The 55433-nt window shown below is 70.4% G+C and carries 53 protein-coding genes (1 of these 53 running past the window's edge); 27 read left to right on the top strand and 26 right to left on the bottom strand.

The window, feature by feature from the left end:
• From ACFYW8_RS30780 to ACFYW8_RS30755, 6 genes are all read right to left on the bottom strand, one after another.
• On the bottom strand, positions 1–1880 hold the 5' portion of the coding sequence (locus tag ACFYW8_RS30780) for a glycoside hydrolase family 78 protein (RefSeq protein ID WP_389084171.1). Its footprint begins 733 nt before the window's first position; only the first 1880 of its 2613 coding nucleotides appear in the window; it begins with the start codon at positions 1878–1880; the stop codon falls past the left edge of the window.
• Complete coding sequence (locus tag ACFYW8_RS30775) at positions 1873–3108, bottom strand: family 1 glycosylhydrolase (RefSeq protein ID WP_389084167.1); 1236 nt, start codon at positions 3106–3108, stop codon at positions 1873–1875. Before ACFYW8_RS30775 ends, ACFYW8_RS30780 begins: the two co-directional genes overlap by 8 nt.
• A gap of 32 nt (positions 3109–3140) precedes the next feature.
• Positions 3141–4124 carry an ABC transporter ATP-binding protein gene (locus ACFYW8_RS30770; protein ID WP_389084162.1) on the bottom strand — a complete coding sequence of 328 codons (984 nt, stop codon included), beginning with the start codon at positions 4122–4124 and terminating at the stop codon, positions 3141–3143.
• Positions 4121–6079, bottom strand: coding sequence for a dipeptide/oligopeptide/nickel ABC transporter permease/ATP-binding protein (locus tag ACFYW8_RS30765; RefSeq protein WP_389084158.1), 1959 nt, complete (start codon positions 6077–6079; stop codon positions 4121–4123). Before ACFYW8_RS30765 ends, ACFYW8_RS30770 begins: the two co-directional genes overlap by 4 nt.
• Complete coding sequence (locus ACFYW8_RS30760; protein ID WP_389084153.1) at positions 6076–7017, bottom strand: ABC transporter permease; 942 nt, start codon at positions 7015–7017, stop codon at positions 6076–6078. Before ACFYW8_RS30760 ends, ACFYW8_RS30765 begins: the two co-directional genes overlap by 4 nt.
• A gap of 94 nt (positions 7018–7111) precedes the next feature.
• Positions 7112–8653, bottom strand: coding sequence for an ABC transporter substrate-binding protein (locus tag ACFYW8_RS30755; protein ID WP_389084148.1), 1542 nt, complete (start codon positions 8651–8653; stop codon positions 7112–7114).
• Positions 8654–8783: 130 nt separating this feature from the next.
• Between ACFYW8_RS30755 and ACFYW8_RS30750 the strand changes: the two genes are divergently transcribed.
• Positions 8784–9605, top strand: coding sequence for an IclR family transcriptional regulator (locus tag ACFYW8_RS30750; protein WP_389084145.1), 822 nt, complete (start codon positions 8784–8786; stop codon positions 9603–9605).
• On the opposite strand, the gene ACFYW8_RS30745 is transcribed toward ACFYW8_RS30750, so the two are convergent.
• The 6 genes from ACFYW8_RS30745 to ACFYW8_RS30720 form a co-directional block, all read right to left on the bottom strand.
• A complete protein-coding gene (locus ACFYW8_RS30745; protein ID WP_389084141.1) occupies positions 9595–12195 on the bottom strand; it encodes a family 78 glycoside hydrolase catalytic domain in 2601 nt (866 codons plus the stop codon). The genes ACFYW8_RS30750 and ACFYW8_RS30745 overlap by 11 nt on opposite strands.
• Positions 12192–13154, bottom strand: a complete 963-nt coding sequence (locus tag ACFYW8_RS30740) for an alpha/beta hydrolase (protein WP_389084136.1) — start codon at positions 13152–13154, stop codon at positions 12192–12194. Before ACFYW8_RS30740 ends, ACFYW8_RS30745 begins: the two co-directional genes overlap by 4 nt.
• 274 nt (positions 13155–13428) lie before the next feature.
• Entirely contained in the window at positions 13429–14217 is a 789-nt protein-coding gene (locus ACFYW8_RS30735) for an alpha/beta hydrolase fold domain-containing protein (RefSeq protein WP_389084131.1), read from the bottom strand.
• The gene (locus tag ACFYW8_RS30730; RefSeq protein WP_389084127.1) at positions 14214–15497 is read right to left on the bottom strand and encodes an amidohydrolase family protein; all 1284 of its coding nucleotides are present in this window, start codon (positions 15495–15497) and stop codon (positions 14214–14216) included. The genes ACFYW8_RS30735 and ACFYW8_RS30730 overlap by 4 nt, the downstream gene beginning before the upstream one ends.
• Position 15498: 1 nt before the next feature.
• Positions 15499–16278: an SDR family NAD(P)-dependent oxidoreductase gene (locus tag ACFYW8_RS30725; protein WP_389084123.1), complete on the bottom strand. Its 780-nt coding sequence runs from the start codon at positions 16276–16278 to the stop codon at positions 15499–15501.
• 11 nt (positions 16279–16289) lie between these two features.
• Positions 16290–17048 carry an SDR family NAD(P)-dependent oxidoreductase gene (locus ACFYW8_RS30720; RefSeq protein ID WP_389084118.1) on the bottom strand — a complete coding sequence of 253 codons (759 nt, stop codon included), beginning with the start codon at positions 17046–17048 and terminating at the stop codon, positions 16290–16292.
• Between the two features lie 130 nt (positions 17049–17178).
• Here ACFYW8_RS30720 and ACFYW8_RS30715 point away from each other — a divergent pair, with 130 nt between their 5' ends.
• From ACFYW8_RS30715 to ACFYW8_RS30705, 3 genes are read left to right on the top strand one after another with little or no spacing between them, the layout of a single operon-like run.
• Complete coding sequence (locus ACFYW8_RS30715; RefSeq protein WP_389084113.1) at positions 17179–17754, top strand: carboxymuconolactone decarboxylase family protein; 576 nt, start codon at positions 17179–17181, stop codon at positions 17752–17754.
• Positions 17751–18632: a fumarylacetoacetate hydrolase family protein gene (locus ACFYW8_RS30710; RefSeq protein ID WP_389084107.1), complete on the top strand. Its 882-nt coding sequence runs from the start codon at positions 17751–17753 to the stop codon at positions 18630–18632. The genes ACFYW8_RS30715 and ACFYW8_RS30710 overlap by 4 nt, the downstream gene beginning before the upstream one ends.
• A gap of 10 nt (positions 18633–18642) precedes the next feature.
• Entirely contained in the window at positions 18643–19476 is an 834-nt protein-coding gene (locus ACFYW8_RS30705; protein WP_389084102.1) for a fumarylacetoacetate hydrolase family protein, read from the top strand.
• A gap of 155 nt (positions 19477–19631) precedes the next feature.
• Here ACFYW8_RS30705 and ACFYW8_RS30700 read toward each other — a convergent pair whose 3' ends face one another.
• Entirely contained in the window at positions 19632–20627 is a 996-nt protein-coding gene (locus tag ACFYW8_RS30700; RefSeq protein ID WP_365879729.1) for an aldo/keto reductase, read from the bottom strand.
• Positions 20628–20753: 126 nt separating this feature from the next.
• Between ACFYW8_RS30700 and ACFYW8_RS30695 the strand changes: the two genes are divergently transcribed.
• Entirely contained in the window at positions 20754–21614 is an 861-nt protein-coding gene (locus ACFYW8_RS30695) for a helix-turn-helix transcriptional regulator (protein ID WP_389084094.1), read from the top strand.
• Positions 21615–21857: 243 nt separating this feature from the next.
• Here ACFYW8_RS30695 and ACFYW8_RS30690 read toward each other — a convergent pair whose 3' ends face one another.
• Positions 21858–22598: a TetR/AcrR family transcriptional regulator gene (locus tag ACFYW8_RS30690; protein ID WP_389084088.1), complete on the bottom strand. Its 741-nt coding sequence runs from the start codon at positions 22596–22598 to the stop codon at positions 21858–21860.
• Between the two features lie 90 nt (positions 22599–22688).
• On the opposite strand from ACFYW8_RS30690, the gene ACFYW8_RS30685 reads away from it, so the two are divergent.
• Entirely contained in the window at positions 22689–23561 is an 873-nt protein-coding gene (locus ACFYW8_RS30685) for an NAD(P)H-binding protein (protein ID WP_389084084.1), read from the top strand.
• 552 nt (positions 23562–24113) lie between these two features.
• On the opposite strand, the gene ACFYW8_RS30680 is transcribed toward ACFYW8_RS30685, so the two are convergent.
• A complete protein-coding gene (locus ACFYW8_RS30680; protein ID WP_389084079.1) occupies positions 24114–25028 on the bottom strand; it encodes an alpha/beta fold hydrolase in 915 nt (304 codons plus the stop codon).
• Positions 25029–25956: 928 nt separating this feature from the next.
• On the opposite strand from ACFYW8_RS30680, the gene ACFYW8_RS30675 reads away from it, so the two are divergent.
• Positions 25957–26505: a putative immunity protein gene (locus ACFYW8_RS30675; protein WP_365879737.1), complete on the top strand. Its 549-nt coding sequence runs from the start codon at positions 25957–25959 to the stop codon at positions 26503–26505.
• 35 nt (positions 26506–26540) lie between these two features.
• Here the strand turns inward: ACFYW8_RS30675 and ACFYW8_RS30670 are convergent, their stop codons facing one another.
• Positions 26541–26669: a hypothetical protein gene (locus ACFYW8_RS30670; RefSeq protein WP_389084074.1), complete on the bottom strand. Its 129-nt coding sequence runs from the start codon at positions 26667–26669 to the stop codon at positions 26541–26543.
• A gap of 119 nt (positions 26670–26788) precedes the next feature.
• On the opposite strand from ACFYW8_RS30670, the gene ACFYW8_RS30665 reads away from it, so the two are divergent.
• Positions 26789–27106, top strand: coding sequence for a hypothetical protein (locus tag ACFYW8_RS30665; RefSeq protein WP_389084069.1), 318 nt, complete (start codon positions 26789–26791; stop codon positions 27104–27106).
• 205 nt (positions 27107–27311) lie between these two features.
• On the opposite strand, the gene ACFYW8_RS30660 is transcribed toward ACFYW8_RS30665, so the two are convergent.
• Complete coding sequence (locus ACFYW8_RS30660; RefSeq protein ID WP_389084064.1) at positions 27312–28139, bottom strand: class I SAM-dependent methyltransferase; 828 nt, start codon at positions 28137–28139, stop codon at positions 27312–27314.
• 570 nt (positions 28140–28709) lie between these two features.
• Between ACFYW8_RS30660 and ACFYW8_RS30655 the strand changes: the two genes are divergently transcribed.
• A complete protein-coding gene (locus ACFYW8_RS30655; RefSeq protein WP_389084060.1) occupies positions 28710–29324 on the top strand; it encodes a dihydrofolate reductase family protein in 615 nt (204 codons plus the stop codon).
• Between the two features lie 326 nt (positions 29325–29650).
• Entirely contained in the window at positions 29651–30154 is a 504-nt protein-coding gene (locus ACFYW8_RS30650; RefSeq protein WP_365879746.1) for a hypothetical protein, read from the top strand.
• On the opposite strand, the gene ACFYW8_RS30645 is transcribed toward ACFYW8_RS30650, so the two are convergent.
• The 3 genes from ACFYW8_RS30645 to ACFYW8_RS30635 all read right to left on the bottom strand — a co-directional run bounded on the left by ACFYW8_RS30645 (position 30121) and on the right by ACFYW8_RS30635 (position 33636).
• Positions 30121–30534, bottom strand: coding sequence for a VOC family protein (locus tag ACFYW8_RS30645; RefSeq protein ID WP_389084053.1), 414 nt, complete (start codon positions 30532–30534; stop codon positions 30121–30123). The genes ACFYW8_RS30650 and ACFYW8_RS30645 overlap by 34 nt on opposite strands.
• Positions 30535–31143: 609 nt before the next feature.
• A complete protein-coding gene (locus ACFYW8_RS30640; RefSeq protein ID WP_389084048.1) occupies positions 31144–32757 on the bottom strand; it encodes a hypothetical protein in 1614 nt (537 codons plus the stop codon).
• A 111-nt stretch (positions 32758–32868) separates the two neighbouring features.
• Positions 32869–33636, bottom strand: coding sequence for a helix-turn-helix domain-containing protein (locus ACFYW8_RS30635; protein WP_389084043.1), 768 nt, complete (start codon positions 33634–33636; stop codon positions 32869–32871).
• 236 nt (positions 33637–33872) lie between these two features.
• Here ACFYW8_RS30635 and ACFYW8_RS30630 point away from each other — a divergent pair, with 236 nt between their 5' ends.
• The 3 genes from ACFYW8_RS30630 (at position 33873) to ACFYW8_RS30620 (ending at position 36313) form a co-directional block, all read left to right on the top strand.
• Positions 33873–34538, top strand: coding sequence for a DUF4097 family beta strand repeat-containing protein (locus tag ACFYW8_RS30630; RefSeq protein ID WP_389084039.1), 666 nt, complete (start codon positions 33873–33875; stop codon positions 34536–34538).
• 159 nt (positions 34539–34697) lie between these two features.
• The gene (locus tag ACFYW8_RS30625) at positions 34698–35519 is read left to right on the top strand and encodes an alpha/beta fold hydrolase (protein WP_389084034.1); all 822 of its coding nucleotides are present in this window, start codon (positions 34698–34700) and stop codon (positions 35517–35519) included.
• A gap of 233 nt (positions 35520–35752) precedes the next feature.
• Positions 35753–36313, top strand: coding sequence for a hypothetical protein (locus tag ACFYW8_RS30620; RefSeq protein ID WP_389084029.1), 561 nt, complete (start codon positions 35753–35755; stop codon positions 36311–36313).
• A gap of 11 nt (positions 36314–36324) precedes the next feature.
• On the opposite strand, the gene ACFYW8_RS30615 is transcribed toward ACFYW8_RS30620, so the two are convergent.
• The gene (locus ACFYW8_RS30615) at positions 36325–36909 is read right to left on the bottom strand and encodes a dihydrofolate reductase family protein (protein ID WP_389084025.1); all 585 of its coding nucleotides are present in this window, start codon (positions 36907–36909) and stop codon (positions 36325–36327) included.
• A 158-nt stretch (positions 36910–37067) separates the two neighbouring features.
• Here ACFYW8_RS30615 and ACFYW8_RS30610 point away from each other — a divergent pair, with 158 nt between their 5' ends.
• The 9 genes from ACFYW8_RS30610 (at position 37068) to ACFYW8_RS30570 (ending at position 46399) form a co-directional block, all read left to right on the top strand.
• A complete protein-coding gene (locus ACFYW8_RS30610) occupies positions 37068–38078 on the top strand; it encodes a sigma-70 family RNA polymerase sigma factor (RefSeq protein WP_389084021.1) in 1011 nt (336 codons plus the stop codon).
• A gap of 778 nt (positions 38079–38856) precedes the next feature.
• Positions 38857–39522: a DUF4097 family beta strand repeat-containing protein gene (locus tag ACFYW8_RS30605; RefSeq protein WP_389084016.1), complete on the top strand. Its 666-nt coding sequence runs from the start codon at positions 38857–38859 to the stop codon at positions 39520–39522.
• Positions 39523–39556: 34 nt separating this feature from the next.
• Positions 39557–40552, top strand: a complete 996-nt coding sequence (locus ACFYW8_RS30600) for an ATP-binding cassette domain-containing protein (RefSeq protein ID WP_389084011.1) — start codon at positions 39557–39559, stop codon at positions 40550–40552.
• Complete coding sequence (locus tag ACFYW8_RS30595; RefSeq protein ID WP_389084006.1) at positions 40549–41325, top strand: ABC transporter permease; 777 nt, start codon at positions 40549–40551, stop codon at positions 41323–41325. The genes ACFYW8_RS30600 and ACFYW8_RS30595 overlap by 4 nt, the downstream gene beginning before the upstream one ends.
• A 195-nt stretch (positions 41326–41520) precedes the next feature.
• A complete protein-coding gene (locus ACFYW8_RS30590) occupies positions 41521–42036 on the top strand; it encodes a GNAT family N-acetyltransferase (protein ID WP_389084001.1) in 516 nt (171 codons plus the stop codon).
• A 91-nt stretch (positions 42037–42127) separates the two neighbouring features.
• On the top strand, positions 42128–42757 hold the full coding sequence (locus ACFYW8_RS30585; RefSeq protein WP_389083996.1) for a uridine kinase: 630 nt from the start codon (positions 42128–42130) through the stop codon (positions 42755–42757).
• 265 nt (positions 42758–43022) lie between these two features.
• Positions 43023–44078 carry a LacI family DNA-binding transcriptional regulator gene (locus ACFYW8_RS30580; protein WP_389083992.1) on the top strand — a complete coding sequence of 352 codons (1056 nt, stop codon included), beginning with the start codon at positions 43023–43025 and terminating at the stop codon, positions 44076–44078.
• Positions 44079–44526: 448 nt separating this feature from the next.
• Positions 44527–45300, top strand: coding sequence for a polysaccharide deacetylase family protein (locus ACFYW8_RS30575; protein ID WP_389083989.1), 774 nt, complete (start codon positions 44527–44529; stop codon positions 45298–45300).
• Positions 45301–45454: 154 nt separating this feature from the next.
• A complete protein-coding gene (locus ACFYW8_RS30570; protein WP_389083986.1) occupies positions 45455–46399 on the top strand; it encodes an aminoglycoside phosphotransferase family protein in 945 nt (314 codons plus the stop codon).
• A gap of 126 nt (positions 46400–46525) precedes the next feature.
• Here ACFYW8_RS30570 and ACFYW8_RS30565 read toward each other — a convergent pair whose 3' ends face one another.
• Positions 46526–47383, bottom strand: coding sequence for a hypothetical protein (locus ACFYW8_RS30565; protein ID WP_389083982.1), 858 nt, complete (start codon positions 47381–47383; stop codon positions 46526–46528).
• A complete protein-coding gene (locus ACFYW8_RS30560; protein WP_389083977.1) occupies positions 47380–48120 on the bottom strand; it encodes a MerR family transcriptional regulator in 741 nt (246 codons plus the stop codon). Before ACFYW8_RS30560 ends, ACFYW8_RS30565 begins: the two co-directional genes overlap by 4 nt.
• Before the next feature lie 369 nt (positions 48121–48489).
• On the opposite strand from ACFYW8_RS30560, the gene ACFYW8_RS30555 reads away from it, so the two are divergent.
• Together ACFYW8_RS30555 and ACFYW8_RS30550 are read left to right on the top strand one after the other, a co-directional pair.
• Complete coding sequence (locus tag ACFYW8_RS30555) at positions 48490–49017, top strand: hypothetical protein (RefSeq protein ID WP_389083975.1); 528 nt, start codon at positions 48490–48492, stop codon at positions 49015–49017.
• A gap of 254 nt (positions 49018–49271) precedes the next feature.
• Entirely contained in the window at positions 49272–49706 is a 435-nt protein-coding gene (locus ACFYW8_RS30550) for a VOC family protein (RefSeq protein ID WP_389083971.1), read from the top strand.
• Positions 49707–50003: 297 nt separating this feature from the next.
• On the opposite strand, the gene ACFYW8_RS30545 is transcribed toward ACFYW8_RS30550, so the two are convergent.
• Positions 50004–50522 (bottom strand): AAA family ATPase, encoded by a 519-nt coding sequence (locus ACFYW8_RS30545; RefSeq protein WP_389083966.1) that lies wholly within the window; start codon positions 50520–50522, stop codon positions 50004–50006.
• Between the two features lie 374 nt (positions 50523–50896).
• Positions 50897–51346 carry a spore-associated protein gene (locus tag ACFYW8_RS30540; RefSeq protein WP_389083962.1) on the bottom strand — a complete coding sequence of 150 codons (450 nt, stop codon included), beginning with the start codon at positions 51344–51346 and terminating at the stop codon, positions 50897–50899.
• Positions 51347–51910: 564 nt separating this feature from the next.
• Between ACFYW8_RS30540 and ACFYW8_RS30535 the strand changes: the two genes are divergently transcribed.
• The 3 genes from ACFYW8_RS30535 (at position 51911) to ACFYW8_RS30525 (ending at position 54408) form a co-directional block, all read left to right on the top strand.
• On the top strand, positions 51911–52276 hold the full coding sequence (locus ACFYW8_RS30535) for a peptidoglycan-binding protein (RefSeq protein ID WP_389083958.1): 366 nt from the start codon (positions 51911–51913) through the stop codon (positions 52274–52276).
• 329 nt (positions 52277–52605) lie between these two features.
• A complete protein-coding gene (locus tag ACFYW8_RS30530; protein WP_389083955.1) occupies positions 52606–53616 on the top strand; it encodes an ArsR/SmtB family transcription factor in 1011 nt (336 codons plus the stop codon).
• A gap of 303 nt (positions 53617–53919) precedes the next feature.
• Positions 53920–54408: a hypothetical protein gene (locus tag ACFYW8_RS30525; RefSeq protein WP_389083950.1), complete on the top strand. Its 489-nt coding sequence runs from the start codon at positions 53920–53922 to the stop codon at positions 54406–54408.
• Between the two features lie 206 nt (positions 54409–54614).
• Here the strand turns inward: ACFYW8_RS30525 and ACFYW8_RS30520 are convergent, their stop codons facing one another.
• Complete coding sequence (locus ACFYW8_RS30520; RefSeq protein WP_389083946.1) at positions 54615–55202, bottom strand: hypothetical protein; 588 nt, start codon at positions 55200–55202, stop codon at positions 54615–54617.
• Positions 55203–55433: the final 231 nt, after the last annotated feature.

Here is a 55433-nt window from a genome sequence, read left to right as displayed (position 1 = left end):
AACGCCTGCCGGACCCCGTTGGCGAGGTCGGCGTACTTGGCCGCGTCCGCCTCCTCGCCGATCACCGCGGCGATCCGGGACAGCAGGCCGGCGACGTGCGCGCGGTAGGCGGTGGCCACCAGGTGCGCGTCGGTCTCGGCCTGCCAGGGCGCGTCCGGGGGTGCCGCCGGGTCGAGCCAGTCGCCGAGCTGCAACTCCGGCTTGTCGAAGAGGCCGGCCGGCCCCAGCGACACGGTCAGGCCGTCGACCCAGGCCCGCATGCTCGGGTACTGGCGACGGAGCAGCCCCGCATCGCCGAACCGCTGATGGAGCACCCAGGGGACGATCACCGCGGCGTCACTCCAGCCCGCTGTCGGAGCCGGTTCCGCGAACGGGCCCGGGAAATCGATCCGCGGCACGAACAGCGGGACGACGCCCTTCGCGGTCTGGTCCGCGGCGAGATCGGCCAGCCAGGAGGTGAGCAGGCCGGCGCAGTCGAAGAGGTAGGCGGCCGTGGGCGCGAAGACCTGGATGTCACCGGTCCAGCCCAGGCGCTCGTCGCGCTGCGGACAGTCGGTGGGGACGTCGACGAAGTTGCCGCGCATCCCCCGCACGACGTTCTCGTGGAGCCGGTTGAGCAAAGGGTCGGAGCACTCGAACCAGCCGGTGCGGCGCATGTCCGAGTGGTGGACGACCGCCGTCGCCTCAAGTTCGTCGTAGTCGCCGCTCACCTCGGCGTAGCGAAAGCCGTGACAGGTGAAGGACGGCTCCCAGCGCTCGCCGTCGGCATCCCCGGCGAGCACGTACCGGTCCGTGGCCGTGGCCGTGCGCAGCGGTCGCACCCCGAGCTCCCCGCTCTCGAGCACCTCGGCATGGCGCAGGGTGACGGTCGCGCCGCGCCGGCCGCACACCCGGATGCGGAGTCGTCCGACCAGGTTCTGGCCGAAGTCGAGGACGGTACGGCCCGAGGGAGTGGTGATCGTGGTGACCGGCACTCGCTCCTCGACCGCCCGGACAGGCGGCCCCGACGGAGCCACCAGGGTGGCGGGGTCGCGCTCGCCGCGGCGCACACCGTCCCAATCCAGGTCATCGAATCCGGGACATGACCAGCCGGGGAGCGCCATCGTCGCGTCGTAGGTCTCGCCCTCGTAGAGATCCGCGGACCGGATCGGTCCTGTCGAGGTGCGCCAGCCCTCGTCGGTGGGGATCACCTGACGCCGGCCGTCGGCGTAGTCGATCTCGAGTTGGGCGAGCAGGCCCAGCGAGCCGCCGTAGGTGTCGCGCCACCCGGGCACGAACCCGACCCGGCCTCGCCACCAGCCGTCGGCGACCTGCACCCCGATCGCGTTCTCACCGGCGCGCACCTGCCGGGTGACGTCGTAGGTCTGGTAGCGCAGCCGATGGTGGTAGCTGGTCCACCCCGGGGCGAGGGCGTCGTCGCCGACCCGCTCGCCGTTGAGTTCGGCCACGTAGAGCCCGTGCGCGGTGATGTAGAGGCGGGCACGGGCGATCTCGCCGTCGGCGACGAAGGAGCGGCGCAGGAGTGCCGCCGGTCCACGCTCGTCCGCGGCAGGCTCGATCAGCGTGGCCTTCCAGTCGTGGGCGCCGAGACCGCGTTCCACACTGACCGGGTCACTCCAGTCCGAGACCTCGCCGTCGGTGCCGATGACGCGGACCCGGACCTCGCGCGCTTCGCGGGACGCCAGTGGCCTCGCGGGCCACGGCACCAGCACGGAGTCGGCCGAGTCGACATGGAAGAACTCGTCGCCGATGGTCAGCTCGTAGGCGGCCTGTCGCCATCCCTGCTGACCCGCGACCTGCCAGGAGAGCCGCGGGCGGTCCTCCCCGATGCCGAGCGGATCGTCGCGATGTTCGAAACGGACGGCGGAGACCTCATCCACGGCGCAGCTCCGCGACCAGGTCGCCGTAGCGGCCCGCGCTCGGCTTCGGTGTGCGCTCGAAGGTGACGGGGTCGAAGCCGTGCAGCCCGAGCTTGGGCCCGAAGCCGAAGATCCACTCGAAGTTGTCCACAAGAGTCCAGTGGAAGTAGCCGAGCACCGGGACACCGCCGTCCATCGCCTGCTGCAGACCTGCCAGCGACGGCTCGATGAAAGCGGCGCGCTTCGTGTCGTCGTCCGCCTGCATGCCGTGCTCGGTGACCAGGACCGGCACGCCGCTCACCGTGTGGGCGTACCGCGCGCAACTGCCGAGCGACGCCGGGTCGGTACGGTTCATCACTCCGCCCTCGGCGGGTGTGCCGTCGGGGTTCACCGCACGCTTCGCGTCGTAGTGGTGCCGCTCGTAGTTCTGGACGCCGATGAAGTCGTCCTCGCGGGCGATCTCCAGCCAGGGCTGGTAGACCTCGGCGCGCTTGCGGTCCCGCAGGGTGGGATCCGGGCCGTGGACGAGGTCGTCCACGATCGCGATCGACAGACCGACGGGAAGATCCGCGCGACGCGCCTTGATCGCCGCACGGGCCGCCCGGTGCCCCGCGGCCTGGCCCGCCAGCAGAGCGCCGGCCTCCTCGGGGAGCGTGATGTTGGTGAGGCGGTAGCGCTCGACGCCGGCCGCCCGGGTGCAGGCCTCCAGCGTCGCCCGCTCCAGGTCCCGGACGAAGTCGGGCAGCCCGGCCCAGGCCAGCATCGGCGGCAGGTTGGGTTCGTTCATCGTCACCGCCACCGCGATCCGGTCACCGAAGGCCGCCATGATCCGATCGCAGAAGCGCGCGAACCGTTCCGGGGCTTCGGCGTCCAGCCATCCGCCGCGCGCGGCGAACCAGTGCGGGGCGACGAAGTGGTGGAACGTGACGACGGGCGCCAGACCCCGTTCGACGCAGTGGTCGACGATCGCCTCGTAGTGGGCCACCGCGGCGGCGGAGAACTCGCCTTCGACGGGCTCGACGCGCGCCCACTCGACGGAGAAGCGGTAGGCGTTGAGGTTCATGGCGGCGGCCAGGTCGACATCCTCGCGCCAGCGTTCCCAGCCGTCGCACGCCTTGCCCGACCGCTCTTCGAAGACGGTCGGTGTCACGTTCTCGGCGAACCAGCAGTCACTGGCCGCGTTGTCGCCCTCGGTCTGGTGGCCGGCACTGGCCACTCCCCAGAGGAAGTCTGCCGGGAACTGGTGCATGGGATCTCCGTAGTCCATAGGTGGTACGAGGGTCAGTGGGCGGCACGAAGCGCGGCGGCCTCATCGAGGCGATGGCAGGCCGCGGCGGTGTCACCGGTGCCGGTGAGAGGCGGCCGTTCGGTGCGGCAGGGGTCCGCCGCGAGCGGGCACCGGTTCACGAACGGACAGCCCGTCGGTGCTGCCGCGGCGGTCCCGGCCGCGCCGATGCCCAATGCCTCGCGCGCGGTGCGACGGCGCGCCTGCTCGGCCGGATGGGGCACGGGTGCCGCCGCGGTCAGCGCCACGGTGTACGGGTGACGTGGGTCCTGGGTCACCGACTCGACATCGCCCTGCTCCATCACCTGGCCGCGGTAGAGAACCACGACCCGCTGGGAGAGGAACCGGACGACGCCCAGGTCGTGCGCGATGAAGAGCAGCGCGAGTTGTCGCCGGTCACGCAGATCGGCCAGCAGGTTGAGCACCTGCGCCTGGGTGGAGAGATCGAGAGCGCTGACCGGCTCGTCGAGCACGATCACCCTCGGGTCGCAGACCAGGGCGCGGGCGATCGCCACTCGCTGACGCTGGCCACCGGAGAGCTGCGCCGGACCGCGGTCGATCGCGTCGTTCGGGAGACCGACCGCTTCGAGGGCGTCTCGGGCCCGCTGCCACTGTTCATGCTTCGGGACGCGCAGCACCCGTAGCGGCTCCACCAGGGTCCGGCCGATGCTCTGGGCCGGGTTGAGCGAGGAGTAGGGGTCCTGGAAGACCGCGCGCAGGTCGATGGCGCTGACCCGCCGCTGTCGCAGCGAGGCCTTGGTGATGTCCGTCCCGTTCAGCGTGATCGACCCGGAACTCGCCGCCTGAAGTCCCAGGATCGCCTTGCCGATGGTCGACTTGCCGGAGCCGGACTCACCGACCAGCCCGAGGGTCTCGCCCGGCGCGATGTCGAAGCTGACCCCGTCGACGGCGGGAGGCGTCCGGTGACGAGGTCCGTAGTGGACGACGAGATCCCGCACGCGGAGGGCTGACTGGTTCATCGGACGGCTCCGGATTCGTTCGGCACGGGCGCGCCGGGCGCCGGGGCCGGCGGATGGACGCAGCGCGCGGTTCCCGCGCCGTGCGCCGGCGCCGCCGCGATCGGCTCATGGCATTCGGGGGCGACCAGGGGACACCGGCTCGCGAACCGGCAGCCCGTGGGCCAGTCCTTCGGCGCCGGCACCGTGCCCGGGATCGAGGGCAGCCGGTCCGGGACCTCCTCCCCCTGCGGGATATGGGGGTTCGCGCTCAGCAGCGCGCTCGTGTAGGGATGCGCGGGCTGGTCCAGGACCTCGGCCACGCTCCCGGACTCGACCACTTGACCGGCGTACATGACGGCGACGTCGTCGCACAGGTCCGCCACCACACCGAGGTCGTGACTGACCAGGACGACCGACAGGCCGGTGCCGCGCACCAGTGAGCGCAGCAGGCTGAGGATCTCGGCCTGCACGATCACGTCCAGAGCGGTGGTCGGCTCGTCGGCGATCAGGAGTTTCGGCGAGCCGGTGAGCGCGAGGGCGATGCAGACTCGCTGGGCCATGCCGCCTGACAGCGCGTGCGGGTGACTGCGCAGAATCCGCTCGGGGTCGACGATGCCGACCTGGGTGAGCAGGTCGAGCGCCATGCGGCGGGCCTCTCCGCGGCCGACTCCGCGGAAGCGGCGGATGGGCCGGGTGAGCTGATGGCCGATGGAGAACATCGGGTCGAGCGCGACCGTCGGCTCCTGTGAGATCAGCGCGATGTCCCGCCCGCGGACGGCCTGGTACTCCTTGTCGGACAGCCCGACCAGCTCCCGGCCCTCGAAGAGGATGGAGCCGCCGCTGACCTCGACGCCGTCGGGCAGCAGTCCCATCAGCGATCGTGCGGTCATCGTCTTGCCGCACCCGGACTCGCCGACCAGGCCGAGCACGGTTCCGGGCCGGACCGACACCGAGACACCGGTGACCAGTTCCGTTCCCTCCACGACGCCGACGTGCAGATCGCGCACGGCGAGCAGGGCTCCGTCGGTACGGGGGGACGCCTCGCCCGCGGCCGGAGCCGCCGGAGGCCGGTCCGCTCGTCGCGCGGGGCGTCGGGCGGGAGCGGTCCGTTCCCGCTCACCGGCCAGGGCGTCGGCGATCTGGTTGGCCGCGATCACGGTCAGCGCGAGCACGACACCGGTGGGAACCATCATCCAGGCGTCGTCGTAGATGTGCTGCTGAGCGTCACCGATGAGACCGCCCCAGCTCGGCGCGGGTATGGCGGGCCCATATCCCATGAAGGCCAGGCCCGCCTCGATCAGGATGCCGAGCGCGAAGAGCTGCGCCGCCTGGACGGCGATCGTGGTCGCCATGCCCGGCAGCACGTGACGCACGTTCACCAGGAGGGAGCCGACGCCGTTCACCTTCGCCGCGTCGACATAGAGGCGGGTGCGCAGCGACTGGGCCAGCGCGAGCAGGATCCTGTACACCGGCGCCGCGAGCAGCAGGCCGAGGACGGCCATGATGGCCCAGACATGGACGCCCACCGCGCCGACGAAGGCGAGCAGGATCACGGTGGTCGGCAGTGCCAGGAGCAGCTCGGCGACGCGGCTGCCGGTCCGTTCGACCCCGCGACCGTGCTCGGCCGCGAGCAACGCCGTCGGCACGCCGACGCAGAACGCCACCGTCACGGCCAGTAGTGCCGGGCCGATCGAGATCCAGCCGCCGGTGACGATCCGGGAGAAGATGTCGCGGCCCAGTTCGTCGGTGCCGAGCCAGTGCGTTCCCGAAGGGCCGGTCAGGGCGTGGGCGAGGTCCTGCCGGTCGACGGGGACCGGCACCCACCAGCGCGCGGTCGCCGAGGCGATCACGATCGAGACCAGCCAGGCGAGGGCGAGCACGGTGCCGGGGCGGCGCAGCGAGGCCGGCAGGGGGCGTCGGCCGGGCGTCGGCTCGGACGCCGGGGGCAGCTGGACGGGTTCGGTGAAGGCGTTCACGCGGCACGAACCTTCGGGTCGAGGGCGGCGAGGACGAGGTCGAGGAGCAGGTTGGTGACGACCACGACCATGGTCGCGATGACGACGACGCCCTGGACCGCGGGGAAGTCGTGGGTGTTGATCGCGGCCTGTGCGGCCTGGCCCAGACCCGGCAGCGCGAAGAGCTGCTCGATGATGACCGAGCCGCCGAAGAGGGCGATGAACTGGATGCCGAGCACCGACACCACCGGCGCGGCGGCGAAGCGGAGCGCGTGCAGGTAGCGGATCCGCCAGACCGGCGTGCCGAGGGCCCGCAGGGTGCGGATGTGCTCCTGCCGCAGCGCGTTGACCATGCCGGCCCTGGTCGTGCGCGCGATGATCGCGGCTCCCGTCAGCCCCAGCGCCAGCACCGGGAGAACGAGACTTCGGAGGTACTGCGTCGGCGAGGTCAAGAACCCGACATAGCCGGTGGCGGGCAGCAGATGCGCCTTCACCGAGAGCAGATAGACCAGCACGATGCCGAGCCAGAACTGCGGCAGGGAGAGCATGATCCCGCTGGTCACCGTGATCAGACGATCGGGTCGGCCTCGGCGCACCGCCGCCACGACTCCGGCCAGGATCCCCAGGATCCCGCTGAACAGGGTCGCGAAGACGGCCGTCGAGGCGGTGACCGGTATGCGCTGCGTCAGGTCCGGCCAGATGCCGCGACCGTCGATCAACGAGACCCCGAGGTCGCTGCGGACGGCGTGTCCGAGCCAGCTGGCGTACTGGACGACGAGCGGACGGTCCCAGCCGAGCCGGACGTTCTCCGCGGCGATCTGGGCCCTGGTCGCCCCCTCCCCGGCGGTGATGGCTCCCGGGCTGCCGCCGGAGGCGTGCACCAGGAGGAAGCTCAGCGCGGACGCCACCAGGACGGTGACGACGCCGAGCCCGATACGACGGGCGACGTAGGTGAACATGACGTGAGTTCCTTTCCGAGATCACGGCACCGGGCGCGCTGTCCCGTCGGTCGGCCGAAGGTCCTGAGGACCGCCGGCCGACCCGCGGGTGCGGTCAGGCGACCGGCTTGAACGAGCTGAGCAGCGGGTAGCCGTCGGTGCCGGGATAGGTCGGCGCCTTGAGCACCTTGGCGTTGTAACCGGCGTACGCGTACTGCTCGGCGACCGGGACCAGCCAGCCCTCGTCGATCAGTGAGCCGTTCAGCTTCTTCAGCGCGGCGGGGTGGTCCGAGCCGGAGGCGTTCGACGCCGCCCCCAGCGCGGCCCCGATCACCGGGTCCTGCGTCTTGTGCGGGTTCGCGAAGCCTCCGACGAGAACCCCTGCGGTGACGCCGATCTCGTTGCTCATCGTCAGGGGGATGAAGCCCAGCGGTTGGGTGTTGACCGCCGCGAAGAGCTGGCCGGTCGAGGTGGTGACGTCGATCTTCATGTCGACGCCGATCGCCTTGAACTCGTTCTGCAGGAACTCCAGCGCGGCCTGATCGGTCGGGCTGGCGGTGATGGTGAACGAGAACCCGTTCGGGTAGCCGGCCTTTCTCAGCGTCTGCTTCGCCTTGGCGACGTCGTAGGAGTACCGGGTGTTCAGCGTGGGGTCGTAGCCGGGCGAGGACTTGGGGAAGGCGTTGGCTGTCGGCTCGGCGCCCTTCGCCACGGTCTTGACGAAGGTGTTCCGGTCGATCGCGTAGCTCAGTGCCAGACGAACGTCCTTGTCGGCGAACGGCTTCGAGCTCACCCCGGTCTTGTCGAAGACCAGCAGGTCCAGCATCGTGCCGCCGTTCCTGACCAGCGAGACGTGGTTGGACGCTGCCGTCTTCTCCGTGGAGGTGTCGATGAGCGACGCGTCCGTCTGGCCGGAGATCTGTGCGTTCAGACGAGCGTTCTTGTCCAGGTACGGCTTGTAGACGATCGTCCGGAACGGGTAGGTGCCCGTCCTTGTGCCGGGCCGGCGGCTCATCGTGTAACTGCTGCCCTTGACCGCGGCGTTCATCTTGTACGGGCCCGAGCCGTCCGGACCCTGGTTGAGCAGGCTCGGGTCACTGATCGCCTTCGCCCCGACGATCGTCCCGGGGACGCCCGCGAGGTTCGTCTGGAACGACCCCTGGGCGGCGGGGAAGGTGAGCACCACGGTGTTCGCGCTCGGGGCCCTGACGTCAGTGATCTCGGTCGAGCCGCCCTTGGCGAAGCCGGAGTAGGCCTGGAGCTTGGAGTTGCTGCGACGGTCGAGGTTCGCCTTGACCAGTTCGGCGGTGAGCTTGGAGCCGTCGGTGAAGGTGACACCGGACTTGAGCTTCAGCGTCATCCGGGTCTTGGACTTGTCGTAGCTGAAGCTCGAGACGAGCTCGGGGACGGGCTGTCCGTCGGCGCCCTCCGCGAAGAGCGACTGGTAGACCGACTCGTAGAACAGTCGCTGGCCGCCGCCGTAGAGCAGCGGGTCGTAGCCCTGCGGTGCCGGGTCGGAGTCGTAGCCGAGGGTGAGCGTGCTGCTCGAAGCACGATTGTCGCTGTTCGCCGAAGAGCCGCACGCCGCCAGAGAGACGGTGGCTACCGCCAGGGCCAGTGTGCTGGCCGCCAGACGCTTGAAGGTGAAGCCGGTCATCGAAGCCTCTCGGGTCGTCCGGGTCGGGGCCTTCGCCCAACTTGACGAGAACAATGAGTGGCGCCGGTCACACAAGTCAGCAATGATTGCCATTGATTGAAACGCGCCCTTAATCGGAAGGTGCTATTTCGTGAGCGAGACGGCTACCGCCCCGGCCCCACGCCGGGGCAAGCGACCACCGCAGGGAGAACCGGTCGTCGACCGGGCGCTGTCGCTGCTCGAGACGTTCGACGCGACGCGGCGGCACCTGACCTTGCGCGAGCTGAGCGTCCTCAGCAGCATTCCGGTCAGCACGACATTGCGGCTGGCCAACCGGCTGCTCGCCTGGGGTGCTCTCGAACGGGACGAAGCCGGCCGGTACTCGATCGGCCTGCGGCTGCTGGAGGTTGCCTCACTCGCTCCGCGCGGTCATGGTCTGCGCCAGACAGCTCTGCCCTTCATGAGCGACCTGGGAGCGGTCACGCGTCAGCACGTGCAGCTCGCGGTCCGCGACGGTCTGGAGGCGACACTGGTCGAGCGTCTCTCGGCGCACAGGGCGGTCCAGGTGCGGTACCGGGTCGGCGGCAAGATGCCCCTGCACGCGACGGGCATGGGGCTGGCCCTCCTCGCCTTCGCGCCCGGCGAGGTGCAGGACGAACTGCTCGCGCGGCCGCTGCACAGCGAGCCGGACAAGGCGCTGATTCCGGCCGCGGCGATGCGGCGCACGCTCGCCGAGGTGCGCAAGGAGCGGGTGGCCATCTTCCGGCGTACCGAGCTGGAGACGCTGGTGGCGGTGGCGGCGCCGATCTTCGACGAGCACGACGAAGCGGTCGCCGCGATCGGCGTACTGCTCCCCGAACGGGAGGCGCAGCCACGCCGGCTCACCTACGCGGTGCGCATCGCCGCGCAGGGCATCTCGCGCGCCCTCGGCGCCCCCAGCGCGGCCCTGCCACCGGCGGCACTCAGTTCGTGAAGGTGTGCCGGCCAGGGCCGACCACAGCCGCCTCCCCGTTGGGCAGGACGACCTCGGCGGTCGTGCCCGGGGGCACGACGACCTCCAGAAGCAACCGGCCGCCACTGAGTTGCCAGGCCGAACCGACGCGCCCATAGGGCGAGTCGAGCGCTGCGGAGGCCGCGGTGAGACCGCCGCCCGGGAGCGGGGCCACCCGGAAGCGGCGGTAGGCCGGATCGAGGGGCCGCAGCCCCGCGGTGTGGCGGTGGAGGAAGCTGATCACCGCTCCCTTCGAGTAGTGGTTGAGCGACTCGTGGGGTGTGCCGTCGTCCGCGATCCCGTTCCAGCGCTCCCACATCGTGGTCGCGCCGCGATCGAGCATGTGCAGCCAGGACGGCGGACCGTCCTGGAACAGGAGCTCGTAGGCAAGATCCGTCTCGCCGTGTTCGGCCAGCACCGGCAGGAGGAAGGGCGTCGCCAGGAAGCCGGTGCCGACATGGGTGTCCGCGGCCCGGACGAGGCCGACAAGCTGCGCCACGGCGTTCGGCACGGCCTCCTTCGGGATGAGCCCGAAGGTCAGCGCTCGCGCGAGGTTGGCCTGTGTGGCCGGGCGCACCGTGCCGTCGGCGGCGAGGAACTCGGTGCGCCAGGCGGCAATGACGCGGTCGGCGAGCTCGGCGTACCGCGCAGCCTCCGCCGGCTTGTCGAGCACCTCGGCGATACGGGCCATCAGCCCCGCCGAATGCGCGAAGTACGCCGTGGCGACATCGCTCTTGTCGCCGGCGACGAAGGCACCGAAGTCGTCGACCTCGTTGCCCGGCTCCAGCCACTCACCCCAGTGGAAGCCCGTGTCCCACAGGTAGCGCTCGTGCGCCGCCTCGGGGCCGGTGCGACCGGGGTGCCGCCCGGCGGCGGTCATCCGCTCGGCACGGCCGACCCAGCGCACCATGTTCGGCCACAGATCGGCCAGGATCCGCTCGTCGCCGTACGCGCGGTACAGCTCCCACGGCACGATGACGACGGCGTCACCCCAGCCGGCCGAACCCTGCAACGCCGCGGTGGGACCGTGCGGGCCCTCCGCGGGGCCGTGCGGCGAGATGTTGGCGATCGTGCCGTCGGGCCATTGCTCGATCGCGACGTCGCCCAGCCATCTGGCCGAGAATCCGGCGACGTCGAACAGGAACGCGGCCGTCGGCGCGTAGAGCTGCCAGTCGCCGGTCCACCCCGCCCGCTCCCGGTGGGGACAGTCGGTGGGGATCTCGCAGGCGTTGGCGCGGAAGCTCCACACGGCGGCTTCGTGGAGCCGGTTGATCCGGTCGTCGCTGCACGAGAACCACCCGGTGCGGCGCAGATCGCTGTGCACCACGACGCCCGTGACATCCTCCGGTGTCAGATCGTCGGGATGCCCCTCGATGGTGACGTACTGGAAGCCGTGTGTCGTGTGCCGCGGCTCGAACACGTCTCCGGGCCGACCGGCGGAGATGACGCGGTCGACCTGCCCGGCGGGCAGCGGCGCGGGCAGGAACGGCACCGCGGGTCTGAGATGGTCGGTGGTGAGATCGCCGTCCGGATCGAGCGCCTCCCCGTGCACGAGCGTCACGTCGCTGCCCGCCGGGCCGAGGTTGCTCAGACGGACCCAGCCGTTGATGTTCTGGCCCAGGTCGACCAGTTGCCGATCGTCGGCGCGTCGTACGACCGACCTCGGCCGTAGCTCTTGGATGCGTCGCGTCGGTGGCGCCGACGACCAGAACAGCGTCTCGTAGCCCAGGTCGGCCGGCTCCACGGGGCGCCGTCCGACCGCGTCGGTGGCCCGCCGGTCGTCGGTCACACCGTCGATCAGGTCGGCGCGGGCGAGGCTCGACGGCCGTGACTCCCAGCCCGCGTCCGTCCCGAACACCTCGGTGGCGCCGTCGGCGTACTCCACATGCAACTGTGCGAGGAACGACGTGCGTTCGCCCCACTGATCGACGGCACGGAAGATCCCGACCTGACCGCGGAACCAGCCGTCGCTGAGCAGCGCCGTCCAGGTGACCGACCCCGGCCGGAGCAGCGGGGTGACGTCGAAGGCCTGAACCGGCACCCTGGCGGAGTAGTGCGTGTACCCGGGGGTCAACTCCAGATCGCCGACCCGGACCCCGTCGAGGAAGGTCTCGTAGAGACCATGCGCCGTCGCGTACAGCCGAGCGCGGCGCAGCGGCCGCCGGATGACCAGGCGAGCACGCAACTCATAAGCGGGGCGCGGGACTTGGGGGAGCGGGTCGGGTTCGCTGGGCCGGATCCACGAGGCGGTCCAATCCTCGGCGGCGAGCAGGCCCGTCTCGAAACTCGCCGCGGCGGACCAGCCGGACTCCCCTCGATCGGTCCGCACCCGCACCCGCCAGCTCACCGGCTGCGCCGACCCGACCGGATCGAACGGCCATGCCTCAAGGACACTCCCGGCGGACTCGACCCAGTCCGAGAAGTGCGCCACGCCACCGAACTCCGCCCGGATCCGGTACGCCGTCTGGGCGAGCGTGTTCTCCGGGAGCCGCCACGACAGCCGGGGCGCGGGTTCACCGAGCCCGAGCGGAGAACCGAGATGTTCGACGGCCAGCGCGGTCGGCGCGCTCATGCCCTGACCGGCACAGGCCCGCCGACCGTGGCTGCGATCAGGTCCAGCGCGTCGGCGGTCGGCCCCAACGTGGCCGGGAGATTGAGGTAGCCGTGCATCATCGAGCGCACCATCACCTGGCGCACGTCCACGCCCGTGGCCGCGAGCGCCGCCGCGAAGGCCTCGCCGGAGACCCTCAGGTCGTCGTACTCGGCGTTGAGCACCAGCGTCGGGCACATCCCTCGCAGGTCGGACAGGATCGGGAAAGCGTATCCGTCGGCCTTGCTGAGCGGGCCGCCGAGGTAGTTCCGGTTGAAGAAGCCGTGTGCCTCCGGCGGGAAGTGGAGCACCTGGGGCACGTGGCTCATCAGCTCGGCCAGCTCGGGTCCGAGCGGCGGGAGCACCGCGTGGGCGACGCCGTAGGCGAAGATCAGGTGGGCGGGGGGCCGGCGGTCCTCGTCGCGCAGCTTCAGGGCGGCTCCGGCGGCGAGGTTCGCGCCCGCGCTGGCCCCGCCGACGGAGATCCATCCGGGATCGACACCCAGATCGGCCGCGTTCTCGCGGACCCAGCGCACCGCGGCCACGACGTCGTCGTGGGGCAGCGGGTAGTGCACGCCGTTCCGGCACAGTCTGTAGTCGACCGAGACCACGACCGCGTCGGCCCGCCGCGCCACCTCCCGCGAGGTCCAGTCCGCCTCGGGCATGTCCAGGTCGCCCATCATGAAGGCGCCGCCGTGCATCCACACGAGTGCGGGGCGCCCGGTCGCTCCTGGACGCTCGCCGTAGATCCGTACCGGCACCGGACCGTGCGGCCCGGGCGCTTCCGCCGCGCGAACCGTGACGTCGGGGACCTCGTAGTCCGGCCAGGACTCGAACGCCACCCGCCGCTCGGCGTACTGCGGGTCCTCGAAGAAGGCTTGCATGCTGGGAACACCCTCGATGTGCGCGAAGCGCTGGAGGGACTCAGGATGAATCGGCATGCGTCGCAGCGTTCCGTTCGCGCTGATCCACGTCACCTGGCCGCTCCATTGAATGGAACGCCAGGACCGACTGAACGGAACGTCAGGACCGGCCCGAGTACCGGAGCCGGCGGACCCGGACCTCGCCCTCGGTCGCGAACCGCCCGACGCCCCGGCCCGTGAACGCCTTGGCGGTCTCGAAGCACCAGTGCCGGCAGGTATTCGAACGACGAGGTGACGAGGTGGTAGTCGTCACCGACCCGCACCACGCCGGGGTCCGGGTCGAATCCCGGGATCAGCGGACGGGCCATGGCGTGACGAGCTTCCGCAAGAAGGCGAGCGACTGCTGGTGCAGGGCGGTCACGTCCTCGGCGCCGTCCCAGAAGTGGCTCGCGCCGGGCACGAGCTGCAACTGCGCGGACCCTCCCGCCGCGGTCAGGGCCGCGGCGAAGCCGACGCTCTGCGCGGTCGGCACCAGCGTGTCGCTGTCGCCGTGCATGACCAGCACGGGCGGCGCGTCGGCACGCACGTGGTGGACAGGGCTGGCCTCGCGGGCGAGGTCCGGGACCTTCGCGGCCGGCGCTCCCAGGAAGAGCGCCTCGCGCGTGTGCGGATCGGCGGGGTCGGGCATGGCGGTCAGGTCGGTGACCGGGAACCACGCGACCACTCCGGCCACGGCGGAGCCGGTCAGCGCGGCCAGCAGGGCGAGATGCCCGCCGGCGGAGTCGCCCCAGAGGAACACCTGCCCCGCGCCGACCCCGTGGGGCGCCATGAGCTCTGCGACGGCCGCGACCGCGGCGCGAACGTCGTCGGCCGCGGCCGGGTAGGGCGCCTCGCCACTGAGCCGGTAGTCGATCGCCGCCACCGCGAAGCCCGCCCGCACCATCGCGGGGTAGAAGTCCTCACCCAGGCGCGGCAGCGGACGGCGACGCGAACCGCGTCGCCATCCACCGCCGTGCACGTGGACGATGACCGGCACCTCGACAGCGCCCGCCGCGGATGCCGCGTCGGGCAGGTACAGGTCGAGTTCGAGCGGGCGGAAGCCCGGGATCGCGCCGTACTCGATGCCGTCGAACCGCCTCATGCCGTACCGCGCGTGAGCTGCTCGGCGCCCTTGTGGAACCGGCCGCCCTGCACGATGGCGACGAGGTTCCCGGCGTCCTGCAGCACCGTCACGTCCCGCGTCGGGTCGCCGTCCACGACGAGGATGTCGGCCAGGTATTCCGGCGCCAGGAGGCCGACCGGGAGGTCGAGGACCTGACCTCCGTGGAAGGTGGCCGCCTTGAGTGCTTCGAGCGGGCTGTAGCCGAAGAGCTCGACGAAGAGTTCGAGGTCGCGGGCGTTACGGCCGATCGGGTTGTTGGGGAAGCCGTAGTCGCCGCCCGGCAGCACGCGCAGGCCGCGCCTGCGGAGCTCGGGGTAGAGCTTCGTCATCGCGTCGAGCGCCTTCACCGAGCCCATCCTCTGGGCCATCGCGGTGTCGATGCCGAACTCCTCGCCTTCGTGGACGTTGGCCCACATGATGCCGACGGCCGGCGAGAGGAAGACCGAGTCCTTCGCCTCGTCGAGGAGGTCGATCGCCTCCTGGTCGGCGTAGGAGCAGTGATAGATCGAGCGGAAGCCGCTGGTGACCGCCCGCTTGATCGACTCGGGGTTCTGGGCATGGCAGTTGAGCCAGACACCGGACTCGCGCGCCTGCTCGCCGGCGGCCCGCGCCTCCTCGGCGCTGTACTGCGTCACCATCGACCCGCCCTCGAAGAAGACGTCGTCGTTGCTCATCAGCAGCTTGACGCTGTCGAAGCCGATCGCGGCCTGCTCGCGTATGAACGCGCGCACCGCGTCCGGCCCCGTCTTCTGCTCGCGCGGGCCGTCGGGGCCCATCCGCACCGGGTTGTTGTCGCGCTCGAACGACGCGGCACGCATCCGCGGTCCCACCGCGGCGCCGGCCTTGATCTGCTCGCGGAGGATCACCTCGGTCGGCACGGGGGTCAGCGAGCCGGCCGAGTAGGCGCTGGTGAAGCCTTGGTCGAGGAGGATGCGCGCATTGCGCTTCGCGAGCTCGAGGTGCTCGTCCGGAGACGGCATGTGATGGAAGAAGCTGACGTCCAGCGGCGGGTTGAAGGAGGAATCTATGTGACCGACGGCCGAGGGAAAGGTGAGGTGGCAGTGCGACTCGATCATGCCCGGCATGACCGTCCTGCCCGTGCAGTCGACGACCTGGTCGCCCGGTTGCGTCCGCACGCCACCGCCGGCGACGACCGCCTCGATCGTCTCTCCACGGACGACCACATCGGCACGGACGGCGGGGGCACCCGAGCCGTCGAAGACGTTGCCGTCGACGAAGAGGATGCGCTGCTCGGACATCTCAGGCCCCGATCATGTTGTAGCCGCCGTCGGCGACGAAGTAGCTGCCGGTGATGTGCTGGGCGTCCGCGGTCGCGAGGAGGAGCGCCGTACCGGCGACCTCCTCGGGCTTCGGGATGTGGCGCATCGGGGTCATCTCCCGCAGCTTCTCGCCGCGTCCGTTCTTGTAGTCCTCACGGTTGAGCATGCGCTCGGTCTCCATGAAGCCGGGCGCGAAGGTGTTCACCCGGACCTTGGGCGCGAACGCCTGAGCGTACGACTTCGTGATGCCGAGGACGCCGTACTTCGCGGCCGCGTACTGCGGAGCCCGTGCGCTGCCGCGGACCACGACCGTGGAGCCCACATTGACGATCGAGCCGCCGTCGGGCTGTTCGAGCATCCGGGAGCCGAACTCGTGGGTGCACAACAAGGTTCCCTTCAGATCGACGGCGAGCGTGTGGTCGATCGCCTCCTCGGTGATCTCACGCCACGACATCTGGTCACTGGCCATGTCGCCCACATTGTTTATCGCCACGTCGACCCGGCCGAAGTGGCCCCACACCTCGTCGGCCATGCGCGCGATCTGCGCCCATTCGACGATGTCGGCCTGGACGAGGAAGGCGTCGTGCCCCTCGGCCTCGACGCGGTCGGCCGTACGGCGTGCGCCCGCCTTCGAGTTCCGGAAGTGGATCGCCACGTCGGCGCCCTCCTGGGCCGCCCGCACGGCGATCTCGGCGCCGAGGCCGGTGCCGGCACCGGTGACCAGGACGACCTTGCCGGTGAAGCGCTGCGGATGATTCATGGGTCCGCCTTTCAGACGAGGGTGCGGCCGCCGTCGACGTACATGACGTGACCCGTCACGAACGCGGACTGCGGGGAGCAGAGGAACAGCAGGGGTGCGACGACATCGTCGGCGGTGCCCAGCCGGCCGGCCGGAACGAGACCGACCATGCCTTCGCGCACGCCGGGCCTGTCGAGGTAGGCGCGCGTCAGGTCGGTCTCGGTGTAACCGGGCGCGACGGCGTTGACCGTGACGCCGTGCGGCGCCCACTCGCGAGCCATGACGCGGCAGAGCTGGTTGATACCGCCCTTGGTGGCGGCATACGGAGCGTGGTCGGCGTGCGCCAGCATTCCGGAGACCGAGGACAGCAGGACGATCCGGCCGTAGCCACCGGACACCATCAGAGCGCCGGCCGCCTGAGCGCTCCACACGGCGCTTTTGAGGTTGACGTCGATGATCCGGTCCCAGACGTCGTCGGGCGTCTCGAGCACCGGGCGCCGGTCGTTGATGCCCACCGCGTGCACGAAGACGTCGAGGCCGCCCATCGTCTCGGCTGTCCCGGCGACCGCGGAGCGAGCGCTCCGGGGGTCGGTGAGGTCGGCCGCGCGGGTCGCGATCGAGAGGCCCGCCTGCACGGCCTGCTCGGCGAGGGCGGCGAGTCGCCCTTCGTCGACGTCCGTGACGGTCACGCGTGCACCGTGTTCGGCGAGGCCGAGGGCCGCAGCCGCACCGATGCCGCCGGCACCGGCCACCAAGGCCGCGCGATGATCGAGTCCGAGCCAGTCATCCATGCGAGGGATGAAAGGCGATGGCGTGTGATCCGCACTACGTTCGTTTCAATCATTGGAACGTGCGGAGGTTCGATGCCATTGCTCGGCACAGCACTGCGTGTGCTCCCGTGCGCGCACCACACTGGGCGCCATGACTCGGTTGCCCCGCCTCACCCCAGGTGAACTCGACCTCGGCCAACGCCCCCTCTACGACGCGATAACCGGCGGGCCCCGCGCCGGCGGTCCCCAGCTCTTCGCCCTCACCGACGCAGAGGGAGGACTCAACGGCCCGTTCAACGCGATGCTGTTCGCACCCGGGGTCGGGGCGGCCCTCCAGGAGCTGGGCTCGGCGATCCGTTACCGGACCTCTCTGAGCGGTCGAATCCGTGAACTCGCCATCCTCGTGGTCGCGGCCCGGTGGGACTCGGCCTTCGAGCGCTACGCCCACGAGCCGATCGGCCGGGCCGCGGGTCTGACCGACGCGGAGATCGCCGCGGTGAGCGCCGGCACGCCGCCTGACCTCGCGGACCCCTCCGAAGCAGCGGCCCTCGAACTGGTGCGGGTCCTGGCCGCGACTGGTGACGCCGACGACACCGTCTTCGAACGAGCCGTTTCATTGAACGGCATCGAGGCAGTGGTGGAGCTCACCACGCTGGTGGGCTACTACGCGACGCTCGCGCTGCAGTTGCGCGTCTTCCGCGTCGAACCACCAGGAGACTCCGCATGAAACTCGTGACCTTCAACGACGATCAGGTCGGCTACGTCGACGGCGAGACCGTCGTCGAGCTCGACGTCCCGTCGATGCGCGACTACTTCGAACAGGAAGGGAAGGCCGTGGAGACCGGGCGCCGATTCCCCCTCGGGGAGGTCACCCTGCGGGCGCCGATCGTGCCCAAGAAGTTCTTCCACACCGCCGGCAACTTCATCGACCACCACGACGAGCTGACCGCCGTCGACTGGTCCCACCCGGTGCACAAGGGGATCGTCTTCTTCCAGAACGTCGACGCGATCATCGGTCCCGACCAGCCGATCGTGTACCCCGAGGGGCTCACCAAGGAGCTCGACTACGAACTCGAACTGGCCATCGTGATCGGCAGGAGCGGCAAGTTCTTCGGCCCGGAGGAGGCCGAGGACTACATCGCCGGATACACGATCTTCAACGACATCACCGCGCGTGACATCCAGCGCCGTGAGATGCAGTCGGGCGTCTTCTCCTTCTCGAAGGCGATCGACACCTTCTGCCCCATCGGCCCCTGGATCGTCACGAAGGACGAGGTCCCCCACCCGCACGCGCTCGCGATGGAGCTCCGGGTCAACGGCGAGCGACGGCAGACCGGCAACACCGAGAAGATGATCATCTCGATCCCGCACCTGGTCGCCTATCACTCGGCCCAGGGGTACACGGCCGGAGACATCATCACCACCGGCACCATCTCGGGCGTCGCCGCCGTCCAGCCGAACCCGTTCGACTTCTACCTCAAGCCGGGTGACCGCATCGAGGCGGAGATCGAGGGCGTCGGCACCCTGCGGAACCACGTGATCGGCTGGAAGGACGCGCACGACACCGAGCCGTTCTCCATCGACCTCTACGGCCCGGCGAACTGAGGCGGAGCAGATGCGCATAGCCACGCTGGCCGACCGCGCCGTCCTGCTCACCGAGGACGGCGCGATCGACATCGCCGATGCCTCTTCGGGACGCTTCGGCCCGGACCCCATGGACGTTCTGACCGACTGGACCGAGTTCCGGACCTGGACCGAGAGCGCCGAGCTGCCCGCGGCGAGCCCGTACCGGACCGCCGATCTGGGCGCGCCGGTCCCGCGACCCCGCCAGGTCTTCGCGGTGGCGCTGAACTACCGTCCGCACGCCACCGAAGCCGGCTACGTGCCGCCCGAGATCCCTCTGCTCTTCACCAAGTTCCCCAGCTGTGTCGTCGGCCCGGCCGCGGAGGTCGAACTGCCCGAGGGCAACGTCGACTGGGAGCTGGAGATGGTCGCCGTCATCGGTGCGCCCTGCCATCGGGTGTCCGCGAGTGAAGGCTGGGACGCCGTGGCCGGGCTCACCGTGGGGCAGGACCTCTCCGAACGCGTCCTCCAACTCACCGGCAAACCGCCACAGTTCTCGCTGGGGAAGTCGTACCCGGGCTTCGGCCCGACCGGTCCCGCGCTGGTGACCCCCGACGAGCTGCCGGACCGGGACGACATCGCGATCGAGTGCCTGCTGAACGGCGAGAGCGTCCAGGCGGCCCGCACCAGCGAGATGATCTTCTCCGTTCCGGAGCTGGTGGAGTTCATCAGCGGGGTGTGCCCGCTCCACCCCGGCGACCTGATCTTCACGGGGACCCCGGCGGGGGTGGGCAACCGTCGCGTTCCGCAGCGGTTCCTCGGCCCCGGCGACGTCCTGGTCAGCCGGATCGACGGCCTGGGCGAGATGCGTCAGACCTTCCGGTGAACGCCGCCCGTGCCGGCTGCCGCCCAGGAGGCCGGCGCGGGTCCGCTTCGTCATGGCCCGGACCGCGGCTACGACACGCACGGTCGCCGGGCACATCCACGCCGCGGTGAGAGCAGTCGGAGTTTCGGCGTACTGGCCGGGCGCCGACGGCGGACTCAGTTGCCGGCGCCGAGACCGGACATGAACGCGGACGGGTACCGGTCGCCACGCGCCGCGCCCGGCGGCACCGCCTTCTCGATCTCGGCGAGGTCGTCCGCGGTGAGGACCAGCTCCGTCGCGGGCAGCGCCTCGGCCAGCCGTTCCCGGGTGCGGGCGCCGACCAGCGGCACGATGTCGTCGCCCTGGGCGCTCACCCAGGCGATGGCCAGCTGGGCGACGGTGCAGCCCTTCACCTCGGCGACGCGGCGCAGTGCCTCGACCAGCGCGAGGTTGTGTTCCACGTTTCCGCTGGAGAACCGCGGGCTGAAGCCGCGGCTGTCGCCGGGGCCGGCGGTGCGGCCCGCGGACCAGTGCCCGGAGATGAGGCCACGGCCGAGGACGCCGTACGCGGTCAGGCCGATGCCGAGCTCCCGCAGCGCGGGCAGAATGTCCGCCTCCACCGCGCGGGAGATCAGCGAGTACTCGATCTGCAGGTCGGCGACCGGGTGCACGGCATGGGCCCGGCGGATCGTCGCCGCGTCGACCTCGGAGAGGCCGAGGTGCCGGACGTACCCGGCGTCGATCATCTCCTTGATCGCGCCCACCGTCTCCTCGATCGGTACCGCCGGGTCCAGCCGGGCGGGACGGTAGATGTCGATGTGGTCGGTGCCCAGGCGGGTCAGCGAGTAGGCCAGGAAGTTCTTCACCGCCTCGGGGCGGCCGTCCGTCCCGCCGAACTGCGCACCCGGCCCTCGCAGCATGCCGAACTTCACGCTCAGCTGGTAACTTTCCCGATTCCGGCCGCGCAGCGCCTCGGCGATCAGCAGTTCGTTGTGGCCCATCGCGTAGAAGTCGCCGGTGTCGATCAGCGTGACGCCGTTCTCCAGTGCGGCGTGCACGGTGGCGATACTCTCCGTGCGGTCGGCCGCGCCGTACACGCCCGACATGCCCATGGCGCCCAGGCCCAGCGCGGAAACGGCCGGGCCGGTCGTGCCCAGGTTTCGTGTCTGCATCACGCTCTCCTTCGTCGTCGATCTGCCACCCACTGTGCGCCCGCGCCGCGAGGCGCGGGAGCGGAGCGTTCATCCTGGGAGAGCCGCTCCCTGGATCGGTTCTCCCGCTGCGAGGACCATGGGGACATGCAACGTGAGGAGCTCGCCGACTTCCTGCGCCGCCGTCGCGAGGCGATGCGCCCGGCCGAGGTCGGCATCGCCGACGGCCCCCGCCGCCGCACCACAGGCCTGCGCCGGGAAGAGGTGGCCGCGCTCGCCGGAATGTCGGTGGACTACGTCGTACGCCTTGAGCAGGGCCGCAGCAGCCAGCCCTCGGTCCAGCTGCTCGGCGCGCTGGCCCGGGCCCTGCGCCTGTCAGAGGACGAGCGCGACCATCTGTTCCACCTGGCCGGCCGGCAGCCGCCACCCGCGGACGGAGCGGCCCGCCTGGCCCGCGCCGGCCTGATCCGCATGCTCGACCTGCTCGGCGACACCCCGGCCCTCGTGCTGTCCGACCTGGGCGAGATCCTCGCCCAGAACCGGGCTTCCGTCCTGCTGACGGGCGACCACACCGGCTTCTCCGGCGACCGGCGCTACATCGCGTTCCGCTGGTTCACCGACCCCGCAGCCCGAGCCGTCTGCCCGCCCGAGGAACAGGAACACCACGCCCGCCAGCTCGTGGCCGACCTGCGTGCGGCCGCCGGCCGCCGCCCCGGCGACTCCATGGTCGCCGGACTGGTCGACCGGCTGGGGGCCGCGAGCGCCGACTTCCGCCGGATCTGGGCCGAGCACGAGGTGGCGGTCCGGCGCGCCGACCGCAAGACCTTCCTGCACCCGAAGGTGGGCCCTGTGCGGATGGACTGCGAGACCCTGGTCACGCCCGACCAGCGCCAGCAGTTGCTGGTGCTGACCCCGGCGGACGCCGAGGCCCGCGAACGGCTGGAGCTGTTGCGGGTCATCGGTGTCGAGGAGTTCCCGACCGGGGCGACGGGCCCGACGGCCCGATGAACCAGCCGGCCGTGGGGCACCGGCTCGGTTCGGACATGCCGGTCCTCGGAGCCGGTTGAGGCGACTCCGCGGCTGGGCGGGAATCGGGTCCGGAGGAGTTCACGGCGTTCGGCATGGCCGTACGCCCGGGGAGGGTTGAGGCCCGCAGCGGCGGCAAGGTCCGGTCTGCGAGCGGGCCACGGGACCAGGCAGGCCGGGCTGCGCCGGGGACGCAGCCCGCGCCGATGCCGGAACCGGCGCGCCTCAACCGTCGGAGGCGATGCGGTCGAGCCACTCCCTCAGCAGATGTTGTTCCGCGCCGCTGAGAATGGTCTGTTCGGGCAGCGCGGCGTGCAGGGCGCGGGCGGCGCCTGCCGGGCCCGTGTCCTGCACGGCCGGCTCCTGGTTGGTCACGGCGGTGACCATGGATTCCCGCAGGACGGTCAACAGGGCTGGATTGCGCCGGTCTTCGGACAGGGACAACCAGGTGAGCACCGCGCCGCGCGCTGTGGCATGGATGATCTGGGCCGCGAGTTCCTCGTCGACGCGCAGCCACCCGCCCACGGCGAGGCGCCGGATACGGCCCATGAGAATCTCCATGCCGGCCTTGAAGGCAGCCGACGTGGACCTCGTGGGCTCGCTGTACATCAGGGTGTACAGCGCGGGATTGGCCAGACCGAACTCGACCGCCAGGTCCCAGCCGGCCCGCAGGTCCTCGATGGGGTCCTGCGGGCCGGGGTCGACGTGCTTGGCCGCCAGAAACGTGACGAAGCCGTGCTCGGCCACCGCTTCGAGCAGCCCGTCCTTGTCGCCGAACAGCCGGTAGATGGCGGGCGGCTGCAGATGTGACGCGACCGCGACCGCGCGGGTGGTGACCGCGTCGCGACCCTCTCGCGCCAGCAGGTCGGCGGCGGCCTCAATGATCCGCTGACGGGTCTGCGCGCGCCCTGCGGTCTCGGATTCGGCGGCGGAGGCGCCGTCCCTGAAGCGTGAACCTGGTGGCATATATCGACGGTACAGCATCTGCGTTTCCGACGTTAATATCGATGGTACTGTGAAATTGATTCCACTGGAACCATACCGTTGGAGTACAACATGATCATCGTGACCGGCGCCACCGGACAGCTCGGACGCCAGATCGTCGAACGGCTGCTGACTCGTGTGCCTGCGTCCGGAGTCGGCGTCAGTGTCCGCGACCCCCGGAAGGCGAAAGCGTTCGCCGACCGGGGGGTACGGGTGCGCCAAGGCGGCTTCACCGCAGCCGCCGGCCTCGCCCACGCCTTCGAGGGCGCCTCCCAGGTTCTGATCGTCTCCGTCGACAAGATGGGCGAAGAGGCCGTGCGGCAGCACCGCGCCGCCATCGACGCAGCCGTCGCGGCCGGTGCCCGCCGCATCCTCTACACCAGCCACATGGGCGCCGGCGCCTCGTCGCACTTCCAGGCGTGTCGCGACCATGCCGCCACCGAGGGAGCACTGCGCGCTTCCGGCGTGCCGTTCACCTCGCTGCGCAACGGCTTCTATGCCTCCAGCGCGATGCAGTTCCTCGGTCACGCCCTGCGGTCCGGCCAGGTCGTGCTTCCCTCGGACGGACCGGTCAGCTGGACCGCGCACGCCGACCTCGCCGACGCGGCCGCCGCCGTCCTTGCCGACGAAGGCTGTTTCGACGGTCCGACGCCCCCGCTCACCGCGGCCCAGGCGCTGACCTTCGACGACATCACCGGTATCGCCGCCGAGGTCACTGGCCGCGCCATGACGAGGACCACGGCACCGGACGGCCAGTTCCGGCAGCAGCTGGTGGACGGCGGCGCCCCCGGCGAGATGGCAGACCAACTGCTCGGCATCTTCGCGGCCAGCCGTGCCGGCGAATTCGCCGCCGTCGACCCGACACTGGCCACCTTGCTCGGCCGCGAACCCGTCGCCCTGGGCACGGTCCTGCGTGAGCGACTGACGAACGGCGAGGGACGCTGACCGGCCGTGAGTTCGTAGAACCGGCCCTTGTCGCGTCGCCTTCGGCGGGCCTCGGGTGTCCAAGACCACGGGGGGAAGGTTCAGTCGCGCGCTGGGGCACGGGATGGGCGCGAGCATCCACCTGGCCGCGCTACGCGGTCGGGGTCGGCGTTGCTGGCACGGCCGACTTGCCGACCACGACGGCGTTCAGGTCCTGTCGTCCGGATCATTCCGGTCGTTGAACAAGACTGCTGACTGGCGACGCGGCAGTGGCGCCGGTCCGTGCGCCGGTCCTCGTGCCCAGGCCCCTGTCGGCTTCGCGGCGCTGCTTTGGGTGTCTGTAAGCACTTCCTCTGGGCTTCACTGCACGGACTTCTTTCGGCTCCATGGGCAGGCCGGAAGGGGCGTGCCGGAAGGGGCGTGCGGGAGGGGAGTCATGCCCCTTTAGCCAAGGCGATTTGGCCCCGCTTCGATCGGGTGATTCCGCTGGCGGCGGCAGTGGGTCGGCGCGGTAGGTAATGGCACGACTTGCTGATCATCGAAAGCCTTCGCGCTTTTGCTGTGGGTTGCTCCTCATCGCGAGGCTTGCCCGTCCCGTGCCAGAGCGACAACGGTGAGCACCGCTGTCGTGACGGCTTCGGGCTGACTGTCGTGAATGTAATGGGCTGCGTCGGGCACCACGACGTGCTCGCCTCGAACGGTCGTGGCGGCGATCTGGGCCTGCAACGAGGTCCACCGAGTCCGCAGGCCCTTCGGTAGACCCCGGGTCGCACTCAGGATGATCACGGGCACGTCGGGCAGCTGCGAGCAGGCACGTAGCCGCCGGACAGCCGGGATGTGGGTGCTGAGCAGTCGGCTCTCCGCAGTTCTGGTGCGCGTTTGGTACTCGTGCGCGTTGCAGGCCAGCTCCGCCTCGACGAGCAGGTGCTGGACGCGTGGATCGCTGCTCCTTTTGCCCGCTTCCCGCGCGGCCTGCTCGCGAAAAGAGTGATCAGCCAACCCGAGGGCCCTCCTCAGGGCGGACGGCCAGGTAAGTACCGCTTCAGCTGCGCGGATGGTCCAGGGCTGGAAGTCCTCGTGTGCAGGGTCCACGAGGACCAGCCCCGCTATCAGCTTCGGGTGGGCCCAGGCGACGAGTTGGGCCAGCATGCCTCCCCAACTGTGGCCGACCAGGACACATGCCCCGTTTCCCGTATGGGACAAGAGCGCGCTCAGGTCGTCGACCCCAGTGTCGATCGTGACCGGCATGGCGGGATCACTCGCGCCGAGCCCGGCTCGGTCGTAAGCGATGACACGGGTGTGCTCGGCAAGCGCGGACAGAACCGGAGTCCAGGTCAGCGCGGGTGTGCCACTGGCCGCTTCCAGGACCACTGTCGGGCCGTCGGCACCCGCCTCGACCCAGCGCAACACGCGCCCCCCGCGGTCCAGTTCACCGCGCTTCACCCCACCGGGGATCATGGCGGACATTGCCTGCGCGATGACGTCCATCCGTCGAGCCTTGCACGGTTCCGCCTATCGCGTCAGGCCCCCTCTCACCGCGAGGCCCAGCGCCCGACTTCCGCCCATCGCCCACCGAGTGGAGTCAGATCAGCTTCTTACACCGCGGAGCCACTTTTCGTCGGTGCGGTGGAACCCCAAGAAGTGCTTGCAAACACCGTCCGAGGACTGCACCAACTCGGCCTGGAAGTCCCTCAACCGGCGCGGGGGCATGGTGATGAAGTACGGCCGGGCTTCCAAGCGTTCCAGCGACGGCTGCTGGTGGCGCCGCAGCAAGTGCCTGTGCGCGCTCCGCAGTCCTGCGCCCGGGGTGGGAGGTTAGTACCCGGCGAGGTTCATCTCGGCCCTGGCCACCCGCAGCGGAGAGCCGAGCCGAGCCGCTGGAACTGCGGGGTGGCGAGGGCCGGAACAATGTGCGTCTCGCTGCGGTGAAGGCCGCGAACGGCCTGCTCAAGTCCGTTGACTCGCGGAGGGACGAGATCTGCTGTGCCGGCAGCTCCGTGATGCCGGACCTCAGTGTGGTTCGCTTCGGGTTCGTGACGCCCATGTACTCGATGCACACCTGCCACTGGCCGTCGACATTGCGCCTGAGGGGGACTTGGTGAGTGTCGGTGTCCTTGTCGCCGTCACTGGGCCTCAGCCGACTCGAATTCGCTGGTCCAAGGGCTGGTATGACCGGATCTCGGGGTACTCGCGCTGGTCGTGGGCGGCTGTCTGAGAAGTAGATCGTCTGTCAGCGGTCGGCTGCTCGTCTTCCGTTCGCTGTGGCCGGGCGGCCTTCTGCGAGCCGGTGAATGCTCGCGTCCCGAGCCGGTTCAGCGGTTCGGCGATCCGGTCTGCTTGGGAGCCAGTCGGCCTATGAAGCCCGGAGCCGTCCCCACCAACTATCGGGCCGGCGCAATCGTGGAAGATGGAACCCATGACAGGGGACGCGAGCGAGATCGTTCTGAGCAAGCAGGACCTTCGTGAGATCGCCGCGTTCGCTGCGGCCTGTGCTGAGGCGGCGCTTGAGGTATTCGAGGCCGATCAGCCGGACGACTCGCGGCCTCGAGACGCGATCAGTGCCGCGTGGGAGTTCGCCCGGGGCGGCGAACGCGGGAAGTCTCTGCGCGACACGGCATCGGCGGCCCTCAAAGCGGCCAAGGGCGCGGATACTGCGGCTGCCCGAGAGGCAGCGTGGGCTGCGATGTCTGCGGCAGGCGCCGCCTACCTGCATCCGTTGGCCAAGGCCACCCAGGTCAAGCACATCCTCGGAGCTGGCGCTTACGCGGCCAGAGCGGCCGAACTCGTCGACGGCGACGATCGGAGCGTTGGTGCCGAAAGTATCGAGCAGACGGTGCATCGTGCGACACCAGTCGTCATTGACGTGCTCAAACGCTTCCCGGCGGCGCCGAGTGGCGGCGGACGGGTCGGTGAGTTGATCCGCATGCTGGACGCTGACCTTCGTTCACTCACCATCGCTGAGTGATTCTGAGCGTCCAGGCGGAGCGGGCCTCACATCCGTCAGCGGTTGATTCGAGGTTCGTCCGCCCACGATTCCTCGTCCTCGATGTCCGCGTGCATCGGAGCGCATGCCGCCTTGAGCAGTTCGTCGCGGTCGAGCTCGGCGATCGGCTGCCGTCTGCCGGTCACACGAGGTGATCAGCCTCCGATGGCTCCGTCAGCGTGACTTGTGGCCGTGGACGCAACCGAAGTGGTCCTCGCGGGACTCTGGACCGGTAGTTCGTAACTCGCCTGGTGAGGAGACAGAGATGACCCCCTGGAACAGCGAGACCCTTGGTTCCTGCGCCTTCGTCGACCCCTATGCCGCACCTTCCCGGGACAGCGCCTGGGCGGCTCCGGACCGGCCCCGCGATGACGTCGACTCCCACATGCCGCCGCCCGACGCCGCCCGCCGCTTCGGCTACACCCTCGACCCGCACGACCAGCGACGCCTCGCCCTGCATGCGACACTCACCGCCGCGGGCATCCCGCCGATGCCCGAAGACCGTGCAGTCATCGACCAGATCAGCTCTCTGCCCGCAGACGTCAACGACGTCCTCCAGCGCTGGCTGCACCACGCCCTGTAGCGACCGAGGCCCTGTAGCGCGCGAGGGAGTCTTCTAGCCTCGCGACGGCCGGCCTACCCGTGAATGCCTCGCGACATCCCGCGCCCCGAACGAGGGAGTTGCGAGGCATTCGAAAGAGCTCAGGCGGCCGTCCCCTGCCGGAGCCGAGGCTCACATCCGCAAGCACACAGGCCGGGGCCGGTGGTTCGGAGATCGGCCCCGGGCCTCACCTGGTGCGCTGTCCGGCACGCAGGACGCTCAGATAGCGGCGTGACGCCCGGTCGCCCATCCGCGTGCGGATGCGTTCGGCGATGGCATCGAGCAGGGGTTCACGGACGTCGAGGGCGAGCCTGCGGTACAGCGACGTCGAGCGGAGGAGATCGGCGAAGCCGTCCGCGTCGAACCACTGAACGGTTGGGTACCAGCGCACGATCGTCGGGCCGAACAACCCTCCGGGATCGTCGACCAGGCCCCAGCCCTCGTCGGTGGCGCGAACGTCCTCCTCCAGCGGCGGATGACACCAGTCGGGGTTCCCGGGGCAGAACCGCTCGTGGAGATCCGCGGTCTCTGCGTACACCTCGGGCTCTCCCGGCCGGCGGACAACGACGTGGCCGAGCAGCGCCGTCCAACCTCCGGGACGGAGTACGTCGTGCGCTCGGCGCCAGCCGACCGACGGGTCGACCCAGTGCCACGACGAGGCGGCCACAAGAACATCGAAGCGTCGACCGCGGTCGTCCCACTCCTCGAGTGTCGACGTCTCGACTTCGACGTTACGGAAGGCGGCCATCCGCCGCCGGGCCAGTGCGGCCATTTCCGCGCCCGGCTCGACGGCGGTCACCGAGCATCCGAGCGCCGCCAGAGAGCGGGTCGCCTGGCCGGTACCGCAGCCCACCTCCAGTACCGACGACCTGTCGTCCATGCCGGTGACGGCTACAAGGTCCGCGAACAGTTCGTCGGGGTACCCCGGCCTGACCCGGTCGTAGAGTTCCGGCACCTCGTTGAACACCCGGCCGAGGTCGCGTTGGTTCGGGCGCATCATCGGGTTTTCCGTCACGAGCGCACAACCTATGAGGCTCGTCCACGGACACGCCACCGGATTACCGGCGACCGCTGACAGGCTGCCGCAGCCCGTTGTGCCGGCGAAGCCCGATTCCGCCGCTCCCCACCTTCGCCACGATCCCGTCCAGCACGGCCCCGGTCCGGAAGAACCTCGGCCTTCGAATCCCGGATGGGACTTCCGAGCCGGCTGACGCCGGCTTCGAGTCTCGGCCGTCCGTCGGCACATCGGACGGGCAGCCACTGCCCCGCTCAGGAACGCAGCTCAGCGTTTGCGGACACATCGGCTCCGAGGTCCGCCAGTGAGTGGGCTTCACCCAGGTGGGACGCACCGACAGCGTCAGCTCAGCGGACACGCAAGGTGCGAGGTCGTTCCGCGCGACCGGTCGCGCGTCGCCCAGCGCACGGCTTTCACCCCGCAGGTCACCACGCCGGCGCTCTCGCGACTTCACATCCGTTCGGACACGGGCGCTGTCGGGGCGGCCTTTCGCCGGTCGCGTGCCGCGGGCCTTGGGAACGCTTCACGCGTGAGCGATGAGTTTGGGCAGCGGAGCGGGTCTGCCCTGGTATGACTCGAATCATCGCTGACATCTCGGTCTCCCTCGACGGATTCGTCACCGGGCCCGGCCCCGGCCCGGACAACGGTCTGGGCACCGGCGGCGAGGCCTTGCACACCTGGGCGTTTTCCGACGACCCCGACGACCACCGGATCCTGCGCGAGGGGACCGCACGCTCGGGCGCTGTCGTCCTCGGCCGCCGGCTCTTCGACCTGGTGGACGGGCCGAACGGCTGGGGCGACGAGTCCGGCTATGGAGCCGGCGAGGTCGGCAGGCCCGCGTTCGTCGTCGTGACGAGTTCGCCCCCGAGGTCGGTGCGGCTCACCGACCTCGACTGGACGTTCGTCACCACTGGTCTTCTTGACGCCGTCACCACCGCTCGGGAGCGCGCCGAGGCGGCGTCGTCGGACAGCGGCAACGACCTCGACGTCGTCCTCATGGGCGGCGGCGCCACGATCGCGTCGGCGTTCGACGCCGGGCTGGTCGACACGCTGTCTCTGCACCTGGCACCCGTCGTGCTGGGCGCCGGGACGCCCCTGTTCACCGGCGGAGTGCCGCGCACGCTGGTGCAGCGGAGCGTGACCCCGACATCGACCGCGACGCACCTGACCTACGACGTCCTCTGACGAGGGCGCCCAGGAGCTTCGCATCGAGCAGCCGGTGGCGCCTGGCCGGCCACCCGTTCCTCAGCCGTTTCAGCAGCGGCGCCCGACCGTACGCCCCCCCGATTCACGGAATGCCGTCAGGCACTCATCTTGCCGCTTGACCTGCGCGATTGAGGGGCGGCTCGGTCGAGCATGCGGGCCGCGTCGGCCCTGACCCGTTGAGGCACGGCGCGCTGCCGATCCGGTCACCCTGACCTGAGCGCACTCGGCTGGGCGAAACCGCCCGCTCTCAAAGAGGTGCCGCTCTCCGAGCGTGAGCCTGTACGCGGTGAGGCAGGATCCTCGTCATGAGGACCACTGATCTTGAATTGCTGACTGCACTGGAGACGCTGAAGTCGGCAGCGAAGGCTGCACGGCCCGGGACGGTGGCGGTATGGGCGGACATCTGGGCCGTGGCGGTGCGGGGGCTTGAGGCGGCGCTGGACGCGGATGTCCAGGCGTTCGCCGCCGGCGGTGTGGAGCTCTCCCAGCTCCCGGCAGCCGATCAGTTCGTCGGGACGGCGAGGGCTCAGGCTTCGGTGCTCGCGGACCTGGCCGGCCTGGCGACAGAGGAGGAGATCGAGGGACCGTGGGGCGTCCGCGTTCCCACGGTCCCCGGGGATTCCGGATACGGGGAGGGCGCAGGGGACGGACAGCTCCACTGCGTGTTCCACCTCTTTCAGGCCGCCGAAGCCGTCCTCACCGACGACCACGGCGCTCCGGCCACCCGAGTGGACCTTGTCACTGACAGCACCCGCTACCTGGACCTTGCTCGCCACTACCTCGAACTGATGGCAGCCAAGCCTGCGTGAGTGGCGCATTCCTCCGCCGGTCGGCCAGATTTCAGCACACAGAACTCGTGACCGTCCGGGTCGGCGAGCACCACATGCCCCTCCTCCGGACGTTGACCGACGTCGATGTGCCGGGCGCCGAGTTCGAGCGCCCTGTCCACCGCCTGCTTCTGGTTGTCGAGGGACGTGCTCGTCAGGTCGAAGTGCATGTGGTTCCGGCCGGCCTTCGGCTCCCGGGCCGGGAGGAAGCGGAGCCGGAACCCGGTGTCGTCGCTGGGCAGCAGCGTGATGCCGGCGGAGGGGTCCTCGGACCTCTCCCAGCAGAGAAAGGCGGCCCAGAAATCCGCGAGACGGAGCGGGTCGTGGGCATCGAAGCAGAGCGCGTGCAGATGAGAAGTCATCCGTCGGTCTCCCGGCAGGGGAAGGCGGTCGGGCTGGAGCCTGACCCAGCCGCGTCATCCGGTCAACTGATTAACACCCGGCGTTCGTCCGCTGTCGAGCACGATCGAAACGGCGGCCCGTCCACGACCTCACAGTCTCCTGAGGAGGTTCGTCGGGCGGCCCTCGCGCGGGTCCTCGCCCTGCCCGCGTCAGCCGCACCGCCACAGCGGCTTTCAGCCTTCGGCCCAGCTCGGTACCTCGGCCGTCGATTCGACCCGACCCAGCAAGTGCCCGATGACCGCGTCGAATCAGCCCCGTGAATCCGGGTGAATGTCTGCCTGCCAAACTGCTTCGGCCAGGTCATCAATCCCCATGAGACGGCCCCAGCCCTCGGCATTCACGACGGCGTTGCCGCACCGGCTCCCCGTTTCGGCGGGCACCCTCACGTCGGCAGTGGGCTTACGGCCCTGGACGGTCAGGGGGCCATCGACAGGCCTGAGCCACAACACCACCTTGGTTCCACGCGCTCGACACGCGGCCCCGTTCTCTGCGAACGACAGCTGAAGCCACCGTGGCAGCCCGCCCATGTCGCCCCCTCGTTGCAGCGTCCGCACAAGCCCGTCCTGGGCTCACGCGGTTGATGGCGGTTCGAGCCCGAGGTGAAAGCGCAGCAGGCGCACCTGGTCCGGGCCGAGCGCCTCTTCGGCGTCGCGCAGGTGTCTGGTGAGCGTGTCGGCGGTACGGCCCTGAGGCGTCGAGTACGTAGTGGCGGCTTCGCGGGTGAGCCAGGCCGCGATGTCGCTCCGGGCGCGGCCTCGCATCAAGGGTGACGGGTCGGCGACGAGTTCGAGGTCGATGAGCAGCCGGGTCCAGGTGTCGCGTTCGTGCAGCAGCCGGTAGGCGGCCATGCGGATGTGCTGCGGGTTGCTCGCGGAGAGGAGTTCCCGCAGAAGAGGGAGGTCGAGGCGGGACGCCCAGGGCCGCAGAGCGATGGCGACCTGCCGGGTGACCGCGCCGGACGAGTCGGTGAGCAGGGCGGAGAGGGTGTCCGGGTGGGCTGCGCCGAGGCGGCGAAGCGTACGCACGGTTTCCGCCCGGCCTCGGGACCGCGGGTGATCGAGCCAGGACGGGACGAGGCCGGCGTCGTCAGCGGTCCCGGTCTCACCGAGGCCGGCGATGGCTCCCGGCTCGGGGAACGAAGTCATGACGAGACGCCGGTATTGCTCCGCCGGGTCGGACCCGGCGCGGCGCAGCGCGGCCTGAGCGACCGACCGCACGATCGGGTTGCGGTCGGTGAGCGCGGCGACGGCGGGGGTGATGTCGCCCTCTCGCGCCAACGCATGGACCGCTTCCGCGCGGATCACCGCGGTGCCACTGGACAGCAGGGGACGGACGAGGTCGACGGTGTTGGCCGCGGCCGCGGTCCTCACCGCGGCTTCGGCGCACCGGATCCGGGTCAGCAGGTCGTCGTCGTGTTCGGCGGCGTGCAGCATGTGCGCCAGGTCGAGCCGGCCGGCGGCGAGCGCGGTCAGGTGTGCGGCGCGGCGGGTGTGCCGGTCCGGGACGGCAAGGGCGCCGGTCAGCAACTCGACCGGACCTTCCCGGAACACGGTGTCGACGCGGTCGGCCAGCCAGCGGCCCTCACGCCGTTCTCCCAGGGCCACGGCCAGGGCGACCGCCGCGACCAGCACCGCGGCGGAGGGCTCGGCGAGGTGGCGCTCCAGCGCCGACCGGGCACGGTCACGGACCTGCGGCACCCAGTCGGAGGCCCGCAGCGTCAGCACAGGCAGCGCCAGGGTCCCGTGGAGTCCGGCCAGTTGGGCAACGGCGGCCTCACGGACATGGCCGTCGGGGTGGAACGCGGCGACCGTGAGTCCCAGAGGGGAGGACTCGCCCCGCGACAGGCGCCGCACCGCGACCTCCGACCAGCGCGGAGCCCGCGGCCACGTACGGCGTGTCGCCACATCGAGCATGAGCCACACACGGGGCTGTGCCCGCAGCAGGAACTGTTCGGTTCCGGCAACCAATCCGGGGTCACCGTCGCGGTCGACGGCGAGCAGCAGAGCGGCCAGTTCATCGGCGTTGCGGCCATGCCGGGACTCGACGACGGCTGTGGCGTCGCGGAGTTGCTGTGCGGTCGGCCGAACGGGGAGGCGGTCGTCGTGCGGGTGCGCCGGGACGCGGGGAGCGTCGCCCCGGCCGCGGAGTCGCGGCAGTAGGTTCCGTACGATGCCGCGGGCCACGACATTCCCCTTCCGGTTCAGCGGGCCGGCTGCTCGCGCGGCCCGGACCTGAGGATCCTCCTCAACCCACGGGCAGCGCGAGCGATTTCCCCGGGCGGGGATTCCGGCGTCTCAGACGGTCGGCTGTCCGTGGTCCGGGTCTGGCTGGGCGGTGTCGTCCGAGGCTGGTTCCGGTCTGGTGTGGAGGACTTCGCGGGCCTGTTCGGCGGCGCGGGTGATGCTTTCGCTGATGAAGTCGAGGAAGCGGGCGATGTTCTCCAGCCGGGTGGCGGCGGGGGTGTCACGGCCGAGGACGGCGACGCCCTGTCGTGCGGTTTTGACGAGTTCGTCGTTGGCCCGGGCACTGGCGATCGTCGCCTGGTAGAAGAGTTCGTCGTCGACGACATAGCGGTCGCGGCGGCCCTCGTCGCGTTCCCGGCGGACGAGGCTCTGGCTCTCCAGGAACGTGATGGCCTTGGAGATGGAGGCCGGGCTGACCTGGAGACGCTGAGCGAGCTGGGACGCGGTGAGGCTGCCCGCGTCGGCGGTGAACAGGCAGGTCAGCACCCGGGCCGTCATCTTGGGCAGGCCCGAGGACATGAGGACGGTGGTGAACGTCTCCTCGTACTCGGCCACGGCCTCGGCGTCGCGTCCGTGCGGCTGGGGGGCCGACTCCGGCCCCCGGGAGGGGGCGGCCCGGCGCCGGTGGGCACGGCGTTCGGTGGCGCGATGGGCCAGGTCGGCGCGGTAGGCGGTGGGGCCGCCGTTGCGCATCACCTCGCGCGTGATCGTCGAGGTCGGGCGGTCGAGGCTTCGGGCGATCTCGGCGTAGGGGAGGCTGTCGGCCAGTCCCAGCGCGATCTGCTGGCGTTCCTGCTGGGTGAGTCTGCCTCCCGGCATCGCGGTCTCCTCGGTGATCCTCGTGGCGTCCCTGACCCCTCCACTATAGCGTTCACTCCTCATCCATTGCAATGGCCGGAGGGATGAGTGTTGCGTTACTTCCAAGACCGTTGCAACAATTTATAGGCTCTGAACTGCAGAGATGTCTATTCTGTGCAACGAATACGTTGCCTGGTTATGGAAAGCAACGTAGCGTTTCCATTGTCAGAAACAACGAGTGAGCACGGGAGAACGCGATGCAGAAGTTCGACACCCCCGCCCCGATCTCCGCCGTCCTGGACTTCCCCGCCGGGCGCGTCCAGTTCATCGCCGCGGACCGCGCCGACACCACCGTCGAGGTCCTGCCCGCCAACCCCTCCAGGAGCCGCGACACCAAGACCGCCGAGCAGACCACGGTCACGTACGCCGACGGCGTCCTGCGGATCGCGGCCCCGGCCCCGGGCAGCCAGCTCTTCGGCGCCTCCGGATCGCTGGAGATCACCGTTCAGCTGCCCTCCGGCTCCCGCGTCGAGGGCAAGGCCGCCAGCGCCGAACTCCGCGGCGTCGGACGCCTCGGCGATGTCGCCTTCGACGGCGCGTACCGTCGGATCAAGATCGACGAGGCGGCGAGCGTCCGCCTCACCGCGACCGACGGTGACGTCGAGGTCGGCCGGCTGGGTGGCCCCGCGGAGATCAGCACCGCACGGGGCGACATCCGCATCACCGAGGCCGTGCGCGGCACGGTCGTGCTCCGTACCCGGTCCGGCGACATTTCCATCGCGGCCGCCCCCGGCGTCTCGGCCTCCCTGGACGCCGGCAGCGACTACGGCCGCGTCAGCAACGCCCTCAAGAACGACGGCACCGCCGGACTCGACATCCGCGCCACCACCTCCCGCGGCGACATCACCGCCCGCAGCCTCTGAATCAGGAACCGGGACTGCCCGGCCGGGCCCGTCGCGACCGAGAACCTGCCGGTCGCCGCCAAGCGGCCCGGCCGCCCCTCCCGAGGGTCCTGCGATCCACGAACAGGACCTGGAGAAGCCGTACAAGACCAAGCCGTCCGACGCGACAGAGGAAAACCCATGAAGAAGAACAGCACTCCTTCGACCGGTTCGACTTCGACGTGGACCGGCATGGTGCCGGTCGACGACACGGCCCTGGCCGTCACCGACACCGGCGGTCCCGGTATACCCGTCGTCTACCTCAACGGCCAGTTCGCGACCCAGGGGTACTGGCGTCGGGTCATCGCCGAACTCGGCCCGGAATGGCGGCACATCACCTACGACGAGCGGGCCCGCGGCAAATCGAAGCGATCGGCGGACTACTCCTTCGAGGCCGCCGTCAGGGACGTCGATGCCGTCCTCGCGGCCAGGGGCGTGGACCGGGCCCTGGTGGCGGGCTGGTCGTACGGGGCGTTCGTCGCGGCACACTGGGCCGGCCGCAACCCCGGGCGCGCCCTGGGCGCGGTCCTGGTGGAGGGCGCGCAGCCCTACGACTGGCTGGACGAGGCCATGGAGAAGCGGATCCGGAAACTGTTCCGGCGGATGGGCTGGTTCGTGCCGCTGCTGCGCCCGACGGGCCTGACCCCGCGGATGAGTGCCGAACAGATGGCGAACACCAACATCGAACTCGGCAGGCTCGCCCGCGAGCGCGAGCTGGGCCCCGTGCTGGACGGCATCACCGTCCCGGCGCGGTACGTGGTCGCCTCGGGGGCCTCCCTCGGAAGCAAGGGCGATGAGCAGGAACGGATCCGCGCCGGCCTCGATGCGGTGACCGCCCGCAACCCGAACATCCGCATCAGCGCGAAGGTCGCCAGCAACCACGACTCGATCCTGAAGAAGGACTTCGCGGCCGTCGCCGAGGCCGTGCGCGAGGCCGCCGCCCACGATCGCGGCAAGCGCTGAAGACGCGACCGGCGGACCGATAGCAGGACTCCCGGCACCCGCTACGACGAGGCCCCCGCCTGAGGGCGGCCGTGCGCCGGACTGCCGTCCGGCTTGATGAAGGCGCGGATCATCGGGCGGGTGACTGTCGGGTCGGAGTGTCTGCCCCGGGGTGTGGGGTGCCGTGCCGCTCGCGCGCCCGTGGGGCAAGCGGGTGCGCGTTTCGCGAAGCGAACAGTCAAAGGGGTGGGGTCATGGAAACAGTACGGATCCGGCAGCAGGCGGCACCCGGCGCCTGCGCCGCCTTCGCCCGCTTCGTGCTCTGCGGCGGGGGAGTGGGGCTCGCCTCCAGCTTCGCCGTGGCGGCCCTCGCCCGCTGGATTCCCTGGGGCCTGGCCAACGCCCTGATCACCGTGGCCTCCACTCTCCTCGCCACCGAACTGCACGCCCGCTTCACCTTCGGCGCGGGCGGGCGCGCGACCTGGGGCCAGCATGTGCAGTCGGCCGGGTCCGCGGCGGCCACGTATGCGGTGACCTGCGTGGCGATGTTCGGCCTGCGGCAACTGGTGGCGGCACCCGGAGCGGTGCGCGAGCAGGTCGTCTACCTGTCCGCCTCCGCACTCGCCGGTGTCGCGCGGTTCGCGGTGCTCCGCCTCGTCGTCTTCGCACGCAACCACGCGCAGGACGCGGCCACCGTCCGCACCGCTCCTCCCGTACCCGTGACGGCGCCTCGCGCCACGGCACCGGCTCGCGCCACGACCGTGGCCCGGTCCACGGCACCCGCCGGCCCGGCGGCGCTCTGCCGCGCCGCCTGACCGCTCGACCGCTAGGCGTTTGGGACGAACTGGTAGGTGAGGAAGACCAGGCCGTCGCCGATGGTCCTGGTGTCGACCAGGCGCATCGCTTTCTTGCCGCCGGTCTCGCCGAAGAACCGTTCGCCGGCCCCGAGCACGACCGGGAAGACGACCAGCCGTACCTCGTCGACGAGGTCGTGCTCGATCAGCGTACGGCCGAGCCGGTAGCTGGCAGGGACGACGATCTCTCCGTCCAGTTCCTGCTTCAGCTTCGAGACCTCGGTCACCACGTCGCCCCTCAGAACCGTCGAGTTGTTCCAGCCGGGTTCTTCGAGGGTCGAGGACACGACGTACTTGGGCATGCTGTTCAACCGGTCCGCGAGCTCGCCGCTGCGGGGCTGCCACCGCACCCCGAAGAACTCGTAGCTGGTGCGACCCAGCAGCCATGCCTCGGCGCGCAGCGCCTCCTCGAGCGCGACCTTGTTCCAGTGTTCGAGATCCCTGCCCCCGAACTGCACGAACCAGCCGCCCAGTTCGAAGCCCTCCGCCCCGTCCGGGTCCTGGACCACTCCATCGAGCGAGACGTTCTGCGGCCCGCTCATCACGATCTTTCCCATGGCGATCCTCCTTCGTGCCGGCGCCGTCGTCGGCCACGTAGGTACAGGCGCCGCGGCGCGCGGAAACCGGGCGCCCGCCGACCGCCCGGTTCGCCCCCCGGCCGACGCCTGTACAGGATGGAAGTGCGGCGCGACGCGGGAAGAAGGTGGCGGTGAGGATGGCGGCAGCCGATCTGATGGCGAAGGCGCGAGCCGGGGACGGGCAGGCGTTCCGGGAACTGACCGAGCCGTACCTTCGAGAGCTGCAGGTGCACTGCTATCGCATGCTCGGATCCTTCGAGGACGCCGAGGACGCCCTCCAGAACACGCTGCTGGCCGCCTGGCAGAGCCTCGGCGGGTTCGAGGGACGCGCCTCGCTGCGCACCTGGCTCTACCGGATCGCCACCCACCGGTGCCTCGACGAGCGGCGCGCGGCCAGTCGGCGCCCGGCCAAGGAGTGGGGCGTGGACGTGAGGGACGAATGGCCCGAGCCGACCCGGCTCGGCGAGGTCGTGTGGCTGCAGCCGTTTCCCGGTGCCCTCCTGGAGGGTGTCGACCTGCCGCTCGGCCCTGAGGCCCGCTACGAGCAGACCGAATCCGTCTCGCTGGCCTTCGTGACCGCCCTTCAGGTCCTGCCGCCCCGCCAGCTCGCCGTGCTCATCCTGCGTGATGTCCTGGGGTTCCGGGCGAGCGAGGTGGCCGGCATGTTGGACTCGACCGTCGAGTCGGTCAACAGCGCACTCAAACGGGCGCGCGCAGGCCTGCAGCGTCGGCTGCCTGCGGCCGCAGGCCGCGAACCGCCTCCGGCCGCCGGCTCGCCCGCCGAGGACGCGATCGTGGCGAAGTTCGTCGATGCGTGGGAGTCGGCCGACATGGGTGCGCTGGTGGCCCTCCTGACCGACGACGTCTTCGTGTCGATGCCGCCGATTCCCTTCGAATACATGGGCCGAGACGTCGTGGCCGGGTTCTGCGGCGACATCTTCGGCGCCGGCCGCAGGTTCGACCTCGTCCCATCGCGAGCCAACGGGCAGCCGGCATTCGGGGCCTACCTGCGTGATCCCAACGGCATCAGTCGCGGGGTCGGCCTCTACGTCCTCACTCTCACCGGCGATCGGATCTGCGCCATGACCCGATTCGACAACAGCGTGCTCCCATGGTTCGGGCTGCCCCGATCACTCCCGAGCCGATAGCCGCATCGTCGCGCTCCTCCATGGGGAACCGCTGCATGATCCCGATCCCCGATCCCGATCCCCGATCCCGATCCCGATCCCCGATCCCGATCCCGATCCCGATCCCGATCCCGGATCCCGATCCCGATCCCGGATCCCGATCCCGATCCCGGATCCCGATCCCGATCCCGGATCCCGATCCCGGATCCCGGATCCCGATCCCGGATCCCGGATCCCGGATCCCGATCCCGGATCCCGCGGTCCGGTCAACTCGTGCGTGACGTCCGGGAGATGCGCCTTCGGCAAGTGTGCCTGAGCGGGCGGGAGTTGGGATGTCTTGGCGGTCGGCGGCGTGGTCGGCGAGGCCGACCCGGAGCCGTGGGGCGGCTGTTGCGCATGACATCGCGTGTGGCGGCTGAGGTTGATGTGTTCCACGTGTTTGGCGGTGTCGGTGCGGGGGATGCTTGGCCCGGTCGCGGTGCGATCTGCCGGTGTCCCCACGTCACGGCCTGCGTCACGGCCCACGTCACGGCCTGTGTCATGGCCTGCGTCACCGTGTGTGCCGGCAGTCTGTGGTGTCTGCGTCGGCTATAGCGTTCACTTTCGGTTCATTGCAACGAATCGCCTGAGGGCGTGTTGCGTTAAATGTTGAGTCGTTGCAACAAATTTCGAGCAACTGCCTGCGGTTATAGCGACTCGGCGCAACAACTCTGTTGCTGGATCGGTGAATGCAACGTAGCGTTTCTGTCATCGGAAAGAGCGGGCCGACAGGGCGCGCCACGCCGGAGAAGGAGACATGATGCAGAAGTTCGACACCCCCGCCCCCGTCTCGACCGTCCTGGTCATCCCCGCCGGACGCATCCGGTTGATCGCCGAGGACCGTACCGACACCACTGTCGAGATCCTGCCCGCCGATCCCTCCAGGAGCCGCGACGTGGAGGCGGCCGAACAGATCAAGACCGCCTACGCCGACGGCGTCCTGCGCATCGAGGCCCCGAAGGCCAAGACCGGGATCCTCGGCCCGTCCGGGTCCGTGGAGGTGACCGTCCAGCTGCCCGCCGGCTCCGGCATCGAGGCGAAGACGGCCGCCGCCGAACTCAGCGGCGTGGGACGCCTCGGCGACGTCGCCTTCGACGGCGCCCACGGTCCGGTCACGTTCGACGAGGCCGACGCTGTCCGCCTCACCGGTCTCGACGCCGACGTCACGGTCGTCCGGCTGAACGGCTCCGCCGAGATCAGCACCCAGAAGGGCAGCATCCACATCACCGAGGCCACGCGCGGCACGCTCACGCTGGGCACTCAGATGGGCGACATCACCGTCGGCGCCGCCCGCGGAGTCTCCGCCGTGCTGGACGCAGGCACCGCCTACGGCCGGGTCAGCAACACCCTCAAGAACAGCGGCACCCCCGCCCTGACCATCCACGCCACCACCGCCCACGGCGACATCACCGCCCACAGCCTCTGACCGTCCCGGCAGCCCCAGAAGGAGCACAACCTCCATGACCAGCTCGGCCATCGCGGCGCACGGGTTGCGCAAGTCCTACGGAGACAAGGTCGTCCTCGACGGCATCGACCTGTCCGTCCCCGCGGGAACGGTCTTCTCCCTGCTCGGCCCCAACGGCGCCGGCAAGACCACCGCCGTCAAGATCCTCTCCACCCTCATCAGCCCCGGCCCCGGCTCCGGCCGGATCCAGGTCGGCGGCCACGACCTGGCCACCGACGCGCAGGCCGCACGAGCCGCGATCGGCGTCACCGGCCAGTTCTCCGCCGTCGACGGCCTGATCACCGGCGAGGAGAACATGCTCCTCATGGCCGACCTGCACCACCTCACCAAGCCCGAGGGGCAGCGCGTCACCGCCGAACTGCTGGAGCGCTTCGACCTCACCGAGGCCGCCAAGAAGCCCGCCTCCACCTACTCCGGCGGCATGAAGCGCCGCCTCGACATCGCCATGACGCTCGTCGGCAGCCCGCGGATCATCTTCCTCGACGAACCGACCACCGGCCTGGACCCCCGCTCCCGCCACAACATGTGGCAGATCATCCGCGAACTCGTCACCGGCGGCACCACGGTCTTCCTCACCACGCAGTACCTGGAGGAGGCCGACGAACTCGCCGACCGCATCGCCGTCCTCAACAACGGCAAGATCGCCGCCGAAGGCACCGCCGAGGAACTGAAGCGGCTCATCCCCGGCGGGCATGTGCGGCTCCGCTTCACCGATCCGGACGCCTACGCGTCGGCCGCCTCCTCGCTGAACGAGGCATCCCGCGACGACGAGGCCCTCGCCCTGCAGCTCCCCAGCGACGGCAGTCAGCGCGAACTGCGCGCCATCCTCGACCGGCTGGACACCGCCGGCATCGAGGCCGACGAACTCACCGTGCACACCCCCGACCTCGACGACGTCTTCTTCGCCCTGACCGGCAACGCCGTACCCAACCAGCCCAACCAGCCCAACCAGCCGAGCCGGCCCAACCAGCCCAAGGAGGCCCTGCGATGAGCTCCCTCTCCCTCGCCGTACGCGACTCGTCCACGATGCTGCGCCGCAACCTCCTGCACGCCCGCCGCTACCCCTCGCTCACCCTGAACCTGCTGCTCACCCCCGTCATGCTCCTGCTGCTGTTCGTCTACATCTTCGGCGGCACCATGAGCGGCGGCGCGGGCCGCTCCGCCTACATCGCCTACATCGTCCCCGGCATCCTGCTGATGACCGTCGGCTCCACCGTCGTCGGCACCGCCGTCTCCGTCGCCACCGACATGAACGAGGGCATCATCGCCCGCTTCCGCACGATGGCCATCCACCGCGGATCCGTGCTCTTCGGACACGTCGTCGGCAGCGTGCTGCAGGCCGTCATCAGTGTCGTCCTCGTCGGCGCCGTCGGCGTCGCCATGGGCTTCCGCTCCACGGACGCCACCGCCCTGGAATGGCTGGCGGCGTTCGGACTGCTCGCGCTCTTCGCCCTCGCGGTCACCTGGATCGCGGTCGGCATGGGCATGGGCAGCCCCAACGCCGAGGCCGCCAGCAACAACGCCATGCCGCTGATCCTCCTGCCCCTCATCTCCAGCGCCTTCGTCCCCCTGCACTCCATGCCCGGCTGGTTCCAGCCGATCGCCCAGTACCAGCCCTTCACCCCCGCCATCGAAACCCTGCGCGGACTCCTCCTGGGCACCGAGATCGGCAACAACTGGTGGATCGCCCTCGCCTGGTGCCTGGGTCTGAGCCTCCTGGGCCACCGCTGGTCGAAGGCCCAGTTCGACCGCGACCCCGTCTAGCCAGGGCCGCCCGGCATGACAACGCGGCCCCGCCCGCACACCCCTCCCACCCCAGGGCGGCGTACCCCGACACCTCGTCGGAGCACGCCGTCCTGCCGGCCGTCCCCACCGCCGACCGGGCGAAGGACTCGACCCGGCGTTCGGCAGAGCCAAATTCCTTTGCACCCGCGCCGCTTCGGCACCCAGACTGTCCCGGTGCTGATCCGACGCGAAACGCCCGCCGACATTCCAGCCGTACGCGCCCTCACCACAGCCGCGTTCAACAGACCGGGAACCCTGGTCCCCGCCGAGACCACCCTGCTGGACGAACTGCGCGACTGCGAGGAATGGCTGCCCGAACTGTCGCTCGTGGCGGTGGACGCGCGGGACGAGGTCGTCGGGCATGTGATCTGCACTCGGGGGCACGTCGACACCGCCCCGGTCCTGGCACTCGGCCCGCTCAGCGTGCACCCCGACCACCAGCGCCGCGGTGCCGGACTGGCACTCGTCCACACCGCACTCGGCGCGGCGGACGCACTCGGCGAACCACTGGTCGCCCTGCTCGGCAGCCCGGCGTACTACGGCCGTTACGGGTTCCGTCCCAGCACGCGCTACGGCATCACCGCACCGGACCCCGACTACGGCGACTATTTCCAGGTACGCACCCTCTCCGCGTACGAGCCGACCCTGCGCGGCACCTTCGCCTACGCCGCGCCCTTCAACCACCTCTGACCCGTTGGCCGGCACCATCCGGACGGCCGGCCCCGACGGCCGTCGCATGGGCCCCCGGCCCCAGCGCACGGCCGTTCACGAAGGGATGACCATGCAGACGAGCAAAGCTTGCGACCTGGACGAGATCGCGGCGGAGATCCGTGCTCGTGGCGACCGCACCGGGCGCCGGATCCTGGTCGGCGTCGACGGTCCGGGGGCGTCCGGCAAGAGCACCCTCGCCGCACTGCTCGCCGAGCGACTGCCCGACGCGCTCGTCGTCCACGTCGACGACTTCTACCGCCCCAGCGCCGACGAACGACCCGGCGGCCTCGGCGCGGACTTCGACCTGGAGCGGCTGGAACGCCAGGTGCTGCGACCGGCCTTCGCCGGCGAAACGGCCCGCTACCAGCGCTACGACTGGGAGAGCGACCGGCTCGCCGAGTGGCACGACATCCCCGCCGGCATCCCCCTCGTCATCGAGGGCGTCTACAGCACCCGGGCCGGTGTGCGGGACCTGTACACCTACCGCGTCTACTGCCACGCACCCCACGAACTGCGCCTGAGCCGCGGTCTCGAGCGCGACGGCGCCGCGGCCGAGAGCCAGTGGGTCGACGAGTGGATGCCCGCCGAGGACCGCTACACGGACGCGGAACGCCCGTACCACCACGCCGATCTGGTCCTGGACGGCACAGGCACCGAGAGCGCCGACGGTCCGGTCTTCCACCGGGCGGTGCTGTCATGACCGAACGACGGCGCTCAGGGACACAAGACCGACTGCCGGCCGCGGTCCGGCCGGCTCCGGGCGGCCCTCCCGACGATGCCGTGCGGCAGCTGTGGCAGAAGGCCGGTGTGGACTTCGCCTTCCCTGCCGGTTGCGAGGACGGCTGTCAGGCCCGGCATGACCCGCGGGCCCGACATGACCCGCGGGCCCGACATGACCCGCAGGTCCGACGTTACCCGCAGGCCCGGCATGACCTGCCGGGCCTACCGAAGATCGGAGAGTGCTGTTGACCACGCGTCCTCAGGGACAACGCCCCACGCTGGAGGACGTCGCCCGGCAGTCCGGGGCGTCGCGCTCCACCGTGTCCCGCGTGATCAACGGCTCGCCGCGGGTGAGCCCAGCCGTCGCCGAACGTGTCCGCAGGGCGGTGGCCGAGCTCGGATTCGTACCGAACCAGGCCGCACGAAGCCTGGTCACCCGGCGCAACGACGCGATCGCCGTCGTGGTGACCGAGCCCCAGAACCGGCTCTTCGTCGATCCGTTCTTCGACCGCCATCAGCGCGGTATCCGTCGGGAACTCGTCGAACACGGCGCACAGTTGGTGCTCCTGCTCATCGAAGAGCCGGACGACTACCCGCGGGTGGGCAACTTCCTGAGCGGCGGCCATGTGGACGGCGCACTGCTCTTCTCGCTGCGCGTGGACGACCCGCTTCCGGAGACGGTCGACCGAATGGGCCTGCCCGCCGTCTTCGGGGGGCGGCCACTGCCCGGCCCGGAACACCACGAGCACCGGTACACCTACGTCGACGCCGACAACCGCGGCGGCGCCGCGGAAGCCGTCCGCCACCTGGTCGCCCAGGGACGCACACACATCGCGACCATCACAGGCCCGCTCGACCAGGCAGCCGCGATCGACCGGCTCGACGGATACCGCGACGTACTTCCCGACGGCCCGCCCCACCTGATCGCCGAGGGCGACTTCACCCTGCAGGGCGGGGCGGACGCGATGAGGCAGCTGCTGGAGCGCGGCCCCGGCCTGGACGCGGTTTTCGCGGCATCGGACCTGATGGCCCGCGGAGCGCTGCGCACACTGAGAGAGCACGGGCGCGGCGTGCCCGACGACGTCGCGGTCATCGGCTTCGACGATCTGCCACCCCTGGCGGAGACGGGCGAACCACTGCTGACGACGGTCCACCAGGACATCGAGGGGATGGGCCGCCTGATGGCGCGCCTGCTGTTCCAACGGATACGGGGCGCAGACGAGGCGTCCGGCAGCCGGACCGGCAACCGTCCTCACCCGGTCATCACCCCAACCCACCTGGTCCTGCGAGAAACGGCCTGAGCAACCGCTGTCCTTCCGCGCGCGAGGGCCGCGTCTCTCGCCGACCGGGCACGGGCCCGCCGGTCCGAGGGGCAGGTGGCAACGGTCGCCCGCCGGGCGGTTGCCGCCGCGCAGCAGGCGGGCGCGGTTGCCGAAACACGGGTCGCCGTGGACGAGGCCGGCAACGCCCGCCCCGACGGCGATCACGGCATGTTCCGACCTCAACTCCGCGGCCGTTGAAGGACGTCACCGGGGCGGCCCACAACAGTGGGCACACCGTGCCGGGGAGACGGTGGCGGGCTGACCGGCACGGCCCGGTCCGGCCGGTGCCCGCCGAGTTGTCCGTGAACGCCCCCGGAATTGTTCGTGATCGGTAACAGGCGCATCCCGTGACCGTCGCCCCTCGTCCTGCCATGTGGCCGCAAGACGGCCAAGGACTGGCGAGGAACTGCGCGAAAGCGGGGCGGACATGGCACGGCACGGCGGCGGGCGGGGCTGGTACGGCAAGGTGCTCGGAGCAGCGCTCGGGGTGACGGTGTTGTCCGTCGGTGCCTCGGTGTGGACCGCGCAGGCCGGTTCCGTGGGCGGCGCGTCGCCCCGGGCGGCCGCGTCGGCCACGCCCGGTGGTGGCGTCAAACCGGTGGCGGTGACCATCGTGCACGCCTCGGACAAGGGGGCACACGGCGTCAACATCACCATCGACGACGGCCCCGACCCCGTGTGGACCCCTCAAGTGCTCGACGTGCTGCGGGAGTACGGGGTGAAGGCCACGTTCTGCATGGTGGGGACGCAGGCGCAGGCCCACCCGGACCTCGTGAAGAAGGTGGTCGCTGCCGGGCACCGGCTGTGCGACCACTCGGTGTCGCACGACACCACCATGGACACCAAGTCCCAGGCCTACCAGTCGCAGCAGATACTCGACGCCGAGCGCATGATCACTCAGGCGTCCGGGGGCGTACGGCCGATGTACTACCGCGCGCCCGGCGGGGCCTTCACCCCCTACAGCCGCAAACTGGCCGCCTCCCGGGGCATGCGCCCGCTGGGCTGGAACGTGGACTCCAAGGACTTCGAGCGGCCGGGCACGGACGTCGTCGTCGCCACAGTCGAGCGGGAGCTGCCCAACGGGCCCACCCTCCTGTTCCACGACGCGGGCGGCGACCGCTCCCAGACCGTCGAGGCGCTGCGCCGGATCCTCCCTCGGCTGAAGGAACAGGGCCACTCCTTCGGTTTCCCGGTGCGCTGAGCCCCGGTCCCGGCCGGGGCGAGGATCTTCGGGTCCGGCCGGTCGCCATGGCGGTGGTTCCCTCCTGCGGTGCTCTCCTCGCCGCGGAGTCCCCTTCCCCGCAGTGGCGAGCAGGCACGCTGGAATCCCAGCACCCTCGCCGGCCGGGAGCGTCGTGGCCTTCAGCCGGTCTCAGCCCAACGTCCGAGTACCGGCGGCCCTCGCCGCCGCGCGGAGCGGCGTTGCCTGGCAAGCCTGGACCGCTGCCCTGCCGGCGCTGGCCGAGGAGTACATGGACCGCTGGAGTCTGCGACCGGACGGGCCGCCCATGCACGGGGCTGTCGCACTCGTCCTGCCGGTACTCCGGACGGACGGCTCGCCCGCCGTACTCAAGCTCCAGCCTGTCGACGAGGAGACGCGCGGCGAGCCGCTCGCGCTGCGCGTCTGGGGCCCCCGCCACGCGGTCGGACTGCTGGACAGCGTCCCGGACTCCGGGGCCATGCTTCTGGAACGTCTCGATGCCGCCCGGTCCCTTGAGACGGTCCCCGACGGCACCGCGGCTCTCAGGCACCTTTCCGAGCTGCTCGCACACCTGGCCGTCGCTCCGGCCCCCGCCGGCCTGCCGCTGCTGGCCGACATCTCACGGGCCATGCTCGACCGGGTTCCCACGTACTCCCGTTCTCTGGCGGACCCCTCCGAGCGACGGCTGCTGGCCACGTGCGCGGCAGCGATGAGGGAACTGCTGGACGAGCCGGGCGACCGGCTTCTGCACTGGGATCTGCACTACGGCAACGTTCTCGCCCCTCTGCGGTACTCGCAGGTCCCGGGACGGGCTCCCTGGCTCGCCATCGACCCCAAGCCCCTTGCCGGTGACCCCGGTTTCGAACTGCTGCCCGCACTGCGGAACCGGTGGGACGACGTCACCGGCGCCTCGGACGTGCCCCGGGCCGTACGTCATCGCTTCCACCTCATGACGGAGGTCGTCGGCCTGGACCGCGAGCGGGCCGCCGGTTGGACGCTCGGCCGCGTTCTGCAGAACTGCCTCTGGGACATCGGGGACGGCGCGGCCGCCCTCCAGGCCGAGCAGACGGCCATCGCCCAAGCGCTGCTCGGCTCCTGACCATTCCGGCCCCGGCCCACGGGAGAGGACGGCCCTGCCGAGGCAGCCCGCGTTCGGTGCCGGCAGGGTCGGCAGGGGCCGCAGGGGCGGCGGGTCACTTCCGACCGGAGACAGTTCGGGTCCGGCTCACAGCGGCCGGTTCCGGCACGGCGACGGGTCTGTGTGGGCCAGGGTGAGCGCGGTGACCGTGGCACGCGGGTCGTCGGCGTGAAACCGCAGCGTACGGGCGAAGCCCCGCGCTCCGAGCGGTCGCACGAACTCCACCGCTTGTGTCAGTTCTACCGTCACTGTGGTCTGGCTTCCCACCGCGAGGTCGAGCATCCCGTCCGCGCCCAGATGCAGCAGCCTCGCGTCGGGGTAGCGCCGCTCGACCCGGGCGGTGGCGATGACCTCGGCCGGCACCCGCAGGTCGAACAGGGCGCCGTACCGTATGCGCAGCGAGCCGTCGGCTCCCACGACGTGCGGCCGGACCACGCAGGCCGTGTGCAGGGCGAGGACGATCACCACTCCGTAGCCGTCCACGACGAGCAGGATCGCGTGAACGAGCGGCCATGGGATCACCAGTGCCAGCAGAGTCGTTTCGATGACGGAGACGAAGAGCAACCCGTACATCATGGCCGTCTGGGGTGCGGTGTACGCGACGGCCAGCGCACCGTCGGGGACCTGGTGGCGTCGGCGCAGTACCCACAACCCGAGGCTGTGCAGGGCCTGGAGCTCGTGCGCGACGAGTCGACGCGCGACGACCGGGACCAGAATACGCAGTGCCCTTCGCACGGCCTCCCGTCGGCCGAGGCCGGTCCGTCGCCGGGCGGCATAGAGCCGCCACAGAACCACGGCCTCCAGCGCGAGCACGGTCACCACCAGCGCCTCGGCCCCCGTGAGAATCGCTCCGGGTATCCGTACGCCTGCCACCGCACAGGTCAGGAGAGCCGTCTCGGCGGGAAGGATCAGCCACACCGCCGCCCGCGCGGTCCGCGTTCTCATGACGGCCTCCGGTTCGCCCGAGCGGCCAGTTCCCGCATCACCCGGCGCACCACCTCGGCCTGGGCCGGTGGGTAGTCGGCGAGCAGCGCCTGTTCGAAGCCCGTCACCACGGGGCCCCTGCGCGGGATCGCCGCCAGTACTTCGTCCGGGACGGCCGCGGCCACCTCGGCGGCCAGCGCCGCGATCCGTGGATCGTCCGCTGCGGCTCCGTCCAGTTCGTCCAGCCGTTCGTACATCAGGAGCACCGCAGGGTCCTCCGCGAGTGGCCGCAGAGCCGCGTAGACCGCATCTCCGCCGACTGTCGATTCCAGCAGAGCCAGGTGTTCGCGGTCCTTGGCGGCGGCGGGCGATGTGGTGACCGGCGCGGCCTTCAGGAACTCGACGAGGGCGGGGGAGAGGGGCGCGTCCGGCGTCAACGGGCCCGCCAGAAGACCTGCCAGCACCCTCCGGCGCTGCTGAATCCCGTGCTCCTGGCGCGCGAGGTCGGCGTCCAGTTCCTCCAGTACCTCGGCCAGTTCCCGTCCGGCGTCGTCCATGAGGACATCCCGCACTTCGTCCAGGGTGAGCCCGAGCTCGGTCAGTCTCCGGATCCGGGCCAGCAGAACGGCGTCTCGAAGGCTGTAGGTGCGGTACCCGTTGGCCCTCCGCAGAGGCTCAGGCAGTAGACCGATGTGGTGGTAGTGCCGCACGGCCCGGGAGGTGACTCCGACGAGCGCGGCGATCTCTCCGATGCGCATGCCGCCAGTAGAAACCCTGCCGCTGCGGCAAGGTCAAGTACGGCCGTTCCTGCCGTCCCTGCCGTCCCTGCTTGTCCGGGCCGCCACGACGGTCGAACCTCGGGCGGAACGCCCGAGAAAGCACGGACAAGGACACCGCCCGCGAAGTCCGGCGCCGGAGCGCCGCTCTGTTTCACTTGGCGAGTCGGCTGTGGTCGATGAGGCTGATGGCAATGGCAATGGCGATGGCGATGGCGATGGCGATGGCGATGGCGATGGCGATGGCGATGAAGGCGAGGATTCACCGCCGCAGGCGTTCGTCGCCATCACCCGCAGCTGCCATGCCCCGGGATGCACTGCTCCGCTCCACCCTGAATGGAGGTCACCTGAGTGTTCCCCGCACGGGTACTTGCCGGTGCGTCGCTGGCTCTGGTGATTCTCGCCCTGCCCGGCTGCTCTTCCCCCTGGGCCTGCACCGACACGACTGCGGCGCGCGGTGACGCCGGTGTCAGGGTGCAGGTCGAGGACACGTCCGGGCGGCCTCTCGGCGTTACCGCCGAGATCGTTGACTGGCGCCTTGAGCCCCACCCGCAGGTGCCCTCCAAAGGTGACCAGGTCCACTTCCGCTTCCGCTTCGACGGCGCCGACGAGGGATCCGGCCCCGCGGTGGACGCCTGCGCGGTCGACAAGGAGCGCGTGGCCGTGGGGTGTCACACGGTCTATTCGTCCGATGCGTTCGGGCCGGACGGTGACCTCACGGGTGACGACTGGCTCGCCGTCGAGCACCCGGAGCAGGTCGCCGGAATGCTGTTGATCCCCAATGACCAGTCCTACGAAGGACGAACCTGCGAGCAGGACGGCAAGGACGGTGGCGGGCCGCATCCTCCGGAACCAGCCAGCATGGGGGACCAGCTGTAAGCCTTCCGTAAGCCTTCATTCAGTTGGTTGCCGGCGGTGGCATTTGGGCGCCGCGGCGAGGGCGTTGAAAGGGAGGTTCCAGCGGGTGGTCCCGCCGGCACCGCATCGCCCGCAAGGGGCATCGAGTCAATGGCATCCTGAGTGACTTACCGTCAACTCGGCTGCAGCGGAACCGACTTCGGCGCATCGACGCCGCTCCGCGCGGCGAGGCCCCCGAGTCCCGGGTGGATCGCACGCGCCACTATGGTGGACCGATGGCGTCGATCAAGCAGTTCCAAGTCACCTTCGACTGCGCAGAACCTGAGCGCGTCGCTCGCTTCTGGTGCGAGGTGTTGGGGTACGTCGTACCGCCGCCGCCGGACGGGTTTGCCACATGGGGCGATTTCGATCATTCGCTGCCCACTGAGCGTCAGGGCGCGGCGTTCGTCTGCATGGATCCCTCAGGTGCCGGCCCGCGACTCTTCTTCCAGCGCGTGCCCGAAGGCAAGGTCGTCAAGAACCGGGTTCATCTCGACGTACGGGTCGGCACCGGGCTCGTGGGTGAGGAGCGCCTGGCGGCGCTCGAGGCCGAGTGCGCACGACTGGTCGCGCTCGGCGCCGTACACGTGCAAACACTGCGTGCCGATGGCGTCAACGAGTCCTGCATCCCGATGCAGGACATCGAGGGCAACGAGTTCTGTCTCGACTGAAGGGCCGCGAACGTGCACTTCGTTCCGTGTCCCGTAGGCCGGGACGAGTCCCCCGGCAGCCGGGATGCAGAGGGCCGTGGCCGGGGGATCCGGAGCCCGGGAGCGCCGGATCCTCCCGCTACTGTCCAGGCGCGCGCAGGTCGATCGGCCTCCGGTCGCGCACGCCGTCCAGGACCGTGCGGTCCACGGAGGGGCGAGGCCGGGGCGCGGCGGCCGTGAGAGTGATGACGCCGCGGTCGCTCAACGCGGTCTGAGCGGTCTGAGGGAAGCACGGGGCGGAGCCCGCGGGTGATGCGATCAGAGCGACGCCACCCAAGCCGCGGTTTCGTCCGAGTGCCGGAAGCGGAGCGTGTCGAGCGGGGCGAAAGCGGGGTCGAGGGCGCGGCGCTCGACTTCGTCGTGCCGGGGCGCGTGTTGCGACCAGGACGACCAGACCGGGTGGTCCCGGCGCAGCCATTCTCTCCAGGTCTCCCGGTTGCCGCCGAAGATGACCTCGCGCGTGACGGTACGCCGGACGGACCGGAGCAGGACTCGGGGCATGACGACGCGCCGGGGGTAGTCCAGCCAGATCACGGTGTCGGCCCGGGTCCACAGCAGATCGCGGACCTCCGGATAGCCGAGCGAGTCGACGATCCAGCGAGGCCCGGCAGCGAGCCTCGACACGTCCTCGGTCAGCTTGTCGTTGACGGCCCAGCCGGGCCCGTTGAAGTACACCGCGTCCATCTCGTGGTACGGCAGGCCGAGGCGGCTGCTCACGGCTCGGGCGAGAGTGGACTTGCCCGCACCGGTGACGCCCACCACCAAGATCCGTTCCATTCGCGCACTCTATCCACGAGGTCGGCGACCTGTTCTGCGGCCCCTGCCGCCTCCTGCCCCCGACCTGTTTTCCGGCCCCTGCCGCCTCCTGCCCCCGGTCATCTTCTTCGCGGTTCCGCAATGGGGCCGCTGGCCTCCGGGCCCGGAATGACCGCGTCCCCCTGTCGAAGGCATGACCCGGGTCCTGTGGCACGGGCCTGGACGGGTGCCCGCCCCGGCAGAACTCGGTGAGTCCGCCGGGGCGAGTCGGCCAGTGCGTTCCCGCGCGGCCATCGGGCTGTGGGCGACGGCCCACCCCCCATCACCCTCGGCTCTCCGTACCCGGGTCGGAGGAGAGGGCGGCGCGGGAGCGCGGTGGCCGGGAGGAGCGGCGGTCAGCGGGTGAAGGTGACCCGGTTCTCCTTGAAGGCGGCGCAGTTGGAGCCGGTCACCTGGGTGTACACGTTGCTGATCTGGCCGCCCCAGTCGACGCAGTGGCCCTTGCCGTACACGTAGGCCGGCCCCGCGTACGAGGTGTACCGCCCGTAGTCCTGGGCGCCCGCGTCGGTGTCGGGGACGTAGATCCATGTGGACATGTCCACGGCGGTGCCCGGGTTCTGGCGGATGGTCGCGACGCAGTTCTTGCCGTTCGAGGAGTTGTACGTCAGGTAGACGGTGCCCAGTGAGCCGACGGGCGCGGAGTTCACGGTCTTGTAGGCGCTTCCGCAGACCTTCTGCGGTGTGGTGTTGGGTGCGGCCGAGGCGGGCGCCGCCAGAGCGGTCGTGGCCCCCACCGCCAGGGCGGCGAAGGCGGCCGCCGTCAGAACGGAACGGTTGAACCTCATATTTCCCCCTTGTGATCTTTGGAGATGGTTGCTCCTGCCTTATGTGACCCTCGGGGCATCGGAACGGTTGTGCAATGTCCGCGAAATATGTTCGGCCCGCGCGGCAGCGGCGCAGGGGGATCCGATCGCTGTTGCGCGAGGCCCGAAGCGGCGGTCCGCATGCCGGGATCGCCGGGGGAGTTCCCGATCAGTTGCCCTCCCGGTACGACTGATCCCTCGCACGGGTGAGCCGCGGGCCCGAGCACTGCGCCGCTCGCCCCTCGCAGGGCGGCTGGACCATGCATCGGTACGGGCGGTGTCCGGACTCCGTCCGCTCCACCGCGGGACTCCCCACCGCCGCGGGGACCGTCCGGCCGAGATCCCGCCCGGTTCGGCCTGGACCGGTTCTGTCTGGCGGCGTCCGGGATCCCACGTCCTGACGGCCGCCCGACGATTGGCGTCTCACGCCCGCTCCATGACGCCTGAGCTGCCAATTTTCGGCACAGTCGAATCTCGTGGACGGTCGTCGTGTTCACACGCACGCTTGCTTTCGTCACGAACACCACACACCTCGGGAGAGATGTCATGCGCATCCATCGCTTAGCTGCTCTGTGCAGCACCGCCGTGCTCGCCGTCGCGGGCATGCTCGTCGGCGCGCCCTCCGCGAACGCCTCGGCCGCCGAGAGCAACTGCAACTACATCGCAGACTCCGCGCGGCCCACGGTCCACCCCGGCGACAACAGCAGTGCGGTGAAGCAGGTGCAGTGCCTCATCGACTTCTACAGCAAGTACTCGGACTGGCTCGACGTCGACGGGGACTACGGCCAGGCGACCGCGCGGGGCGTGTTCTGGGTGCAGACGTGCAACGGCACCACCGGCGGCGCCGACGGCGTCGTGGGCCCCAGCACGTGGTCCCGCCTCTACACTCCCAAGCCCGCCTGCGCCCTGTAGCGGCGACCTTCCGTTCCACCGGCCGCCCGCCTCCGCCGTGCGGGGAGCGGGCAGGCCGGCCGCGGACACCCCGGCAGGAGGACCGCGATCCGGTCGGCGCGCCGGCCATCGGCGGCAGGCGCCACTGGGCGGACACCGACTGCCCCGGCACGGTCTTCACCGGCATGTCCCCACACGCCGGGAGGTCGCCCCCTCATCCCGGGATGACGGCAGCGGCCCACGGTGTCGACCGGGCCGTGTACGACCCGAGTTGATCCGTTCCGGGCCTTGCGTTCACGGGAGCGGCGCGGCATTGTCGGCCGCACCGGGGAAAGACACGCGGGGGGACCGTGCTGCGCATCCACTTCACCACGGAGGACCTCGCACGAACCCGGCTTGCCGCCAGACCCGACCCCTTGTGGGAGATCACCGCCAGCCTGCACCGCTTACAGTCGCGACTCGGACGTTGGGCCCACGCCGGCTGGTACCGCGACGCCCGCGACGCCATCGCCACACAGCAACTGAGCACCGAGGTGCGCAAACTGCTCTTTCCGCTGTTCCCCCGCGCGAACTACTTCCCCGACTTCCTCACCCCGGCCGAGGCGAGTCAGGGGCTGGCCAACGGGCTCGACGCGATCCGCCGCACCCCGCCGGCCAGGGTCCGCCACGAGATCGGTCTGCTCGCCCAGGTCAGGAACGTACCGCCGGACATGTACCGCCTGGCCGAGGACGACGTACGCACGGAACTCGTCGCGGTGCTGCGCAGGTACCACAACGCCGTCATCGCCCCCTACGCCGACCGCATGCAGGCCCGCGTCGACGCCGAGTGCGCCCGCCGAGGACGCGATCTGCTGCACGGCGGAGCCGAGGCCCTGCTCGAGGGACTGAAGCCGGCCATGCGGTGGAAGGCCCCCGTCCTGGAGGCCGAGTACGGGGGAGGCCTGGACCGGGACCTGTATCTGGGCGGCCGCGGACTGCTCCTGATCCCCTCGTACTTCTGCTGGCAGAAGCCGGTCTCCTTCGCCGACCCGGACCTGCCGCCCGTCCTGCTCTATCCGCCGGAGCCGTCCCCTCCGGCGCCTCAGCTCCGCCCGGCGGAGGCATCGTTGTCGGCATTGCTCGGACGCACCCGCGCCGCGATACTGCGCACGGTGACGTACGGGGCGACCAACTCCGAGATCGCCCGCGCCGTGTCGGTGTCCACGGCCAGCGCCAGCCATCACACCACGGTCCTGCGCGACTCGGGACTCATCACCAGCCACCGGCACGCGAACACCGTCCTGCACACCCTGACCCCGGTCGGCGCGGCACTCCTGCGCCTCCCCGACCAGGACCGCCTGAGCACCGCGCGGAACAGTTGACGGCCCGAGCGGCACCTGCACGGGGAGCGGGACCGGTGCCCGGCGCCGCCTCCGGCCGGGCCCTGCGGCCGGTGAAGCCGCGCCGACGGCCGACGCCGAAGAGACCACCGAGCGGTGGGAGCCGGGCCGCCGTCCCGGATGCCGCCCCGCGCGCACAAGCCGTTCGGACGTCCTCGCCCGCCCTTGTGGGAGCGCGTCCGGGTGTTCCGCGGCGGTGGTGGGATCCGGTGCGACGGTCGGCAGGTGTCGGCTGATCCCGGGGTCGCTGACGCGTGGCCGGGGAGCGTCTGCATACTGCTCGTCATGAACGTCTCGCCAGGTACCCGCATGCACGTGTTGCTCACCATGGTGATGGTGGTGTGCGTGGTGGCCGGCGGGGCCTGCTTCGGCTTCGCTTTCGGCGGCTGGGCGGGAGCTGCGGTGGGAGCGGGCACGACGGCCATGGGTGTCGGGCTCGGGGGTTTCTTCCACAGCCGGATCGCGATGGATCCCCTCCCCGGCGTCCAGGCCGACGCGGTCTCGGAGGGCATCGCGGACGTGGTTGTCATGGGTGTCGCGCTGTACGAGGCAGCGGTGTTTCCGGTCATCCCTGGCGGGGTGAGCGAGCGGGAACAGAGGGCCCGCCGGACCCTGGCGTATCGGCTCGCCGCCTACGACGGCCTTCCCCGCGCTGTTCGGCTCTCGGCAGCCGGCGCGCTGGAGGTCATAGACGAGGGCCTGGACAAACAGCGCGCCCGGACTGCGGTGAGAGAACTGACGCTCGTGGTCTACGACAGCCGCAGCGGTTATTGACCTGACGTGTCGGGGGAGAGGATCCCTGAGTGCGCGACGCACACCGTACGACTCATACCGTCGACTCGCGCCGTACGACTCGCGCCGTGCTGCGCAGGGGTGTGTCGACTTGGTCCATAAGCGAAGGGGGTGGGCTCGTCGCCGGTGTGGGCCGACCACGAGCCCTGCCGGCCGCTCGCGCGCCTGCTCCAGGTTCGTCACCGGGCTCAAGCGGGCCAAGTCGCCACAAGGTCACGGTAGCCCGCGAAGCGGGGGCCGGGAACTGTCTCCTGGATCGGCTGACCGTTCAGCCAGCAAATTTGCAAGGTGTCGCACTCGGTGTCGAGCAAGCAGCACACTCCGCCGCCGGCGACGGTGAGGCCGGTGAACACGGATCTGATGCCTGCGGACCGCTCGAACATCCGGCTCATCCTCGACGTGGCCGCGGTGAACTGCAGCGACGCGTGGCGAGGGTGCTGCGTCGGCGCGAACTCGACCGTGAGATAGATGTAACCGATCTTGGTTCTCCCGAACTCATCGAGTTCCGAGTCCCGGACGTCGGAGAATTCGCGCACCGCGTCGTCGACGCCGGACATGATCGAGGTGTCGAGTTCGAGCATGCCGCTTGTGGAGCAATCGACCGGCTCGCTCTTGAAGTTGGAGGTGAACGGGAGGACGACCTGGTCACCGCCGGGCAGGGTGAGCGCAAGCGGCGGCACTCCTTGGGTTCGCGGCGCCAGCTCGGCGAGCTCGACCAGCGTGCGGGCAACGTTCTCGGCAGGCGTAAAGATCTCGTAGCTGTAGTCAAGTCCCATGCGCTCCACCCCTGCGAGACCGGATCGAAGCGTCCCATGACGTGCCCGCACGGTGCTCGGGAAATACCCGGAACGCGCGGCTCTGGCTGTGTTGCGCGCACCGAGGCGGCCGGCTGCCACGGCCGTGCTGATCCACTAGTAGGGCTTGGTCAGGTTCGTATGGGTGTGGGTATGTCTTGGTGGCAGGTGGGGCAGGCGCCGGTCCAGGTGGCGAGGAGTGTCTGCAGTTCG

The sequence above is a fragment of the Streptomyces sp. NPDC002742 genome, from assembly GCF_042888885.1.
In the GTDB taxonomy this organism is placed as follows: Bacteria; Actinomycetota; Actinomycetes; order Streptomycetales; family Streptomycetaceae; genus Streptomyces.
This window is presented reverse-complemented; position numbering and strand designations above follow the sequence as displayed.

Excerpts from the sequence above, each read along its gene's own strand:
- ACFYW8_RS30685 (WP_389084084.1), top strand. The coding sequence starts at position 22,689 with ATGATCATCGTGACCGGCGCCACCGGACAGCTCGGACGCCAGATCGTC.
- ACFYW8_RS30725 (WP_389084123.1), bottom strand. The coding sequence starts at position 16,278 with ATGAATCATCCGCAGCGCTTCACCGGCAAGGTCGTCCTGGTCACCGGT.
- ACFYW8_RS30730 (WP_389084127.1), bottom strand. The coding sequence starts at position 15,497 with ATGTCCGAGCAGCGCATCCTCTTCGTCGACGGCAACGTCTTCGACGGC.
- ACFYW8_RS30715 (WP_389084113.1), top strand. The coding sequence starts at position 17,179 with ATGACTCGGTTGCCCCGCCTCACCCCAGGTGAACTCGACCTCGGCCAA.
- ACFYW8_RS30760 (WP_389084153.1), bottom strand. The coding sequence starts at position 7,017 with ATGTTCACCTACGTCGCCCGTCGTATCGGGCTCGGCGTCGTCACCGTC.
- ACFYW8_RS30550 (WP_389083971.1), top strand. The coding sequence starts at position 49,272 with ATGGCGTCGATCAAGCAGTTCCAAGTCACCTTCGACTGCGCAGAACCT.
- ACFYW8_RS30720 (WP_389084118.1), bottom strand. The coding sequence starts at position 17,048 with ATGGATGACTGGCTCGGACTCGATCATCGCGCGGCCTTGGTGGCCGGT.
- ACFYW8_RS30535 (WP_389083958.1), top strand. The coding sequence starts at position 51,911 with ATGCGCATCCATCGCTTAGCTGCTCTGTGCAGCACCGCCGTGCTCGCC.
- ACFYW8_RS30525 (WP_389083950.1), top strand. The coding sequence starts at position 53,920 with ATGAACGTCTCGCCAGGTACCCGCATGCACGTGTTGCTCACCATGGTG.
- ACFYW8_RS30665 (WP_389084069.1), top strand. The coding sequence starts at position 26,789 with ATGACCCCCTGGAACAGCGAGACCCTTGGTTCCTGCGCCTTCGTCGAC.
- ACFYW8_RS30605 (WP_389084016.1), top strand. The coding sequence starts at position 38,857 with ATGCAGAAGTTCGACACCCCCGCCCCCGTCTCGACCGTCCTGGTCATC.
- ACFYW8_RS30625 (WP_389084034.1), top strand. The coding sequence starts at position 34,698 with ATGAAGAAGAACAGCACTCCTTCGACCGGTTCGACTTCGACGTGGACC.
- ACFYW8_RS30775 (WP_389084167.1), bottom strand. The coding sequence starts at position 3,108 with ATGCACCAGTTCCCGGCAGACTTCCTCTGGGGAGTGGCCAGTGCCGGC.
- ACFYW8_RS30630 (WP_389084039.1), top strand. The coding sequence starts at position 33,873 with ATGCAGAAGTTCGACACCCCCGCCCCGATCTCCGCCGTCCTGGACTTC.
- ACFYW8_RS30675 (WP_365879737.1), top strand. The coding sequence starts at position 25,957 with ATGACAGGGGACGCGAGCGAGATCGTTCTGAGCAAGCAGGACCTTCGT.
- ACFYW8_RS30645 (WP_389084053.1), bottom strand. The coding sequence starts at position 30,534 with ATGACTTCTCATCTGCACGCGCTCTGCTTCGATGCCCACGACCCGCTC.
- ACFYW8_RS30615 (WP_389084025.1), bottom strand. The coding sequence starts at position 36,909 with ATGGGAAAGATCGTGATGAGCGGGCCGCAGAACGTCTCGCTCGATGGA.
- ACFYW8_RS30680 (WP_389084079.1), bottom strand. The coding sequence starts at position 25,028 with ATGGACGTCATCGCGCAGGCAATGTCCGCCATGATCCCCGGTGGGGTG.
- ACFYW8_RS30770 (WP_389084162.1), bottom strand. The coding sequence starts at position 4,124 with ATGAACCAGTCAGCCCTCCGCGTGCGGGATCTCGTCGTCCACTACGGA.
- ACFYW8_RS30700 (WP_365879729.1), bottom strand. The coding sequence starts at position 20,627 with ATGCAGACACGAAACCTGGGCACGACCGGCCCGGCCGTTTCCGCGCTG.
- ACFYW8_RS30585 (WP_389083996.1), top strand. The coding sequence starts at position 42,128 with ATGCAGACGAGCAAAGCTTGCGACCTGGACGAGATCGCGGCGGAGATC.
- ACFYW8_RS30595 (WP_389084006.1), top strand. The coding sequence starts at position 40,549 with ATGAGCTCCCTCTCCCTCGCCGTACGCGACTCGTCCACGATGCTGCGC.
- ACFYW8_RS30600 (WP_389084011.1), top strand. The coding sequence starts at position 39,557 with ATGACCAGCTCGGCCATCGCGGCGCACGGGTTGCGCAAGTCCTACGGA.
- ACFYW8_RS30690 (WP_389084088.1), bottom strand. The coding sequence starts at position 22,598 with ATGCCACCAGGTTCACGCTTCAGGGACGGCGCCTCCGCCGCCGAATCC.
- ACFYW8_RS30650 (WP_365879746.1), top strand. The coding sequence starts at position 29,651 with ATGAGGACCACTGATCTTGAATTGCTGACTGCACTGGAGACGCTGAAG.
- ACFYW8_RS30575 (WP_389083989.1), top strand. The coding sequence starts at position 44,527 with ATGGCACGGCACGGCGGCGGGCGGGGCTGGTACGGCAAGGTGCTCGGA.
- ACFYW8_RS30560 (WP_389083977.1), bottom strand. The coding sequence starts at position 48,120 with ATGCGCATCGGAGAGATCGCCGCGCTCGTCGGAGTCACCTCCCGGGCC.
- ACFYW8_RS30540 (WP_389083962.1), bottom strand. The coding sequence starts at position 51,346 with ATGAGGTTCAACCGTTCCGTTCTGACGGCGGCCGCCTTCGCCGCCCTG.
- ACFYW8_RS30610 (WP_389084021.1), top strand. The coding sequence starts at position 37,068 with ATGGCGGCAGCCGATCTGATGGCGAAGGCGCGAGCCGGGGACGGGCAG.
- ACFYW8_RS30520 (WP_389083946.1), bottom strand. The coding sequence starts at position 55,202 with ATGGGACTTGACTACAGCTACGAGATCTTTACGCCTGCCGAGAACGTT.
- ACFYW8_RS30635 (WP_389084043.1), bottom strand. The coding sequence starts at position 33,636 with ATGCCGGGAGGCAGACTCACCCAGCAGGAACGCCAGCAGATCGCGCTG.
- ACFYW8_RS30565 (WP_389083982.1), bottom strand. The coding sequence starts at position 47,383 with ATGAGAACGCGGACCGCGCGGGCGGCGGTGTGGCTGATCCTTCCCGCC.
- ACFYW8_RS30545 (WP_389083966.1), bottom strand. The coding sequence starts at position 50,522 with ATGGAACGGATCTTGGTGGTGGGCGTCACCGGTGCGGGCAAGTCCACT.
- ACFYW8_RS30705 (WP_389084102.1), top strand. The coding sequence starts at position 18,643 with ATGCGCATAGCCACGCTGGCCGACCGCGCCGTCCTGCTCACCGAGGAC.
- ACFYW8_RS30735 (WP_389084131.1), bottom strand. The coding sequence starts at position 14,217 with ATGAGGCGGTTCGACGGCATCGAGTACGGCGCGATCCCGGGCTTCCGC.
- ACFYW8_RS30695 (WP_389084094.1), top strand. The coding sequence starts at position 20,754 with ATGCAACGTGAGGAGCTCGCCGACTTCCTGCGCCGCCGTCGCGAGGCG.
- ACFYW8_RS30755 (WP_389084148.1), bottom strand. The coding sequence starts at position 8,653 with ATGACCGGCTTCACCTTCAAGCGTCTGGCGGCCAGCACACTGGCCCTG.
- ACFYW8_RS30740 (WP_389084136.1), bottom strand. The coding sequence starts at position 13,154 with ATGCCGATTCATCCTGAGTCCCTCCAGCGCTTCGCGCACATCGAGGGT.
- ACFYW8_RS30655 (WP_389084060.1), top strand. The coding sequence starts at position 28,710 with ATGACTCGAATCATCGCTGACATCTCGGTCTCCCTCGACGGATTCGTC.
- ACFYW8_RS30745 (WP_389084141.1), bottom strand. The coding sequence starts at position 12,195 with ATGAGCGCGCCGACCGCGCTGGCCGTCGAACATCTCGGTTCTCCGCTC.
- ACFYW8_RS30620 (WP_389084029.1), top strand. The coding sequence starts at position 35,753 with ATGGAAACAGTACGGATCCGGCAGCAGGCGGCACCCGGCGCCTGCGCC.
- ACFYW8_RS30710 (WP_389084107.1), top strand. The coding sequence starts at position 17,751 with ATGAAACTCGTGACCTTCAACGACGATCAGGTCGGCTACGTCGACGGC.